At 54.3% G+C, this 56141-nt stretch carries 58 protein-coding genes, 2 pseudogenes and 1 riboswitch (1 of these 61 only partly in view); of the genes and pseudogenes, 33 read left to right on the plus strand and 27 right to left on the minus strand.

What is annotated here, in order from left to right; translation table 11 throughout:
• Positions 1 to 182, minus strand: a 182-nt coding sequence (locus CTZ24_RS20915) for a transposase (RefSeq protein WP_208726221.1), incomplete at its 3' end; no start/stop codon positions are given.
• 86 nt (positions 183 to 268) lie between these two features.
• Between CTZ24_RS20915 and CTZ24_RS20920 the strand changes: the two are divergent.
• From CTZ24_RS20920 to CTZ24_RS20945, 6 genes and pseudogenes are all read left to right on the plus strand, one after another.
• Positions 269 to 526 (plus strand): annotated as a pseudogene (locus CTZ24_RS20920) (TOBE domain-containing protein); the annotation flags it as partial.
• A gap of 167 nt (positions 527 to 693) precedes the next feature.
• Positions 694 to 855 carry a hypothetical protein gene (locus tag CTZ24_RS20925; protein ID WP_208726223.1) on the plus strand — a complete coding sequence of 54 codons (162 nt, stop codon included), beginning with the start codon at positions 694 to 696 and terminating at the stop codon, positions 853 to 855.
• Positions 856 to 1071: 216 nt separating this feature from the next.
• Positions 1072 to 2316 carry an oligosaccharide flippase family protein gene (locus CTZ24_RS20930; RefSeq protein ID WP_208726225.1) on the plus strand — a complete coding sequence of 415 codons (1245 nt, stop codon included), beginning with the start codon at positions 1072 to 1074 and terminating at the stop codon, positions 2314 to 2316.
• Positions 2313 to 3182 carry an ATP-grasp fold amidoligase family protein gene (locus CTZ24_RS20935; protein WP_208726227.1) on the plus strand — a complete coding sequence of 290 codons (870 nt, stop codon included), beginning with the start codon at positions 2313 to 2315 and terminating at the stop codon, positions 3180 to 3182. Before CTZ24_RS20930 ends, CTZ24_RS20935 begins: the two co-directional genes overlap by 4 nt.
• A gap of 221 nt (positions 3183 to 3403) precedes the next feature.
• Complete coding sequence (locus tag CTZ24_RS20940) at positions 3404 to 3649, plus strand: YmjA family protein (protein WP_208726229.1); 246 nt, start codon at positions 3404 to 3406, stop codon at positions 3647 to 3649.
• 53 nt (positions 3650 to 3702) lie between these two features.
• Positions 3703 to 4242 carry a DUF2058 domain-containing protein gene (locus tag CTZ24_RS20945; protein ID WP_208726231.1) on the plus strand — a complete coding sequence of 180 codons (540 nt, stop codon included), beginning with the start codon at positions 3703 to 3705 and terminating at the stop codon, positions 4240 to 4242.
• 16 nt (positions 4243 to 4258) lie between these two features.
• Here CTZ24_RS20945 and CTZ24_RS20950 read toward each other — a convergent pair whose 3' ends face one another.
• Complete coding sequence (locus tag CTZ24_RS20950) at positions 4259 to 4957, minus strand: RluA family pseudouridine synthase (protein WP_208726233.1); 699 nt, start codon at positions 4955 to 4957, stop codon at positions 4259 to 4261.
• Positions 4958 to 5117: 160 nt separating this feature from the next.
• Between CTZ24_RS20950 and CTZ24_RS20955 the strand changes: the two genes are divergently transcribed.
• On the plus strand, positions 5118 to 5585 hold the full coding sequence (locus tag CTZ24_RS20955) for a DUF1203 domain-containing protein (protein ID WP_208726235.1): 468 nt from the start codon (positions 5118 to 5120) through the stop codon (positions 5583 to 5585).
• A 42-nt stretch (positions 5586 to 5627) separates the two neighbouring features.
• Here CTZ24_RS20955 and mqo read toward each other — a convergent pair whose 3' ends face one another.
• The 3 genes from mqo to CTZ24_RS20970 all read right to left on the minus strand — a co-directional run bounded on the left by mqo (position 5628) and on the right by CTZ24_RS20970 (position 9160).
• The gene (mqo, locus tag CTZ24_RS20960) at positions 5628 to 7280 is read right to left on the minus strand and encodes a malate dehydrogenase (quinone) (RefSeq protein WP_208726237.1); all 1653 of its coding nucleotides are present in this window, start codon (positions 7278 to 7280) and stop codon (positions 5628 to 5630) included.
• A 227-nt stretch (positions 7281 to 7507) separates the two neighbouring features.
• Positions 7508 to 8212: a GNAT family N-acetyltransferase gene (locus CTZ24_RS20965; RefSeq protein WP_208726239.1), complete on the minus strand. Its 705-nt coding sequence runs from the start codon at positions 8210 to 8212 to the stop codon at positions 7508 to 7510.
• A gap of 66 nt (positions 8213 to 8278) precedes the next feature.
• On the minus strand, positions 8279 to 9160 hold the full coding sequence (locus CTZ24_RS20970; RefSeq protein ID WP_208726241.1) for a LysR substrate-binding domain-containing protein: 882 nt from the start codon (positions 9158 to 9160) through the stop codon (positions 8279 to 8281).
• Positions 9161 to 9260: 100 nt separating this feature from the next.
• On the opposite strand from CTZ24_RS20970, the gene CTZ24_RS20975 reads away from it, so the two are divergent.
• Positions 9261 to 9569: a carboxymuconolactone decarboxylase family protein gene (locus CTZ24_RS20975; protein ID WP_208726243.1), complete on the plus strand. Its 309-nt coding sequence runs from the start codon at positions 9261 to 9263 to the stop codon at positions 9567 to 9569.
• On the plus strand, positions 9569 to 9961 hold the full coding sequence (locus tag CTZ24_RS20980) for a tautomerase family protein (protein ID WP_208726245.1): 393 nt from the start codon (positions 9569 to 9571) through the stop codon (positions 9959 to 9961). Before CTZ24_RS20975 ends, CTZ24_RS20980 begins: the two co-directional genes overlap by 1 nt.
• A 9-nt stretch (positions 9962 to 9970) precedes the next feature.
• Here the strand turns inward: CTZ24_RS20980 and CTZ24_RS20985 are convergent, their stop codons facing one another.
• The 3 genes from CTZ24_RS20985 to CTZ24_RS20995 are packed head-to-tail and all read right to left on the minus strand — an operon-like array spanning position 9971 to position 14333.
• Positions 9971 to 11743, minus strand: coding sequence for an ABC transporter ATP-binding protein (locus tag CTZ24_RS20985; RefSeq protein WP_208726246.1), 1773 nt, complete (start codon positions 11741 to 11743; stop codon positions 9971 to 9973).
• Entirely contained in the window at positions 11740 to 13188 is a 1449-nt protein-coding gene (locus CTZ24_RS20990) for a M81 family metallopeptidase (protein WP_208726248.1), read from the minus strand. Before CTZ24_RS20990 ends, CTZ24_RS20985 begins: the two co-directional genes overlap by 4 nt.
• A gap of 11 nt (positions 13189 to 13199) precedes the next feature.
• The gene (locus tag CTZ24_RS20995) at positions 13200 to 14333 is read right to left on the minus strand and encodes an ROK family transcriptional regulator (RefSeq protein WP_208726250.1); all 1134 of its coding nucleotides are present in this window, start codon (positions 14331 to 14333) and stop codon (positions 13200 to 13202) included.
• A 191-nt stretch (positions 14334 to 14524) separates the two neighbouring features.
• On the opposite strand from CTZ24_RS20995, the gene CTZ24_RS21000 reads away from it, so the two are divergent.
• The 4 genes from CTZ24_RS21000 (at position 14525) to CTZ24_RS21015 (ending at position 18862) form a co-directional block, all read left to right on the plus strand.
• A complete protein-coding gene (locus tag CTZ24_RS21000) occupies positions 14525 to 16060 on the plus strand; it encodes an ABC transporter substrate-binding protein (protein WP_208726252.1) in 1536 nt (511 codons plus the stop codon).
• 92 nt (positions 16061 to 16152) lie between these two features.
• Positions 16153 to 17073 (plus strand): ABC transporter permease, encoded by a 921-nt coding sequence (locus CTZ24_RS21005; RefSeq protein ID WP_208726254.1) that lies wholly within the window; start codon positions 16153 to 16155, stop codon positions 17071 to 17073.
• Positions 17073 to 17939 carry an ABC transporter permease gene (locus tag CTZ24_RS21010; protein ID WP_208726256.1) on the plus strand — a complete coding sequence of 289 codons (867 nt, stop codon included), beginning with the start codon at positions 17073 to 17075 and terminating at the stop codon, positions 17937 to 17939. The genes CTZ24_RS21005 and CTZ24_RS21010 overlap by 1 nt, the downstream gene beginning before the upstream one ends.
• Positions 17936 to 18862, plus strand: coding sequence for an ROK family protein (locus tag CTZ24_RS21015; protein ID WP_208726258.1), 927 nt, complete (start codon positions 17936 to 17938; stop codon positions 18860 to 18862). Before CTZ24_RS21010 ends, CTZ24_RS21015 begins: the two co-directional genes overlap by 4 nt.
• Before the next feature lie 94 nt (positions 18863 to 18956).
• On the opposite strand, the gene CTZ24_RS21020 is transcribed toward CTZ24_RS21015, so the two are convergent.
• The gene (locus tag CTZ24_RS21020; protein WP_208726260.1) at positions 18957 to 19832 is read right to left on the minus strand and encodes a LysR family transcriptional regulator; all 876 of its coding nucleotides are present in this window, start codon (positions 19830 to 19832) and stop codon (positions 18957 to 18959) included.
• 123 nt (positions 19833 to 19955) lie between these two features.
• Between CTZ24_RS21020 and CTZ24_RS21025 the strand changes: the two genes are divergently transcribed.
• Positions 19956 to 20681 (plus strand): pirin family protein, encoded by a 726-nt coding sequence (locus CTZ24_RS21025; protein ID WP_208726262.1) that lies wholly within the window; start codon positions 19956 to 19958, stop codon positions 20679 to 20681.
• 124 nt (positions 20682 to 20805) lie between these two features.
• Here CTZ24_RS21025 and iolG read toward each other — a convergent pair whose 3' ends face one another.
• Positions 20806 to 21804: an inositol 2-dehydrogenase gene (gene iolG, locus CTZ24_RS21030; protein ID WP_208726263.1), complete on the minus strand. Its 999-nt coding sequence runs from the start codon at positions 21802 to 21804 to the stop codon at positions 20806 to 20808.
• Between the two features lie 236 nt (positions 21805 to 22040).
• On the opposite strand from iolG, the gene CTZ24_RS21035 reads away from it, so the two are divergent.
• From CTZ24_RS21035 to CTZ24_RS21075, 9 genes are all read left to right on the plus strand, one after another.
• Positions 22041 to 23066, plus strand: a complete 1026-nt coding sequence (locus tag CTZ24_RS21035; protein ID WP_208726271.1) for a LacI family DNA-binding transcriptional regulator — start codon at positions 22041 to 22043, stop codon at positions 23064 to 23066.
• Positions 23067 to 23297: 231 nt separating this feature from the next.
• A riboswitch (TPP riboswitch) is annotated at positions 23298 to 23417 on the plus strand.
• Between the two features lie 128 nt (positions 23418 to 23545).
• The gene (locus CTZ24_RS21040; RefSeq protein ID WP_208726273.1) at positions 23546 to 24490 is read left to right on the plus strand and encodes an FAD-dependent oxidoreductase; all 945 of its coding nucleotides are present in this window, start codon (positions 23546 to 23548) and stop codon (positions 24488 to 24490) included.
• The gene (thiS, locus tag CTZ24_RS21045; RefSeq protein WP_208726275.1) at positions 24474 to 24671 is read left to right on the plus strand and encodes a sulfur carrier protein ThiS; all 198 of its coding nucleotides are present in this window, start codon (positions 24474 to 24476) and stop codon (positions 24669 to 24671) included. The genes CTZ24_RS21040 and thiS overlap by 17 nt, the downstream gene beginning before the upstream one ends.
• A gap of 2 nt (positions 24672 to 24673) precedes the next feature.
• Complete coding sequence (locus tag CTZ24_RS21050; RefSeq protein WP_208726572.1) at positions 24674 to 25441, plus strand: thiazole synthase; 768 nt, start codon at positions 24674 to 24676, stop codon at positions 25439 to 25441.
• Between the two features lie 2 nt (positions 25442 to 25443).
• A complete protein-coding gene (locus CTZ24_RS21055; RefSeq protein WP_208726277.1) occupies positions 25444 to 26412 on the plus strand; it encodes a HesA/MoeB/ThiF family protein in 969 nt (322 codons plus the stop codon).
• The gene (locus CTZ24_RS21060; protein WP_208726279.1) at positions 26409 to 27128 is read left to right on the plus strand and encodes an ABC transporter ATP-binding protein; all 720 of its coding nucleotides are present in this window, start codon (positions 26409 to 26411) and stop codon (positions 27126 to 27128) included. The genes CTZ24_RS21055 and CTZ24_RS21060 overlap by 4 nt, the downstream gene beginning before the upstream one ends.
• Entirely contained in the window at positions 27109 to 27846 is a 738-nt protein-coding gene (locus tag CTZ24_RS21065; protein ID WP_208726286.1) for an ABC transporter permease, read from the plus strand. The genes CTZ24_RS21060 and CTZ24_RS21065 overlap by 20 nt, the downstream gene beginning before the upstream one ends.
• A gap of 9 nt (positions 27847 to 27855) precedes the next feature.
• On the plus strand, positions 27856 to 28791 hold the full coding sequence (locus CTZ24_RS21070) for an ABC transporter substrate-binding protein (RefSeq protein WP_208726288.1): 936 nt from the start codon (positions 27856 to 27858) through the stop codon (positions 28789 to 28791).
• Positions 28792 to 28980: 189 nt separating this feature from the next.
• The gene (locus CTZ24_RS21075; RefSeq protein ID WP_208726290.1) at positions 28981 to 29427 is read left to right on the plus strand and encodes a hypothetical protein; all 447 of its coding nucleotides are present in this window, start codon (positions 28981 to 28983) and stop codon (positions 29425 to 29427) included.
• A 55-nt stretch (positions 29428 to 29482) separates the two neighbouring features.
• Here the strand turns inward: CTZ24_RS21075 and CTZ24_RS21080 are convergent.
• Positions 29483 to 29704, minus strand: a pseudogene (locus CTZ24_RS21080) (LysE family translocator); the annotation flags it as partial.
• Positions 29705 to 29845: 141 nt separating this feature from the next.
• On the opposite strand from CTZ24_RS21080, the gene CTZ24_RS21085 reads away from it, so the two are divergent.
• Positions 29846 to 31696: a sigma-54-dependent Fis family transcriptional regulator gene (locus tag CTZ24_RS21085; protein WP_208726292.1), complete on the plus strand. Its 1851-nt coding sequence runs from the start codon at positions 29846 to 29848 to the stop codon at positions 31694 to 31696.
• 31 nt (positions 31697 to 31727) lie between these two features.
• Here CTZ24_RS21085 and CTZ24_RS21090 read toward each other — a convergent pair whose 3' ends face one another.
• Entirely contained in the window at positions 31728 to 32783 is a 1056-nt protein-coding gene (locus CTZ24_RS21090; protein WP_208726294.1) for a 2,3-butanediol dehydrogenase, read from the minus strand.
• Between the two features lie 257 nt (positions 32784 to 33040).
• The gene (locus CTZ24_RS21095; protein WP_208726296.1) at positions 33041 to 33952 is read right to left on the minus strand and encodes a LysR family transcriptional regulator; all 912 of its coding nucleotides are present in this window, start codon (positions 33950 to 33952) and stop codon (positions 33041 to 33043) included.
• A gap of 135 nt (positions 33953 to 34087) precedes the next feature.
• Here CTZ24_RS21095 and CTZ24_RS21100 point away from each other — a divergent pair, with 135 nt between their 5' ends.
• Positions 34088 to 35089 (plus strand): zinc-binding alcohol dehydrogenase family protein, encoded by a 1002-nt coding sequence (locus tag CTZ24_RS21100; protein ID WP_208726298.1) that lies wholly within the window; start codon positions 34088 to 34090, stop codon positions 35087 to 35089.
• An 86-nt stretch (positions 35090 to 35175) separates the two neighbouring features.
• On the plus strand, positions 35176 to 35829 hold the full coding sequence (nfsB, locus tag CTZ24_RS21105) for an oxygen-insensitive NAD(P)H nitroreductase (RefSeq protein ID WP_208726300.1): 654 nt from the start codon (positions 35176 to 35178) through the stop codon (positions 35827 to 35829).
• A gap of 60 nt (positions 35830 to 35889) precedes the next feature.
• On the opposite strand, the gene CTZ24_RS21110 is transcribed toward nfsB, so the two are convergent.
• Positions 35890 to 38058: a hypothetical protein gene (locus CTZ24_RS21110; RefSeq protein ID WP_208726302.1), complete on the minus strand. Its 2169-nt coding sequence runs from the start codon at positions 38056 to 38058 to the stop codon at positions 35890 to 35892.
• Between the two features lie 300 nt (positions 38059 to 38358).
• Between CTZ24_RS21110 and CTZ24_RS21115 the strand changes: the two genes are divergently transcribed.
• Both CTZ24_RS21115 and CTZ24_RS21120 read left to right on the plus strand, forming a co-directional pair.
• Entirely contained in the window at positions 38359 to 39129 is a 771-nt protein-coding gene (locus tag CTZ24_RS21115) for an ABC transporter substrate-binding protein (RefSeq protein WP_208726304.1), read from the plus strand.
• A gap of 96 nt (positions 39130 to 39225) precedes the next feature.
• Positions 39226 to 40302: a DUF2817 domain-containing protein gene (locus tag CTZ24_RS21120; protein ID WP_208726306.1), complete on the plus strand. Its 1077-nt coding sequence runs from the start codon at positions 39226 to 39228 to the stop codon at positions 40300 to 40302.
• Between the two features lie 97 nt (positions 40303 to 40399).
• Here the strand turns inward: CTZ24_RS21120 and CTZ24_RS21125 are convergent, their stop codons facing one another.
• Positions 40400 to 41173, minus strand: a complete 774-nt coding sequence (locus CTZ24_RS21125) for a HalD/BesD family halogenase (RefSeq protein ID WP_208726309.1) — start codon at positions 41171 to 41173, stop codon at positions 40400 to 40402.
• Positions 41174 to 41272: 99 nt separating this feature from the next.
• Here CTZ24_RS21125 and CTZ24_RS21130 point away from each other — a divergent pair, with 99 nt between their 5' ends.
• A complete protein-coding gene (locus CTZ24_RS21130; RefSeq protein WP_208726310.1) occupies positions 41273 to 42184 on the plus strand; it encodes a LysR substrate-binding domain-containing protein in 912 nt (303 codons plus the stop codon).
• On the opposite strand, the gene CTZ24_RS21135 is transcribed toward CTZ24_RS21130, so the two are convergent.
• The 6 genes from CTZ24_RS21135 to CTZ24_RS21160 are packed head-to-tail and all read right to left on the minus strand — an operon-like array spanning position 42174 to position 46001.
• Positions 42174 to 42269: an arginine deiminase-related protein gene (locus CTZ24_RS21135; protein WP_208726574.1), complete on the minus strand. Its 96-nt coding sequence runs from the start codon at positions 42267 to 42269 to the stop codon at positions 42174 to 42176. The two genes, CTZ24_RS21130 and CTZ24_RS21135, sit on opposite strands and share 11 nt — an antisense overlap.
• A 17-nt stretch (positions 42270 to 42286) precedes the next feature.
• On the minus strand, positions 42287 to 43174 hold the full coding sequence (locus CTZ24_RS21140) for an arginase family protein (protein WP_208726312.1): 888 nt from the start codon (positions 43172 to 43174) through the stop codon (positions 42287 to 42289).
• A 17-nt stretch (positions 43175 to 43191) separates the two neighbouring features.
• Positions 43192 to 43884: an ABC transporter permease gene (locus CTZ24_RS21145; RefSeq protein ID WP_208726314.1), complete on the minus strand. Its 693-nt coding sequence runs from the start codon at positions 43882 to 43884 to the stop codon at positions 43192 to 43194.
• A complete protein-coding gene (locus tag CTZ24_RS21150) occupies positions 43881 to 44570 on the minus strand; it encodes an ABC transporter permease (RefSeq protein ID WP_208726316.1) in 690 nt (229 codons plus the stop codon). The genes CTZ24_RS21145 and CTZ24_RS21150 overlap by 4 nt, the downstream gene beginning before the upstream one ends.
• Positions 44571 to 44575: 5 nt before the next feature.
• A complete protein-coding gene (locus CTZ24_RS21155) occupies positions 44576 to 45343 on the minus strand; it encodes a transporter substrate-binding domain-containing protein (RefSeq protein ID WP_244634071.1) in 768 nt (255 codons plus the stop codon).
• A 58-nt stretch (positions 45344 to 45401) separates the two neighbouring features.
• Complete coding sequence (locus CTZ24_RS21160; RefSeq protein WP_208726318.1) at positions 45402 to 46001, minus strand: helix-turn-helix domain-containing protein; 600 nt, start codon at positions 45999 to 46001, stop codon at positions 45402 to 45404.
• A gap of 314 nt (positions 46002 to 46315) precedes the next feature.
• Between CTZ24_RS21160 and CTZ24_RS21165 the strand changes: the two genes are divergently transcribed.
• Both CTZ24_RS21165 and CTZ24_RS21170 read left to right on the plus strand, forming a co-directional pair.
• On the plus strand, positions 46316 to 47185 hold the full coding sequence (locus CTZ24_RS21165) for an AraC family transcriptional regulator (RefSeq protein WP_208726320.1): 870 nt from the start codon (positions 46316 to 46318) through the stop codon (positions 47183 to 47185).
• Between the two features lie 39 nt (positions 47186 to 47224).
• Entirely contained in the window at positions 47225 to 47632 is a 408-nt protein-coding gene (locus tag CTZ24_RS21170; protein WP_208726322.1) for a DUF2000 domain-containing protein, read from the plus strand.
• A 99-nt stretch (positions 47633 to 47731) separates the two neighbouring features.
• Here the strand turns inward: CTZ24_RS21170 and CTZ24_RS21175 are convergent, their stop codons facing one another.
• Positions 47732 to 49087 (minus strand): amidase, encoded by a 1356-nt coding sequence (locus CTZ24_RS21175; protein WP_208726324.1) that lies wholly within the window; start codon positions 49085 to 49087, stop codon positions 47732 to 47734.
• The gene (locus tag CTZ24_RS21180) at positions 49074 to 49925 is read right to left on the minus strand and encodes an MBL fold metallo-hydrolase (protein ID WP_208726326.1); all 852 of its coding nucleotides are present in this window, start codon (positions 49923 to 49925) and stop codon (positions 49074 to 49076) included. The genes CTZ24_RS21175 and CTZ24_RS21180 overlap by 14 nt, the downstream gene beginning before the upstream one ends.
• 70 nt (positions 49926 to 49995) lie before the next feature.
• On the opposite strand from CTZ24_RS21180, the gene CTZ24_RS21185 reads away from it, so the two are divergent.
• Positions 49996 to 50925 (plus strand): LysR family transcriptional regulator, encoded by a 930-nt coding sequence (locus CTZ24_RS21185; protein WP_208726329.1) that lies wholly within the window; start codon positions 49996 to 49998, stop codon positions 50923 to 50925.
• A 5-nt stretch (positions 50926 to 50930) separates the two neighbouring features.
• Here CTZ24_RS21185 and CTZ24_RS21190 read toward each other — a convergent pair whose 3' ends face one another.
• Positions 50931 to 51632 carry an SDR family NAD(P)-dependent oxidoreductase gene (locus tag CTZ24_RS21190; protein ID WP_208726331.1) on the minus strand — a complete coding sequence of 234 codons (702 nt, stop codon included), beginning with the start codon at positions 51630 to 51632 and terminating at the stop codon, positions 50931 to 50933.
• 134 nt (positions 51633 to 51766) lie between these two features.
• Here CTZ24_RS21190 and CTZ24_RS21195 point away from each other — a divergent pair, with 134 nt between their 5' ends.
• Positions 51767 to 52681 (plus strand): LysR family transcriptional regulator, encoded by a 915-nt coding sequence (locus tag CTZ24_RS21195; protein WP_208726333.1) that lies wholly within the window; start codon positions 51767 to 51769, stop codon positions 52679 to 52681.
• A gap of 74 nt (positions 52682 to 52755) precedes the next feature.
• Here CTZ24_RS21195 and CTZ24_RS21200 read toward each other — a convergent pair whose 3' ends face one another.
• The 3 genes in view from CTZ24_RS21200 to CTZ24_RS21210 are tightly spaced (at most 44 nt apart) and all read right to left on the minus strand, a layout consistent with a single transcriptional unit that may run on beyond the window.
• Positions 52756 to 53793: an ABC transporter ATP-binding protein gene (locus CTZ24_RS21200; protein ID WP_208726335.1), complete on the minus strand. Its 1038-nt coding sequence runs from the start codon at positions 53791 to 53793 to the stop codon at positions 52756 to 52758.
• Positions 53794 to 53803: 10 nt separating this feature from the next.
• Entirely contained in the window at positions 53804 to 55567 is a 1764-nt protein-coding gene (locus CTZ24_RS21205; RefSeq protein WP_208726342.1) for an ABC transporter permease subunit, read from the minus strand.
• A gap of 44 nt (positions 55568 to 55611) precedes the next feature.
• Positions 55612 to 56141, minus strand: partial view of an extracellular solute-binding protein gene (locus CTZ24_RS21210; RefSeq protein WP_208726344.1) — the 3' portion only. The gene runs 565 nt beyond the window's last position; 530 of the gene's 1095 nt are visible here — the last part of the coding sequence; its start codon lies off the right edge, out of view — the gene reads right to left on this strand; it ends in the stop codon at positions 55612 to 55614.

Here is a 56141-nt window from a genome sequence, read left to right on the forward strand (position 1 = left end):
GGGGTCAGTGAGCCGTCTTCATATTGCCTGCGCCACTTGAAGATCTGATTAGCATTGATACCGTGCAGTCGTGCGACGTGAGACACGGTCATGCCCGGTTCCATAGTCTGCTGAATAATGGCAATTTTTTCCTGCGGAGTACGACGCCGACGTCGCTCAGGTCCTGATAACACTTCAACCATCTTATTATTCTGACTGGTGTTAAACATAGTTCCAAGACTACCTCTTATTTTAAGAGAGGCGAAGTGTCTGGTGATCTAAGGGGCTAATCTACAAAGCGCCGTGGGTTACCCTTGCCACTGAAGAGTGTGGCCTGAAGTTCTCTGCACGTAATCAATTTGCCGGTCGTGTCACCCGCGTCACCGAAGGCGCGGTTAACGCGACCGTGCACATTGCAACTGACGCCGGGTTTGAAATTGTCGCCGTCGTCACCAACGAAAGCCAGGAAGAGATGAAGCTGACGCAGGGCAGCCGTGTGCTTGCGCTGATCAAAGCCTCCGCCATTCTGATTGCGACCCGTGCCTGACCGTAGAGTGCCTATCGGCACGTTCACTCGTGCCGTTTTTATCCAGAGAGTGGGATGACGCATAACAGTCAGGATGCCAACTTGGGTGGCAATCTGACAAAAGTATGCATGACGGCATCGTATTTAATCATTGTGCAATTTATACCTGGCGTTCATGGTGAGTACTTGTGGTGAAACTGGCACAGATGCTAATTAAAAGCAGTGCCTACACCCGCATCTGCGATGCGCCTTCTCATTTTCTTATTGCGATGAATACCGGTATTGGTAATGCCGACACCACCCAATACAAAACCGATGAACATTATCCGGGTTATCATATTGCCTGGTAAAAAACTCTATTAATGAATGGCATTATTATTGATAAACTATTGCAATTAATCTGATTAATATAAAAAAGCCTTCACTGTTTTTATTTAAGCAGTCACACTACCAACCAAAAATGAATGGAGTGGGATGGTTTTTTTAGGTAAGTAAAATCCCATCAGGTAGAGATATCTTTCATTCATAAGGATATAACCAAAAACCATGCCTATGTGAGATGTGAAATGTACACTAACGCATTATGGATCATGCTGGAGAAGTCAGTTAATATTATCGGATTGATATATATTAATTCACTTATGGCAAAGTACATTGGGCCTGATAATTTCGGGAAGATAAATATTTCAACTTCGATTTTTATATTTGTGCAAACATTATCATGGTTTGGCGGTCAGAGCATTTTGTTTAAACGCATGAGCGAAAATACAAAATCCGGCATCGCAATGGCGATGAACACGCAAAATCAACGGCGTATTTTCTTTCTCCTGTCATCAAGTGCGATTTTAATTTATCTTTATTTATTTGCTGATTTCGTCGTATTTTTATTTGGCGTGGCGAATTGCATTGCTACTTACTATATTGTGATGGACTTCTTTTCCATTTACAACAACACTCAGCTTAAGTCAAAAATAAACACGATAACAAATGTGATTGGGCTATCAATAGCACTATTGATCAGGTTCTATATTTCGCACTTCGAGTTGCCAGTTTACTACTTCACCATTCCAATTATCATAATCCCGCTCATACCCTACATCATGAGGTTGGTTTATTTTAAAAATACGACAGAGCTAAAAGACAATGGCAAGGGGTTTGGGCTGTATAATCGGCATATGCTTTATGCCGGAGGGGCGTTGATTTTATCAAGCCTGTCAGTTGATATATACACCCAGATTTCCAACATTTTTTTGGCTAAAATAATTTCTTACTCAGATCTCGGGGTTTATAGCGTAGCATTAACCATAGGAGGTGCCTGGTCATTTATTGTTTTGGCGTTAATAACAAGTTTTTTTTCAAAAATATATAGCGAAAAAAACCCAATAGCTATTGAGAGACTGCTAATTAAAATTAATCGAATTGTAATTCTGCTTTCCCTTATTGCTTTAGGTGGGTTCTATCTTTTTGGTGACTTCTTTATTCGTAAACTGTATGGCGATAAGTATATGGATTCAGTGAATATCATCCCCGTGATAATTATTGCCACCATGTTCTCTGCATTGGGAACGATTTGCTACAGGTATATGATAAAGGAATCCGGATATAACTATCTGGCTAAAAAGATGTTTTTATGCTGTGTATTAACAATACCATTGTCCTGGATAATGATTAGTGCGTTCGGGATTAATGGCGCTGCATATTGTTTTTTGATTGTTGAGGTTTTGTCTTGCACTTTTCTTAATTACTTCTTCAAAGACAAAACAATCATCAAAATGCACCTTAATATTTTTAAATTGGGGTTGTCAAAATGAACGTGATAAAACAAACAGTAAAATCAGCTCTAAAGGTTGGCGCTAATGTTTTCCCTGAATTTTATGCTAAAACTCACTACCTGATCCGATTCAAGAAAAAATTAAACTTAAGAAACCCTGCCAGTTTTAATGAAAAAATACAGTGGCTCAAGTTCAATGAGCTAAATGATGATATTTACACGCTGTGCGCGGATAAATATAAGGTCAGGGAGTATGTTACAGCTAAAGGCTGTGGGGACATCCTTAATACCCTGTATGGAGTGTACGATAACCCACAAGACATAGACTATAGTGCGTTGCCAGAAAAATTTGCACTGAAATGTAACCACGGTGCAGGTTATAATATCATATGTGACGATAAATCATCATTAGACATTGAAAAAACCAACAAAAAACTTAATGAATGGTTAAGGCAAGATTACTCAGCAAATTTTGTTGAGCCGCAGTATAAAAAAATAGAAAGAAAAATTTTATGTGAGAAGTACATCGAAAATGAGCGCGGTGGTTTTCCTGATGACTATAAATTTTACTGTTTTAACGGGAAGCCCTACGCGGTAATGGTTTGCGTGGGAAGAGAGAAGGGAACACCCAAGTTCTATTACTTCGATATGAACTGGAAGCCTCTTCCTTTCGAAGATACCATTGAGTTAATCAAAGAAAACCATTGTCCAGAAATGCCCGAAGGATTTAATAAGATGAAAGCCTGCGCGATTAAGCTGGCTTCTGATTTTAAATTTGTTCGGGCTGATTTCTATCTTCTTAATGGTCAGGTGATTTTTGGTGAGCTGACATTTACACCTTCAGCAGGATTGGATGTCACCTTACAGGAAGCTGATGTCTTTTTAGGAAGCCAACTGAAGTTATAGTTTGCACGATGTTAGAAAAACGCATCAATGGCACACGAAAAATTTAAAGGTTGAACCCGCTATAAAATGGCGCAGTCGTGACATTCTCATCTCACGACTGCGCCATTTTTTTGGCTATTTCTCTGATAAATCATAACAGAAAAAACCAACTGAAAATGGTATCATCCAGGCCGAATGCTGCCCCGTAGTGGGCATAAACTGAAATCCCTGGGGGACACCTGATGAACAACGACGTACCGCTTAAATTTTATGACATCGTGGATGAGTACGAAGTAGACGCTGCCAAACCGGTCACAGAGTCAGAGCGAGACGCGCTGGCGCGCTATTTTCAGCTATTGATCACACGTTTGATGAATAACGAAGAGATCAGTGAGCAAGCGCAGCAGGAGATGGCCAATGAAGCCGGTATCGATGCGCTGCGTATTGATGAGATTGCGACTTTTCTCAATCAATGGGGCAATGAGTAGCTTTGTGTGTCGGGTATAATCCCACAAATTATTCAACAGGTTTAGAAACGCAAATGACAAAACTTACCTTACAAGAGCAGATGCTAAAAGCTGGACTAGTCACCAGCAAGAAAATGGCCAAAGTCCAGAGAACGGCGAAAAAATCACGCGTTCAGGCTCGTGAGGCAAGAGAAGCAGTGGAAGAGAACAAAAAAGCGCAACTTGAACGAGATAAGCAACTCAGCGAGCAACAAAAGCAAGCGACGTTATCCAAAGAGTATAAAGCGCAGGTGAAGCAACTGATTGAGATGAATCGAATCGTCATTGCCAAAGGCGATATCGAATTTAACTTCACCGATAATAATTTAATTAAAAAAATTGTTGTAGATAAGTTGACTCAAGCGCAGTTGGTGAATGGCCGTCTTGCCATTGCCCGGTTGGTGGTTGATAACAGTGGCAAAAGTGAATACGCGATAATCCCTGCCGTCGTTGCCGATAAAATTGCGCAGCGAGATGCGAGCAGTATCGTATTAAATAGTGCGCTCAGCCAGGAACAGCAGGATGAAGATGATCCTTATGCTGATTTTAAAGTGCCTGATGATTTGATGTGGTAATCAGGCATCTTCGCATTCAGAACGGGCTACTATGACGAGCGTTGATCGTCTCTTCACTGATGGGATGCACAAAATGCAGCTCACTGGCGTGCAACATCAGCCGTGGGGTCTGTTCGGTGCCCGGCAACAAGCGACCACCATACAGGTCGCAGCCTAAAATAGGGTGGCCCAACTGCTGGCAGTGAATGCGCAGTTGATGGGTGCGCCCGGTCTCCGGGATTAGCTGCACCCGCGTCAATGGCAGTCGAGTCCCATCCACCCATTCATGATAAAAGCGTTCAACCACCTGGTAACGGGAACGAGCAGGCTTGCCGTGAATGGCACAAATCGACATCAGCGGAAAGCGTGCCGGGTCTTTGGCAATCGGCGCGTCTATCACCCCTCCATTATCAGCCAGATGCCCACAAAGCAGTGCGCTGTACACTTTGGTCACGGTGCGCAGACTGAACTGCTGGCATAACGCGGCGTTGATCGTCTTATTGCGGGCAATCACCATCAAACCGGAAGTCCCAAAATCCAGGCGATGCACCAGGGTGCAGCCGGGGAATATCTTTACCAGCCGATGATGTACCGAATCGAGATTCTGCGGATTTTTGCCCGACAGACTGAGCAATCCGGTGGGTTTATTGATCAGCACCAGGTGGTCGTCTTGATAGAGTGTCTCTATCTGGTCATGGCACGGTGGAGCGATAAAGGTATCGTGAATCACAGACATCAGGCCGTCCGGCAGTAAGAGTGGCAGCGGATGATAACGAATTTTCAGTTGAGTGACGATTCTTGTTGGTATAGCAGCCAAAACTCCATGACCGTTTGCAGCGAGCACGTAACGGGAATCAGGCGCTTAATACCCATCCGGTTAACGCTTTGGAGAGGTTATGGCTTATACCATTCGCGGTTTAAACAGCAGCGCATTTACCCATTTGTTTGGTCAGGATGAGAACTATCTGGCGCGACATTTGGCGAGACGGATGCGGGCAGATAAAAACTCGGGTTTTCCGGATCGCATTGCCTTGCGTGATGTGCCGGAGGGGGAGTATGCGATTCTGATCAATCATGCTTACCAACCTGCGGAAACCCCTTACTTTGGCAGACACGCCATCTTTATCCATGAAGGTTGCACCAGGCAAGGTGTCTATCAGGATGAAGTTCCGCCTTATCTGACTACCCGGCTACTCTCGATGCGGGCGTTTAATGCAGCAGATATGATTATTGCGGCGGAGGTTACTCAAGGCAGTGAAGCGGAGTCGTTAATTTTTCAGATGTTGCGTCAGCCTGAAACCGCCTACATCCATGTGCATAGTGCCCGATTCGGCTGTTATCTGTGTGTCATTGAACGCAGTTGAAGCAAAACAAAACCCCGCACCGGCAGGTGCGGGGTTTACGGATTACAGCGCCATATCGTGTTGCGGTGACGGTGCTGCTTTAGCCGGTGCGGCGGCCTGCGGCTGAGTGTCAGCGGCTGGCATATTGATTACCGGAGGTTTGGTCAGTTGCAGTGTCGCTGCGGTGTCATCCCAAACCTGCTGTGCCAGTGCTGGATTGTCGTTCAGCTTCTGGCCGTAGGCCGGGACAATCTGATGAATCTTCTGCTGCCATTCCGGGCTGGCGAACTCAGTCGGGAACAGTTGTTTGATCACGTTGATAGCGATTGGTGCAGCCGTTGACGCGCCCGGTGACGCACCCAACAGCGCGGCCACGGTTTTCTGCTGATCGGTCACGATTTCCGTACCCAGCTTCAGCACGCCACCTTTCTCGGCATCTTTCTTGATGATCTGTACACGCTGACCAGCCTGAATCAGTTTCCAGTCTTCTTTCTTCGCGTCCGGGAAGTACTCTTTCAGCGCGGCAAAACGGTCATCATCATTCAGCATCACCTGACCAATCAGGTATTTCACCAGGTCGAAGTTATCAATGCCCACATGGGTCATCGGCATAAAGTTGCTGGTGGTGGTGGTGCCTAACAGATCAAACAGTGAACCGTTTTTCAGGAACTTGGTTGAGAAGGTCGCGAACGGTCCAAACAGCACCACACGCTTGCCATCGAGGAAACGCGCATCGAGGTGCGGTACGGACATCGGCGGCGCACCTACCGAAGCCTGGCCGTAAACTTTTTCCAGGTGACGGCTGGTGATGGCCGGGTTTTCGGTCACGAGGAACGACCCCCCCACCGGGAAGCCAGCGTAGTTTTCACCCTCAGGAATACCGGTTTTCTGCAACAGCTTCAGTGCGCCGCCACCGGCACCGATAAATACGTAACGTGCATCGATGGTGCGGTTCTCACCACTTTTCACATCTTTGATGGTGACATGCCAGCTGTTGTCGCTGTTACGTTTGAAATCGGTGACTTCAGATGAGGTTTCCAGCGAGAAATTTTCGTTCTTTTTCAGGCTACCGATCAACTGACGAGTGATTTCACCGTAGTTAACGTCCGTACCCACTGGAGTCCAGGTGGCAGCGACTTTCTGCTGCGGATCGCGGCCTTCCATAATCAGTGGCGCCCACTGCTGAATTTGCGCGTGATCGGTAGAGAATTTCATGCCCTGGAACAGCACGGTTTTCTGTAATGCTTCATAACGCTTGGTCAGATACTCAACGTTTTTATCACCCCAGACAAAGCTCATATGCGGCGTGGAGTTAATAAAGTTGTGCGGAGTATTTAATACGCCACGTTTTACCTGAGCGGTCCAGAATTGACGCGAAATCATAAAGGCTTCGTTAATTTCCAGCGCTTTACTGACGTCAATGCTACCGTCCGGACGTTCTGGCGTATAGTTCAGCTCCATATTTGCGGAGTGACCGGTACCGGCGTTATTCCAGCCGTTGGACGATTCCAGCGCGACGCCGTCCAGTTTTTCGACCATAACCTGTTTCCAGCTGGGTTGTAATTCTTCCAGCCAGGTCCCCAGAGAAGCACTCATGATGCCCCCGCCAATCAGCAGCACGTCAGTCTTTTCCGGCGTGTCGGCGGCATGAACGGCAGAGCTGACAAGTAATGCGGTGAGCGAAAGCGAGGTGATTAATTTAGTTGATTTTTTCATTGCGATAACAACGTTTCTAGGCGATGAGTAAAAAGTTCGCAACAAATTTAAAACATTGTTATTGAAATTTTAAAATTTATTTAGTTTAAAAACTATTGAATTAACAAGGCGGATTTATTTGGTTACAAATGTATTGCGCTATTTCCGCGTAAAATAAGCGGTTATTTTGTGTTGGGGCCCACTATTTATAACCGCTATTTCGGCAGGGTCAATGGTGCAGGAGAAAATTAATTTCGCTTAAGGAAGTGGTGAAGCGAATGTATTTGTTGTCCACGACTGTCCATATTTTCTTCGCCAAACCAGCGTGTTATTGCCTGCTGAATTACGGGCCATTCCGTATCAATTACCGACAACCAGTCAGTGTCGCGATTACGTTGCTTTCGTGTCATTGCCTGACGAAAACGGCCCTCGAACGTGAAGCCGAGACGTTCCGCTGCGCGACGCGAGGCGTGATTGGTTGAATCACAGCGCCACGCCACCCGGCGATAACCCAGCGTAAAAGCCTGGTTCAGCAACAGATAGATCGCTTCGCTGCCCAGCACGCTGCGTTGCATCAGCGGTGACCAGGTGACATGACCAATTTCCAGGGCACCATTTTGTTGGTCGATATTGGCGAAGCACACCAAACCGACCGCCTGCTGATGGGCATGGCTGAAGACCACATAACAAACCAGCCCGATATCAGCCATTTTTTCGCCGACCCAGCGGGCCATTGCTGTTAGCGACCGGGGCTGATTCGCGCCGAGCCATGTCCAGTCGCGATCGTCCCCGGCCAGAGAAAAGGCTGCCAGCAAGGGTGCGCAATGGGCGTCTTGCAAAGGTTGCAGGGTACAGAAGCGGCCCGTTAAGGCGATCGCAGCGGGACGTGCGACAGGCTGCCAATCTGGCAGGGCAAATCCAATGGGTTGACCGTATTGATTGAACTGAGACACACAACACTCCTCAGGTAATAGGGGGTTAATTTCGCAGCGGGGCGATAAATCGCGCCGCTGCGGAGGTTATGACAGCAGATAACCGCTGACCGCCTCGGCCATCAGTTGGCCCAGCAGTTGTTGTGCGGGATCTGCGCTATTTTTCTGCAACAACGCAATACCCAGCGTTCCTGGCGTCGGCAGTTGTCCGTTGATCACCCGCAATCCGGCGGGTAAGCCAATCTGGCTGCGCAGCGTGACGCCGAGTCCGGCCCGGACCGCCGCCCAGACGCCGCTCAGGCTATGACTGGTAAACACCACACGCCACGCCACTCCGGCCTGCTCCAGCGCAGCAATGGCGCGCGTGCGCATCAGGCATGGCGCTTCGAACATCACCAACGGCAACGGTTCACCACAAGCCAGCAGCGCAGCCACATCCCATTCGGCAGCCGCAATCCACGCCAGGGGGCACTGGCCCAGGCGTTCGCTGCTGGCGGGCAAATTATCCCCCTGCCACAACAATGCCATATCCAGGCTGTCTGTGGCGATCGCCTGCAACAACGGTTGGTTGCGATCGACGCGCGCGCTAATGCGCACGCCAGCATGTTGACGACTGAATGGACCAAGAATTCCCGGCATCAGCGATTCACCAAAATCCTCCTGCATGCCGATGCGCACGTCACCCTGCAACAACTCGCCGCGTACTGCGCGCCAGGCTTCATCGTTCAGCGTCAGCAGACGACGCGCATAGCTCATCAGGATCTCGCCACCGGGTGTCAACACCAGATGGCGGCCACGTTTCTCAACCAACGGCGTGCCGCACTGTTGCTCCAGTTTTTTTAACTGGGCGCTAACCGCCGAGGTCGAGCGACATAACTGCTGCGCCGCCAGCGCAAAGCTACCTGTCTCAATACCCAGCACAAAGCTGCGCAACGCGTCGCTGTCGAGTGAGATCGGAACCTTTTCCATAACTATCCTTAAAATCAGGATTATAAGTCCTGAATAATGCGATTTTCAGGATTGTAGCAGCGCGCGAGACTGAGTGTCTGTTAAATCAAGGAGAAAAGAGATGGCAAAATCCCTCGATCGTGACTCGCTGCAACGGGTCGCCCCCAAGCTGGCACAGCTAACGCAAGACGTATTGTTTGGTGATATCTGGCAGCGATCGGTTCTGACGCCCCGCGAGCGCAGCTTAATCACCCTGGCGACGTTGGCGGCGCTGGGACGGGTGCAGCAGCTGCCCTGGCACCTGCAATTTGCGGCGGAAAATGGCCTGACGCGCGACGAACTGGCAGAACTCTTCACCCATCTGGCGTTTTACGCGGGTTGGCCCGCCGCCGTGGCGGCCTTAACCTGTCTTGATGAGGAGAACATCTGATGCCCGTAACCCGAATTATGGTACGCGAAGGCTGGTGTGACGCAGATTTGCAAACCTTGTCCGAGACATTGCATGAGGTGCTGGTGGCGGAATTCAGCGTACCGCCAACCGACCGCTTTCAAATCATCGAAACCCTGCCAGCAACACGATTTATTTATGACCGCCACTATCTGAGCGGCGGACGCAGCGATCGCTACGTGTTATTTAGCCTGGTAGCCGGTAAATCGCGAACGACTGCGCAAAAACGCGCCTTTTACCGGGTGTTAAGTGAACGTCTGCAACAGCGGCTGAACCTCGATCCTGATGACGTCATGGTGGTCATTCAACAAACCAGCGCCGAGGAGTGGAGCTTTAGCCGCGGAGAGATGTTTGATTTATCGATGATAAAATAACTTAAACCCTCACTCCATCACCCAATGTCCGGCGCTAACTTCGCGATAGCGCCGCGTTTCCGGGACATAATCCAACGGTCGGATCGGGCTTTTCAGCTCGCTGACCTCAATCTGTCGCTTTAACTGGCGTCTGGCGGGATCGGGCACCGGTACCGATGCCAGCAGCTTGCGAGTGTAGTCATGCTGCGGGTTGTCGAAAATCGCGGCGCGTGGGCCGATCTCGACAATCTCGCCCAATAACATCACTGCCACCCGGTGGCTGACGCGCTCCACCACTGCCATATCGTGAGAAATAAACAGATACGACAACCCCAGGCTTTGCTGCAAATCCAGCAGCAGGTTGATGATTTGCGCTTTCACCGTCACATCCAGCGCCGAGACTGACTCATCTGCAATGATCATCTTAGGATCGAGCATTAGCGCACGGGCAATGCAGATACGCTGACGCTGACCGCCGGAAAACTCATGCGGATAGCGTTTCATCATCGCCGCCGACAGCCCGACACGCTCCATCAATGCGGCGGCTTTCTGAATCGCCTGCGCTTTGCTGCCCAGTCGATGCTGCAAATACGGCTCGATCAACGCTTCCTCCACCGACATACGTGGGTTCAGGCTGGCAAACGGATCCTGGAAAATCATCTGCATCGCACAACGCAGTTTGCGTAATTCGCTGGCGGAAAGGTTCAGCACATCGTAGCCGTCAAACTCAATCTGGCCGGATGTCGCGGCGGTCAGACGGGTGAGGGAACGCCCGGTGGTGGATTTACCACAGCCGGATTCTCCCACCAGTGACAACGTCTCACCCGGCAGCAACACAAAAGAGATATTTTCGACGGCGTGGACAGCACCGGTTTTACGGCTTAACAAACCTTCGCGGATGTCAAAGCGGGTGCTGAGATTTTTGACCGAAAGCAGCGGGGGAGCGGAGGCGGAGGGCAGGGTGTAAGTGGTTGTCGCGTCGTCAGCAAACTTACGTGGCCCGTCAATCCCGCGCATGGCTCCGAGCTGTGGCACGGTGGCGATCAGTCTGCGGGTATACGCCTGTGCCGGGGCGGAGAAAATCTCGGCGGTGGTGCCGCTTTCCACTTTCTCCCCCTGATACATCACCAGCGTACGATCCGCCACCTCGGCCACCACCCCCATGTCGTGGGTGATAAACAGGACAGCGGTGCCTTCCTCTTCCTGCAAGGTTTTAATCAGATCGAGAATTTGCCCCTGGATGGTGACGTCCAGTGCGGTGGTGGGTTCATCGGCAATCAACAGCCGGGGACGCAGCGCCAGCGCCATAGCAATCATGACCCGCTGACGCATACCGCCGGAAAAATGGTGGGGATAGTCATCAAAACGTTTGGCCGCATTAGGGATGCGTACCTTTTCCAGCAGGCGGATGGTTTCTTCACGCGCAGCGCGTTTAGTGATTTTGCGATGGGTTATCAACGCTTCCGCAATCTGGTGGCCGATGGTAAAAGAGGGATTCAGGCTGGTCATCGGCTCCTGGAAAATCATCGCCACCGCATTACCACGGATATCGCGCATTGCCGCTTCGCTTAAACCCAGTAAATCCACCCCGTTCAGCAGCACTTTGCCGCTAATCCGCGCATGGCGAGCATTGAGCAGCCGCATAATTGCCATCGAGGTGACACTTTTACCTGAACCGGACTCGCCGACAATCGCCAGCGTTTCACCGGCGTGAATATCAAATGAGACGCCTTTGACCACTTCACGCCAGCCCTCATCATGGCGGAATGCCACCGTCAGGTTTTCAATGCACAGCACGCTCATTGGTGTGTCTCAGGCACAAAACGGGCGGATAAGGTGCTGACCGGCAGAAAGTCAAAATCGGTGTCGAACGGGTAAGCCGGTTGGGTCATGCGCTTACGCTCCAGCCGCTCAACGTATTGATCAACCACCCCTTCCGACAACGCCATCAGGTTAGGATTTGCCAGGGGGGCCAGTTCCGGCGACAGATAGCCGGATTTCACCACCACAATATTTGCGCTTGCCGGGTCGAGGCCGAGCAGGCTGAAGTCCGCAAGATTGTGGTAAGGGCGGCGTCGGTCGGCCACCACCAGGGTGATACCGCCGGTTTGCAGCACCGCTTGTTTCGCGATAGAACGCGCATCATCCACCAGATTTTTTACGACAAATTCGGCGCTGGCTTTACCGCCAGCAGGATCGAGTGTGGCGCCAACGGTAAGCGACAACGTGGCACCCGGGCCGGCTGCAAAGGCCGCGTCGGTGGCCGGTTTATCGGTAATGCCCGCGACGATCACCCCTTGCGCCTGCTGACGGAGCAGTTCGGCCAGCATATCGGCGCGATCGCCGACGCCACCGCCGGTTGGATTGTCACCGGAGTCGGCGAGGATCACCGGATGGGTGGGGCTGGCAATCGCCATGCGCACGCACTCCTCGGTGCTGCCGGTGACACAGCCAAACACGAATTCGTCCCGTGCCTGCCAGTAAGCCAGCGCGAGTTTTGCTGCCTGTTCCGCCAGCACATCGGCATCGGTGCCGGTCATGATCGCCGCTGCGGTGGCGCGCGGTTCGTCAGCCCAGACGTAGCCCACCATCAGGGAGGCATCCCACACCGTGTCGATGGCGTTAATCCCGGGCAGGCGCGCATACAGGCTTTTCGCCGGTTCATCTTCGGTACTGGTGCGCTCACCAGGCAGCACCACCGGGATCGGTGCCCAAACCACGCCGGGTTTCACGCCGCTGTGCAGGCTTTTCACCAACATCGACACCGAACGACGCATGGTTTCTTCCACGTCGATATGCGGCGCGGTGCGGTAGGTGGAGAACATATCGATGGCATCGATAATGCGTTGAGTAACGTTACCGTGCAGGTCATAACTGACGGTGATCGGGCAATCGTCGCCGACCAGCTCGCGGGTGGCGGTAATCCAGTCACCTTCAGCGTCTTCCATCCCTTCAACGTAGACCGCGCCGTGCATCGCCAGATAGACACCATCCACCGGCAGCAGCGCGGCGAGGCGGCTGAGAAAATCCTGTTTAAAATCGTCGTACGTCACCCGCGCTACCGGACCACCGGCAATGGCGCGGGCGTGGAAGGTAGGCAGAAAAGTGGCATCGTAATCGGCCAGAAAGGCAAAGTACGGACTGGCCGTTAATTCATCACCGCGCAGAATGCGGAAGTCATCAGCATAATTCAGCACCGGGTTATAAGTACTGCACTCCGTATGAATACCACCAAAAGCAATGCGCATAGCAGCCTCCGCTACTCGGGTAAATGAATGAGGAATCGATAGGCCGCCACGCTGGCAGCGGCTCTGGCCCAGCTTTCATCGTCCAGTACGATGGTCGAGATCGGTGTTTTGCCCATGATGGAGGGCAGGACATTGGCATCAATTGCCTGCATCACCACCGTTTGCAGCAACCCATCAAACGCACCGGGATGATGGGCAATGACGATCAGTTCCGGGTCGTTCATCTGCACGATATTGGCGATGGCCAGGCCGAGAGCATTCCCCGCCTGGTGCAGAATGGCAATGGCCGCGCGGCTGCCTTTCGCCGCCTGGATTTCCAGCTCTGGCAACGTCTGGGCCGCGATCGCCTTGTCACGCATGTTTTCGCGGATGGCAGTTAACGAGGCCAGCGTATCGAGGCAACCGCGCTTGCCACAACGGCAGGGGCGGCCACCCGGTTCAATGGTGCAGTGGGCAATTTCACCGGCTGCGCCATGCGCGCCACGGTGCAGTTGCCCCTGAAAAAAATGCGCAGAACCGATGCCGTCGCTGTGCGAAATCAGGGTGAAGTTGCGTACTTTTTTTGCCAGACCGAAGATTTTCTCGCTGACCGCCAGAGCCTTGGCATCGTTTTCCAGCGATACCTCCAGCCCGGTGCGTGCTTTCAACATCTCCGCCAGCGGCACGTCTTTCCAGCCCAGCAGCGCAGACTGGACGCACACGGCCTGGTGTTCATCGACAAAACCAGAAAGGGTGACGCCAAGACCGATCAATTGGTCAGTGGAAATCCCCTGTGCTGCCACCAGTGGGGGGATCGCGTCGGCAATCGCGTGGGTTAATTGCTCAGGATCGAGATTCAGTGGCAATACGCGGTTTGCCAGGGCCCGTCCATGCATATCAATCAACACCAGGGTAATGGCCTCGCCGAGTAACGAGGCCCCGAGAAAATAGGCGCTGTCGGCACGCATTTTTAACAACACCGACGGACGGCCCTGGCCTGACGCTTCGGGAATACTCTCTTCCACTAAACCGGCATGCAGCATCTCTTTAATCAGGGTGCTAATCGCCGCCTTACTCAGTTTCATGTTCTGCGCGATAGCGGTGCGGCTCATGCCATGTGACGCGATAAGCAGACGGATAATTTGTTGCTGATGGGCATTGAGCATGCAGGACCTCAAAACAAGGCAGTGATGAACTGACAATAATAAGCCATGAAAACAAAGACAAGTTTATTTAGTTAATTTTCTGAACCTGGATCGAGATATAAGTAAAATATATGAACTAACATATTGGCTTTTGTTTATGAAGTATGCCTTATATAACGCGGTTAATTCACCGATCGTATCTGAGGGCCTTCATGGAAAGCACACTTAAGCGTTTCAGAGTCATTACTCTCGCGGGCTGCATGATGTCGTTATTTGCCAGCGCCTCCGCCTTTGCCAGCCAACTGGTTATTATGCAGAACGAACCTCCGCGCAGCATGGATCCGGGCAACCAGACCGCCACCTTTACCGGTACCGTGTTGGATCCGATGTACGAAGGCCTGACGCGTCTCGGTGATGACGGAAAGATTGTCCCGGCACTGGCGTTGTCCTGGAGCACGGATGCCAGCGGCCTGAACTGGACATTCAAACTGCGCCCGAACGTGAAATTCCATGATGGCACGCCGTTTAATGCCGATGCGGTGGTGGAAAACTTCCAGCGCCATCTCGATACCAAACGTGGTCTGGCGGCCAGCGGTAAAATTCGCACCTTTGTTCAGGATGTGAAGAAAATCGACGATCTGACGGTGACTTTTCAGCTGAAGAAAATAAACCCGGCATTTTTAACCATTCTGGCTTCGGGGCCGGGCTTAATGGTGAGTCCACAGGCGGATAAAGCGGGCAGTATTAATAATAAAGCCGATGGCACCGGGCCGTATAAATTGGTGCAATACAAATCGGGTGAATTTGTGCTGGAGAAAAAGAACCCGGACTACTGGGGTAAATCATCCGGCCCGGACGAAATTAAATGGACATGGAGCAGCGAGCCTTCGGTGATGAATATGGCGTTGCAATCCGGGCAGGTCGATATTATTAACCCGGTGCCGCCTCAATTTGCGGGCATGTTAAAAAACAATCCCAACGTTAACCTGAAACAATCACCGGGTGCCGCCGTGTTTTGGGTTGATCTGAATACCCAAAGTAAAGCGTTAAGCGATGTCCGCGTGCGTCAGGCGTTGAACTTCGCCACCGATCAGCCGGCGTTGAGTAAAGCGGTGATGTTTGGCTACGCGCAACCTGCCAACTCGGCACTGGCCCCGGTCGATGCCAACTACGATAAAGACCTGCATGATTACCCGTATGATGTGCAAAAAGCCAAAGATCTGCTGAAAGCGGCGGGTTATCCCGACGGTTTTGCCATGTCGATTGCCGTACAGGCACCCGATGCGCGTACCGCGCAGGTGTTACAAGGCATGTGGGCTAAGGTGGGGGTGAAACTCAATGTGCGCCAGATGGAAAGCGGCGTCTGGACCAAAGCGGCTTTTGCCGATGGTAAAGAGAAAGCGGCGCAGGGCACCGATGCGGTACTGGCGTCCTGGTCCTCCGGTCTCTATGGCTCCGACCTGCAACTGCGCCCGCTGTACCACACCAACAGCTTTGCGCCTGGCGGTGCCAACTTAGGCTTTTTCACCGATAAGCAAACCGATGATCTGATCGACACTGCGGCGTCGACGATGGATGACGCCAAACGCAAGGCGTTGTACTTCGAGGCGCAAAAGCGCATCAGCGGCCTCGCCCCGCAAGTGTTGCTGTTTTATCAGGATGATCTTTATGCCGCGCGAAAAAATATCAGTGGAGTCACCATGCAGCCCGGCGGTCAGCTGGTGGTGCGCGACGCGGTAAAAAATTAATCCAGGGCCAGCCACATCTCGTAGCGGCGCGATTTATCGCGCTATTTTAAAACCCGCGCGATAAGTCGCGTCGCTACCCAGGGCAATCCGTTATGAAAGCCTATGTCGCGAAAAAGGTGCTGTCACTGCCGCTGATTATCTTTGGCGTGTCAATCATCGTGTTTATCGCCATCCGCGCGTTGCCGGGCGATCCGGCACGCCTGATGGCCGGGCCGGAAGCGCCGCAGGAAGCGGTGGATAATATGCGCATCCGGCTGGGTCTGGATCAGCCGCTGCCGCTGCAATATGCCAAATTTGCCCTGGAAGCGTTGCACGGCAATCTTGGCATGTCGTTGCAGTCGCAGCGTCCGGTGATGACTGAAATCAGTGAACGCTTGCCCTATACCTTGTCGCTGGCGGCGCTGGCCTATCTGCTGGCCATCGCCATCGGTGTCCCCGCCGGAATGACCGGGGCAATCTATCGTCAGCGTATCCCGGATCAGGTGGTGATGGTGCTGACCATTGCCGGAGCCTCGATTGCCAACTTCTGGCTGGCATTGCTGGCGATGAACTATTTCGCGGTGCAACTTGGCTGGCTGCCATTGCTGGGGGCGGATTCGTGGCGCAACTACATTATGCCGACGGTGACGCTGGCGATTTTGCCAATGGCGATGATCGCCCGTATGACACGCTCCAGCATGCTTGATGTATTGAGTCAGGATTATATCCGCACCGCCAAAGCCAAAGGGTTATCGGCACGCAGCATTCACTGGAAGCATGCCCTGCGTAACGCATTGATCCCCATCGTTACCATTGTGGCATTAAACTTCGGTAGCCTGATTGGCGGGGCGGTCGTAACGGAGTCGGTGTTCAACTGGCCAGGCATTGGCCGTTTGCTGGTGGATTCAGTGCGCTATCGTGATTACCCGGTAATTCAGGGGGTGACGCTGGTGGCGGTGACCGGTGTGGTACTGATGAACCTGGTGGGTGAGATCCTCATCGGGTTGCTGAATCCGAAAATAAGGTTCGACTGATGAACAGCTTCGAAACGACCGTGCTGCCGCGTCGCTCGCGCAGCAGAAAATTGCTGCACTTTCTGGCGATGTATCCGTCAATTGCGATCGGGGGCGGGCTGGTGTTGCTGGTGGTGCTGGCTGCGTTGCTTGCTCCCTGGATCACCCACTGGGACCCGATTGAACAGGATCTGCTCAACACCTTACAGGCTCCCTCCGCCGCCCACTGGTTTGGCACTGATGATTATGGTCGGGATATTTTCTCGCGCGTGATTTTTGGCGCGCGTATCTCGCTGTTTGAGGTGTGCCTGAGCGTGGCGATTTCGATGGTGATCGGTATTCCGCTTGGCATTATCTCGGGTCTGGCGGGGCGTAAACTGGATGCGGCAATCATGTGGCTGATGGACATCATCTTCGCCTTTCCCGGTATCGTACTGGCGATTCTGATTGTCAGCGTGTTGGGCGAAGGCTTAACCAATATGCTGATCGCCATCTCGTTGTTCTCCATCCCGGTGTATGCACGTCTGAGCCGCAATCTGACGCTGGGACTGAAAAATATGGAGTATATCGAGGCGGCGCATATGCTGGGAGTGCGCTATCCGCGCATTATCACCCACTATATTTTGCGTAACTCGATTGGCCCGCTGATTGTGCAATCCACCCTGACGGCGGGGGCGGTGGTACTCTCTGCCGCCAGCCTGTCGTTTCTGGGATTGGGGGTGCAGCCCCCCATGCCGGAATGGGGCACCATGATGAGCGATGGTCGCAATTTTCTCGGTCTGAATATCTACGTGTCACTTTTCCCTGGTCTGGCGATTTTGATTACCGTACTCGGCTTTAACGTGCTGGGTGACGGCTTACGCGATGTGATGGATAAGCGTTTATGAATACAGTGATTTGTTTCGATTTAGGAGGTTCGTTTATCAAACTGGGGAAAGTGCAGGGAGACGGTGAACTGACCTTGCTCGGTCAGGAGAAGATGCCGACCAGCGCCTGGCCTGAATTTATCCGGCTGATGCGCAGCATGATCGAGCAGCATCACGCGCATTTTAGCGCCAGCAGCCCGGTGGCGATCTCCACTGCCGGTATTGTCACACCGGATAGCGGTGAAATCTTTGCCAGCAATATTCCGGCCTTTCATCAACGTAAACTGGCGCAGGAGTTGAGCGTTGAATTGCAACGTCAGGTAGTGGTGCATAACGACGCTGATTGTTTCACCCTGGCGGAAGCCTTAGCCGGGGCGGGAAAGGGGCATAAGGTGGTGTTTGGTGCCATCCTGGGTTCTGGCGTGGGTGGTGGTCTGGTGGCTGATGGCCGCATTATCATCGGGCAAAATGGTTTAACCGGTGAATGGGGACATGGCCCGATCGCCCTGACCGAGGTAGAAATTGCCGGTGAGTGGCATCGCCTGCCCCGTTTGTCCTGTCCCTGTGGACAAAAAGGGTGTCTGGATAGCTGGGGCGGTGCTCGCGGCATGGAGAATCTGCACCGGGTGTTGCATGGCGAAATGGCGACCAGTATCGATATTATCGCGCGCTGGCAACAACAGGAGGCGCTGGCGGAGAAAACCATCAGCGCCTGGTTGCAACTGGTGGGGCAACCGCTGGCGTACTGTATCAATATGACCGGCGCATCGGTGGTGGTGGTCGGCGGCGGGCTGGCATCTGTGACGCCATTGATTGCTGCGCTGGATGACGTGGTGCAAGGGTATGTGTTGCGCCGTAGCACCCAGCCGCTGGTGGTGCCGGGACGCTTTGCCCATGATGGCGGGATGCGGGGCGCGGCGCTGCTGGCAAAGCAAACGCGATGATATTCGTAGCGGCGCGATTTATCGCGCATTCAGTCCGCGTTCATGATGTCAAAGGCGCGCGATAAATCGCGCCGCTACGGAATTATAGCTACGTTTAAGCCAGCTTCTGCTGCAAAAACGCCATAAAAACCCGGTTCACCTCACTACGCTGACGATGCTGCGGATACAACGCATTCAGGCTCAACGAAGAAGGGTGCCAGTCATCCAGCACCGTCACTAAATCGCCACTGGCGAGGGCAGGAGCGACGATAAATTCAGGTAACAGAATCAGTCCCAGCCCGGCCATCGCTGCATCGCGCAGCATCTCCCCGTTGTTGCTGACCATCGGTCCCTGCACGTTAATCACCTCACGCTGTTCACCCCGGAACAGTTCCCAGCCGGTCTGGCTCTCGCGACCATAGCGCAGACAGGCGTGATCGAGCAGATCGTCAGGTTTACGTGGTGCATCGGCTCCTTGCAGGTAGCGCGGGCTGGCACAAATCACCCGGCGAAACTCACCCAACTTTTTGGCAATCAGGGTGGAGTCGGGCAGGGTCCCGATGCGAATCGCCATATCAAAACCTTCGCCAATCATATCGACATAGCGGTCTGCCAGCTCCACCTGGAATTGCAACGCCGGATGCAGGCTGAGAAATTCAGCGATATAGGGCGAAAGATGGCTGATACCAAATGACATCGGCACGCTCAGACGAAAACTGCCCTGGAGCACCTGACGGCGTCCGGATACCGCCAACTCCGCTTCCTGCACATCATCCAGAATGCGCTGCGCATGGCGGGCAAACAGCTGGCCGTTATCTGTCACCGACAACTTGCGCGTGTTGCGATTGAGCAGGCGCGCCCCGAGTGACTCCTCCAGCGCGGCTATGCGGCGGCTGACATATTGTTTGGAAAGCATCAACTGCTCGGCAGCCGCAGTGAAGTTACCGGCTTTAATTACGGCGACATAAATGCGCAGGTCATCTATCTGCATATTGTCCACTTATTAGTGACAGTCATTGTCAATGCAACGCATTGTTGGGCGTTTCAGTTTACGTATACTGAGTCCCATCAGGAAGCGAAATCGTCTTCCACCAACAAATTTGAGGAGCAGACCATGATTGAACAACGATTGTCAGCCCAGCGCGGCCTTGGTGACCACGGCTGGTTGCATTCACGCCATACCTTCTCGTTCGCTAACTACTGGGACCCGAAACAAACCGGTTTCTCAGATTTGCTGGTGATTAACGATGACCAGGTGGCACCGGGTCGCGGTTTTGGTGCGCATCCGCACAGCAACATGGAGATTATCTCTTATGTGCTGGAAGGCGCGCTGGAGCATAAAGACTCTATGGGCACCGGTTCAGTGATTGTCCCCGGTGACGTGCAGTTGATGAGCGCCGGTAACGGTGTGACGCACAGCGAGTTTAACCACTCTAAAGCGGAAAACGTGCATTTCCTGCAAATCTGGATCGTACCGGCAGAACGCGGCACCCAGCCTGGCTACCAGCAGATTTCGGTGGCTGAAGGTGACAAACGTGGTCAGCTGCGTCTGATTGTATCGCCCGAGGGTGATGCCGGTTCGCTGAGTATCCGCCAGGATATCCGTATCTATGCCGGATTGTTTGATGGTGCCGAGCAGCAGACCCTGGCGCTGGATGCCGACCGCTATGCTTACATCCATGTGGCGCGCGGCAGCATCGAAGTGAACGGTGTGGTGTTTAACGCCGGAGACGGTGCGCGCGTACGTAACGAAACCGCGCTGCAATTCGCTAACGGCAAAGATGCGGAAGTATTGGTGTTTGATCTGCGTCCGCTGGAAGTGAATCATCCTCAGCGTTAAGTTATAAAGGGGAGGCCTGATGGCCTCCTCTGTTCTCATTTGCGCGATAAATCGCGCCGCTACATAGGTGCAAAATTTTTTGCGCGATAAATCGCGCCGCTACATAGGTGCAAAATTTTATCGCTTATAACAACGATGCCGGTGCTACCGGTTTACCGGTTTTCAACGATGCCAGCGCCGCATCAGCCAGCAGCAGGGCCTGCAAGCCATCATTCCCACTCGGGTATTCTCCTTCCCCTTTTGCCAGTGCCTCAATAAAGGTCGCTAACTCGTTGCGATAGGCTTCGGCGTAGCGTTGCAGGAAAAAGTGCTGCGGTTTTTGCGCCACGACCCCCATCGCCACCGATTTCACCAACTGACTTTCCAGTTGATTGGTCACTGCTAACATCCCCTCGCTACCGTGGACCTCAATGCGTTGATCGTAACCATAGCTGGCGCGACGGCTGTTGGTGATCACTGCCATTTTGCCGCTGGCACAGGTCAGGGTGACCACGGCGGTATCGACATCGCCTGCCGCTTTGATTTGGGGATCAACCAACGCTGAAGCGGAGGCATATACCGAGACGGGTTCCTCATCCAGTAACCAGCGTGCCATATCAAAATCGTGAATCGTCATATCGCGGAACAAGCCACCGGAGACTTTCACGTATTCCGGCGGTGGTGCACCCGGATCGCGCGAGCTGATGGTCACCAGCTCGGTGCTGCCAATCTCCCCGGCGCGCAGGCTGGATTGCAGGTGTGCCATGCTGGGATCAAAACGGCGGTTAAAACCAATCATCAACGGCACACCTGCTTCCCGCACCGTGGCAAGGCAGCTTTGCACGCGCGCCAGGCTGAGATCGACCGGTTTTTCACAGAAGATGGCTTTGTTCGCTCTCGCGGCGGCTTCAATCAAATCGGCATGGGTGTTGGTGGCACTGCAAATCGCCACCAGATCGATGCTGCTGTCTGCCAGGATGGTGGCGAGGTCGGCAACTGTCGCGCCATACTTCTCGGCCAACGCTGTCGCTGCCGGAGCATAGACATCCATAACATACGCCAGCCGACACTGCGGATGGGCGGCGATATTTCCTGCGTGGATCTGGCCGATACGACCGGCACCCAATAAAGCGACATTCAGCATTGGTTATTCCTCGGGGGTAGAAAGGTTGTGGCGTTATTAATCGATGCGGGTGCAGATCAAGTCAAAACAAAGCCCCGGCGGCGTGATGAATTGATGAGGTAGATCACAGGCTTTTTTGATGTAACTAACATCAAATGTGAATAATTAGTTGTATTTCATGCGCTTGATGGATTTGGCTTTTTGCCAGGATGTACGGATACTGATTGCCTGTGAGGTAGATGACATCAGGACATGCCATGAAGCAACATCACTGGAAATCGCCGTCGATCAAACAAATCGCGCAGGAAGCTGCCGTCAGTCCCGCCACCGTTGACCGGGTGCTGAATGGTCGCGAAGGCGTAAGGGAAGTGACGCGCAAAAAAGTGGCAGACGCGATGCAGCGGCTGGGATTGAACGCAGATACCGGCAACCCGAGTGCTAACAGAACGCGCATTGCGATTATTTGCGAATCCGGTTCCAGTTTTCTCCATCAGGTGGAGCAACAGGTACGCGCTGCTATCAATGATTATCCCCAGCTCCATTTCAGCCTCGATAGCGTGCCGAACGTGCAATTCAATGCCGAACGCTTCAGCCAACTGATTACCCGGCGAGCCGCCACCAGTAGCGGCATCATCCTGGTGTGTCGCGATGAGGTAAAAATAAATCGTGCGGTTAAAGCGGCGATTGATGATGGGGTCCCGGTCATTTGTCTGACCAGCGATCTGCCCAATTCGCGGCGCAGCGCCTATGTGGGTATCGATCAGGTCGCTGCCGGAGCCACTGCGGGCTGGTTTATGGGCCGTATGCTGCCCGCACAGCAATCGGGCAATATTCTGCTGATTTGTAGTTCGACCTATCGTACCCAGGAGGAGCGTGAGATTGGCTTTCGCCGCGTGTTGCGCGAGGCATTCCCTTGGTTAACCATTCGTGATCGCGTCAACATTAACGACGAAGCGGAAACCGCGTATCTCAGCGTAAAAAAATGGCTGGAGCGGGGGAACCCGTTGGCAGGGATCTACAACACCGCAGGCGGTAACGAAGGGGTGGCGCGCGCGTTAACCGATTTTGGCGTACAGGATCAGGTGATATTTATCGGCCATGAATTGAGTGAAGCGAGCCGACTGCTGCTGGAGAACGGCACCCTGGATTTGGTGCTCGGCCATGATATTCGTCGGGAGATCGATCTGTGCCTCGCCCTGTTGCAACAGCCGGGCAGCGGTCAGTCGTTCAGTGACAGCAAAATTCCGCTGCTCACCTGGCATCGCTACTCTTATTTTGCCTGACGGCTCAGGGGCAGAACACCACCCACAAAATGATCACGCCGAATATACACACCAGAATGGCTGAAATGATTGAATCAGCACACATAATTTACCTGCCGGATTTCAGGATGAGGGGACGAGAATACGCGCAAATCATGGAGAAAAATGGATGAACCTGAAACAGGGAATTTTTAAAGGTTAGGCTTTGTTGCCGGGCTTACACTTGACGTAGCCTGGCGGCTGCAATACAAATAGACGCGTCGGGGGAGTCTCGCTCAAGAGACTGAGAGGCTAAAAGCGCACTGCGCGGCTTAGCGACCCTTTGAACCTGACCCAGTTGATACTGGCGTAGGAAGACTGACAGCCTGTCATTTCGGCTGTCTGACATCGGGACGTTTTTCCGTTGCGCGTGTCATTTCCCTCCTCCTGTATCCCGGGTCTCAGTGCGAAAACTGAGAGGCCGATGTGAATTCTCCCCTTTGTATTACGGAATACCCGCTATGAGCCGCTGGTCTGTACTCGGTGGCGGTGTTGCGGGCCTGTGTGTGGCGACCTTACTCGCCGAACGCGGTGAACAGCTTGAAGTGATTAGCGATGACGCGCGTCAGCCCGCCTCCTGGTTTGCCGGAGGTATGCTCGCACCCTGGTGTGAAGCAGAAAGCGCACCACGCGCCGTCATTGAGCTGGGGCAGCACTCCGCAGCCTGGTGGCAACAACGCGTCAGTTGCGTTGAACATCAGGGCACGCTGGTGGTGGCACCACCACGCGACAGCCAGGAACTGAACCGCTTTGCCCGCATGACCGAACAACATCAATGGATTGATCCGGCAGACGTGGAGCCAGCCCTCGCCGGGCGCTTTGCCCGTGGTCTGTTTTTTGCGCAGGAGGGGCATCTCGATCCTCGCCTGGCACTGAATGAAATGCGTGAAAAGTTGCAGCAACGTGGGGTGGCTTTTCACCACGGGAAGCCGTCGGGGCAGGTGATTGATTGCCGGGGCATCCATGCGGCAACAGCGTTGCCGGGCCTGCGGGCGGTGCGGGGCGAGATGTTGATTTTACACAGCGATGAGGTGCGCTTCTCACGCCCGATTCGTCTGCTGCATCCGCGCTTTCCCTGCTATCTGGTGCCGCGTCGCGGCGGCCATTTTATGCTCGGTGCAACTATGGTCGAAAGCCATGATGCCAGCCCGATCAGCGCCCGTGCCATGATGGAGTTGCTGAGCGCGGCCTGGGCCATCCACCCGGCGTTGGCCGAAGCGCGTATTGTCGAAAGCGCCAGCGGTTTGCGTCCGGCGTATCCGGCAAATCTGCCGGAAATTCACTATCAAAACGGGACATTTTACCTTAACGGGATGTACCGCCACGGCTTCCTGCTGGCTCCGCTGATGGCGGAACAACTGATGCAGCGTTTAACTTCGGAACAACTTCATGAATATTCAGCTTAACGGTCGCCCGGTGCTGACGGCCGCCCGTACCCTGACCGAACTGCTGCGTGAGCAGCAGATTGACGTGGCCTGCGTGGCAACCGCCTACAACGGTACTTTTGTCCCCAAATCCCGCTACGACAGTCAGCAACTGGAAGAGGGTTGTCAGCTCGAAGTGTTATCACCGATGCAGGGGGGCTAATGATGTTTTATGGCTTTGAACCGCAATCCCGCTTTCTGCTTGGTACCGCAGGTTATCCCTCACCGGCAATTTTGCAGCAGGCGATTGCGGCTGGCGGCAGCGAGATCATTACCGTCAGTCTGCGGCGTGAAGGGGCCGCTGGGGCCGCCTTCCGTGAACTACTTGCGCAACTGGATGTACGCGTGCTGCCGAACACCGCCGGGTGCCACACGGTGCAGGAAGCCGTGACCACAGCGCAGATGGCGCGTGAATTGTTTAACACCCCGTGGATCAAGCTGGAGGTGATCGGCCATGCCGACACGCTACAACCTGATCCCTTCGCGCTGGTGGAAGCGGCACGCATCCTTTGCGCCGATGGCTTTCAGGTATTCCCCTACACCACTGAAGATTTGATCGTCGGTGAAAAATTGCTTGAAGCCGGCTGCGAAGTGCTGATGCCGTGGGGCGCACCCATCGGTTCCGGTCAGGGGCTACGTAACATTGATGGCCTGCGCGCGATGCGGGCCTGGTTCCGTGATGTTCCGTTAATTGTCGATGCGGGCATCGGTGCCCCCTCGCAGGCAGCACAGGCAATGGAGCTGGGTTTCGATGCCATTCTGCTCAATACCGCAGTGGCTAAAGCGGGTGACCCGGTGCGGATGGCAGGAGCCTTTCGCCAGGCGATCGAGGCAGGAAAAGCTGCCCATGACGGTGGCCTGATGGAGAAACGCGATATGGCTGCCGCCTCCACGCCGATCTTTGGCCTGGCGACTTTCGGCGGAGAGGGGTAATCATGGATCGCTACCAACGTCAGATGATGTTGCCAGAGATTGGCGAGCAGGGGCAGCAGCGGCTGAGTCAGGCTCGGGTGCTGGTGGTGGGCGCGGGTGGGCTGGGTTCCACGCTCCTGCCGTTGTTGGTGGGAGCGGGTGTCGGTTATATCCGCCTGTACGATGACGATGAGGTGGCGCTGCACAATCTGCACCGTCAGACGCTGTTTGATATGCAGGATGTGGCGCAACCTAAAGTCACCAGCGCGCAGCGCGCGTTGCTGCGGCGTAACCCACTGGTGCGGGTGGAGCCGTTGCCGTTGTCCTTAACCGCCAGCAATGTGCAGCAGGCGCTACATAATATCGATCTGGTGATCGACGCAGCGGATAACTTCGCCGTGACCTATCAACTGTCCGATGCCTGCCATCCATTGGGTATCCCTTTGATCAGCGCGTCGGTACTGGGGCGACAGGGTTATGTCGGCGGATTTTGCGGCTCAGCACCGAGTTACCGCGCGCTATTTCCATGTTTACCCACCAGTGCAGCCAACTGCAACACCGCAGGCGTGATGGGACCGGCCGTCGCCGCGCTCGGGGCGTTACAGGCGCAGATGGCACTCAGTGTGTTGCTGGGGTTTGCACCTTCGCCGCTGGGTTGCCTGGTCAACTGCGATTTTGTGCACTGGCATTTTCGCCAGTTCCGTTTTGATGGCGCAGGCGAGCCGGATCAACCTGGCGTGCCCTTTATTGATACCCGACTTCTCAGCGCTGAAGATTGCATTGTCGAGTTGCGGAGTCGCGAGGAAGCCCCGGTTAGCGTGGCGGCCTGGGCGCAACGCATTCTGCCACAACAACTTGACGCCTGGCAGCCACCTGCTGATCGGCGCATTGTGCTGGTGTGCGCCAGCGGCATTCGTGCTGCCCAGGCGGCAAGCGCGCTGGCGCAGCGTGGCTGCACCCGACTGGCGATTCTGGCGGCCAATCGACCATGAACCCGGATATTACGCTGCACGATCTCAGTTTTAGCTGGGGAGGGCACCCGCTATGTCAGCACCTCGATTTGCGGCTGCGTGGCGGTAAAACCACGGTGTTGCTGGGGCGCAGCGGCATTGGCAAAAGTACCTTGCTGCGTCTGGTGGCCGGTTTGCTGCAACCGCAACAGGGCAGCATACGTGGCATCAGCGACAGCGTGGCCTGGATGGGGCAGCAGGATTTGCTCTATCCGTGGTTGTCGGTGCAGGACAACGTGATGTTGGTTGCACGGCTGAATGGCGAAAAGCCAGACCGCGCACGGGCCTTGCATCTGCTGGAGCAGGTCAAACTGGCCGATGTTGCTCATGCCCGGCCCGAGACGCTTTCTGGCGGTATGCGGCAACGCGTGGCGCTGGCGCGCACCCTGTACGCCGAACGCGATGTGGTACTGATGGATGAACCTTTTGCCACTCTGGATGTGATGACCAAACTCAGCCTGCAAACGCTGACCGCGACGTTGTTGCAGGGGAAAACCGTGCTGCTGGTGACGCATGACCCGCTGGAAGCCTGCCGCATGGCGGATGACATTCTGCTGCTGAGTGGCCAGCCGTTGCGGATCGAAGCCTGGCCGGTGCCAGACGGCGCGGCTCCCCGCACGATCGATGATCCCGGCCTGTTGCAGGCGCAGGGCCAGTTGTTTACCCGATTGAATCAAGATGAAGAAAAATCTGTTTAGCGCCATTTACTTATTGGCGGTGTTGTTATGCGCCTGGCTGCTGGCGCGCCACAGTGGCGTGCCAAATTTTCTGTTGCCCGCGCCGCAGGCGGTGCTGGAGGCGTTGTGGCTGCATCGCGCGCTGCTGTGGCATCACTTGTTATGTACCCTGGCGGAAATGGTGCTGGCGCTGTTGTTGGGCGTCGGTGCGGGGATAGTTTTTGCCGTGCTGATGGCGGGAAGTCCAACGATACGCCGCTTGCTGTTTCCGCTGGTCACCGCCAGCCAGGCGATTCCGGTGTTTGCGCTGGCCCCGCTACTGGTGCTGTGGCTGGGGTTTGGCATCGCGTCCAAAGTGGTGGTGGCGGCGTTGATCCTGTTCTTTCCTCTGTGTCTCTCCTTGTTTGATGGCCTGTGCCGCACACCGCCGGGCTGGCTGGAGCTGGCGCAAACCCTCAATGCTTCACGCTTTCGCCTGTTCTGGCAGGTGCGCTGGCCCGCTGCGCTGCCGCAATTTTTCTCCGGTTTACAGATGGCGGTGGTGCTGGCGCCGATTGGCGTGGTGATTGGCGAATGGGTAGGGGCCAGCGAAGGACTGGGCTACCTGATGATGCAGTCCAACGCCCGGCTGGAAACCGCCACCAGCTTCGCCGCGCTGTTGTTGTTACTGATTCTGGCGTTGCTGTTGTCTGGCGGCGTCGCCCTGCTACGTAAGAAAACCCTCTGGCACTCAACATAAGGATGCATTTTGAAAAACCTCGGTACGGTGATAACCGCGTTATTACTGCTGGTGACCTCCAGCGTTGCTCAGGCGAACGAAAAAGTTCGGTTGCTGCTCGACTGGTTCGTTAACCCGAATCATGCGGCCATTTTTGCCGCGCAATACAGCGGCGCGTTTAAAAAAGAGGGGCTGGATGTGGAGATGATCGCCCCGGCTGACTCCGCTTCAGTGCCCTTGCTACTGGCGGCCGGTAAGGCCGATCTGGCGATCAGCTATCAACCGCAGCTCTACACGCTGGTGGATAAAGACGTCCCGGTCATTCGCGTGGGTACGCTGATCAATCAGCCGTTAAACACTCTGACCACCGTTTCCGCTGATATCCATTCACTCAAGGATTTTGCCGGGAAATCGCTCGGTTATGCCATCCCTGGCTTTGAGGATGTCGCTATTCGCAACATGCTGAAATCGCAGGGGGTTGACCCGGATTCGGTCAGACTGATCAACCTTAATATGGATGCGGTGTCGGCGCTGCTGACGCACAAAATTGACGGGGCCATGACGGTGTACCGCAACTATGAGTTGCTGGAGCTGCAAGACAAAGGCGCGAAGCCGGTAGTCTTTAAGCCGGAAGATTTTGGCGTTCCGGCTTATGACGAATTGATCATTCTGGCGAATCAGAAAACGGCGGCGCAGGATAAACGTATCCCGGCGTTTCTGCGCGGGTTGGATGCCGGTGTCGCCTGGTTACGCGCACACCCTGAGCAGGCATGGCAGGCGTTTATTAAGCAATATCCTGAACTGAATACGCCACTGAATCGTCAGGGCTGGCAGGCGACGTTGCCGTATTTTGCCAGCCACAGCGCAACGCTGGATACGCAGCGTTATCAGGCTTTCGCGCAATATATGAAAGCGAATGGGCTGATTCAGCAGGTGGCACCGATGACGCGTTACGCGTTGCAGTAGCGGCGTGATGTATCACGCAATCATCTCGTGTCAGCAGGTGGCGGGAAAACCGCCACCTTTTGGCATTGCGTGCGATGAACTGTTCGGATTGCGTCTGAATTCGGAAAATACTGGAATTGTGTGACTGTCATCACTTCTCGTCACACGCTAAAATAAATGCTTCTTATTCAGAATAGGTTTTTCGTCACGATGTTTTCGCGTCTTACACTTGCCAGCCTGATGGCTGCGACATTACTGACTGGTTGCGCGCGCCACGCCACCAGCAACACTGCGTCGACTACGACTCCGGCCCCTATCTCCACGAATGATATCGCGTCGCCGTTCGAGCAAGGCCCGACCATCATCAACGTTACCCATGAAGTGACACGTACCGATGATGGTTCTGCGATTTATGTGACGGTAGATGGTCAGGACGCCGGTCTGTTGACGAAAGGCGAAGATAAATTGATCCACGTTTCAGCCGGTAAACACAAAATCGGTGGCTACGTGCAGACGCTGTTTGGTTTTGGCCGTGTGACAATTCAGTCTGTGGACGTGACAACCGATCCTAAAGGTCCGAAAAACGTCGTTTATTCTGTGTCCAAACAGAAACCGGCGTTCAGTGAAGTGGCCGACAGCAAGCCGGGCAATTCCTGATTTAAACAAAATTCGTCGCGGCGCGATTTATCGTGTGGGTGAAAAACAGCGCGATAGATCGCGCCGCGACGCTTGCCAGCCACAGCAGATACAACCCGCCGCCGATCTCCAGCGCCAGCAGCATCGAGCCACCAATCACACCGCCCGCCAGTGCCAGGGCCGCACCACGCCCCTGTTTCATCGCTGGGCCCATAATCGCCATGTTGCTCGGACCCGGGCTGGCAGTAGCCACAAAATAGGTGGTGTAGATCAACATCAGTTCGTGTGAAAGCGCCATAATTCCCTCTGTAGCGGATTAAGTTCCGATTTAGGGTTATTTCGTGCCAGGTGACATTTTTCTACGCCAGATCTGTTAATTAGGTGTTAATTCGCTATGCTGTGGCTCCACTTATCCGGGGTGTAACGCAGGAGAAAGGCTGTGAATCTGAGCCAGCGCGAACATATCGCCAACGTGGTTGCCAGCGTCGAGCAGGCGACGACGGCGCAGGTGTTGAATCCGCAAGGCAGTGATGCCGTTCAGGCATCCTGGTTACGCTGTGTCAATCACCACGGCCTCGATCCCAGCCGTTTGCAGGAAGCGCGTATTCTCCCTGCGGGGCAGTTGCGTGAGCATCGTCAACAGCTGGAAGAACTGCGGTTTGTCGCGCAGCCGGGCCTGGATAAGCTTTATCAGCAGATTGCCCCGGCCGGTTACATTTTGCTGCTGGCCGATGCCCAGGGCGTTGCCGTTGATTATCTTGGCGACGTTAACGCAGAAATCAGCTTGCGGCGCGCGGGGCTGTTTCTTGGCGCGCAGTGGTCAGAAGCGTTATCCGGCACCTGTGCCGTGGGTACGGCGCTTGCCACGCGGCAGGCCATCACCATCCATCAAACTGACCATTTTGATGCGACTCATATTCCGTTGACGTGCAGCGCCGTGCCGTTGTTCGATTCCCAGGGGGATCTCCAGGCGGTACTCGATATTTCTGCGCTGACCTCACCTCAGCCGCGTACCAGCCAGCATCTGGTGATGCAACTGGCACAGCAGCAGGCACAGAAAATCGAAAATGCCTGGTTGCTGCACCGCCATCGTCACGACTGGGTGCTGAAGCTGAGCCGCAATCCTGCCTGGCATGATATCGAACCGGAGTTTTTGCTGGCGTTTGATGCGCATGGTCGTCTGACAGGACTGAATCCGGCGGCGAGGCATTGGCTGAAAGCGCACCCACAACCGCTTGGGTTACCGCTCTCCGCGCTGTTTCCCGGCCCGATGGAACAGTTGCTTTATACCCCGCAGTTGGAAGATATCAGCGGACAGCAGCGTTTTTATGCGCAGACAATACACCCGGTGCGGCCAACGCCCGCAACAGGCGTGACGTTGTCACCAAAACTCGCCGCGTTAAGCGGTGGCGACCCGCAACTTGATCAACAGCTGCGCCGTGCCACGCGTTTGCTCGACTCATCGCTGCATGTGCTGGTGCAGGGGGAAACCGGTAGCGGTAAAGAGTATTTTGCCCGCGCTTTTCATCAGGCCAGCCCACGATGCAAAGGCCCATTCGTTGCAGTTAACTGTGCGGCAATCCCCGCCAGCCTGCTGGAAAGCGAATTGTTTGGCCATCTGCCCGGCAGCTTTTCCGGGGCGGGGAGTAAAGCGCGACGTGGCCTGATCCAGGCAGCCGAGGGCGGTACGTTGTTTCTGGATGAAATCGGCGATATGCCGCTGGAGATGCAGACACGTCTGCTGCGCGTGCTGTCCGAGCAGGAAGTGACGCCCATTGGGGCGCGGCAGCCGCAAAAGGTGGATATCCGCGTGCTGTCGGCTTCGCACCATCCACTGGCGCAACGGGTCGCTGACGGGTTATTCCGCGAAGATTTGCTTTACCGCCTGCAAGGCGCCTGCGTTCACCTGCCACCACTGCGGGAACGGAAAGATATCAACTGGCTGATTGAGCAGATGCTGGCAGGGCGGGCGCAACTCAGCGATCGGGCACGTCAGGCGCTGGTCAATTATCGCTGGCCGGGGAACCTGCGTGAGCTTAATCATGCGTTGCAGTACGCGCTGGCGATGTGTGAAAGCGGGGTCATTGAGTGGGACGACTTACCTGATACGCTGTGCTTTGTCGCGCCATTCCAGCCGCCTGCGAGCGATGACCAGCACGAAGCGTTGTTGCGTCAACTGCGCACGGTGCACTGGAATATCAGCGCTGCGGCACGCCAGCTCGGTATCAGCCGCATGACACTGTATCGTCGTCTGCAACGGTTAGGTATTCAGTTGCCAGAGCGGCAATAGAGACGGGCCAGCCTGGCTGGCCCGAGGGTTATCACTGCGGTGGGCGCACCAGAATTTTGACCTGCTGTTTCTCTTTCACCAGCGCTTCAAATCCCTGTTCGACCAGATCGGCCAGTTCAATACGTTTCGTCACCAGTTTGTCGGCCTGGAAGTAGCCCTGGGCCATCAGTTCCATCACCGCCGGGAAAATGTGGCGATAGGCAATGATACCTTTGACGCTACGTTCGCTCAGTACCACTTTGTTGGGATGGAAGGAGGCTTCGCCTTCCCAGATCGAGACGATGATGGTTTCGCCTTCGTAGGTGGTGCTGTCGATACATTGTTTCAGCACCACTGGAACGCCGGTCACTTCATAAGCTACATCCACGCCGCCGTTGCTCAACTCGCGGATCTTCGCCACGGCATCTTCTTTGCTGGGATCGATCACCACTTTGGCACCCAGTTCACGCGCTTTCTCTGCGCGCTGAGGGGACAGTTCCACCACGTAGATTTCGGCAGCGCCTGCGGCACGCAGTGCTTCAATCACCAGCAAGCCAATCGGGCCGGCACCAAACACGGCGGCTTTATCGCCCGCTTTCAGTTTGCTCATGCGCACGGCATGCAACGCCACGGCAGCCGGTTCCACCAGCGCGCCTTGTTCGTATGAGAGGGCATCTGGCATACGGTGCACCATATGCTCCGCCACGGTGGTGAAGCTGGCAAAACCGCCGCCACCGCCGGACAGACCGTGGAAGCCGAGGTCGCCGCACAGGTTGTATTTGCCTTCGCGACAGGCCGGGCATTCGCCACAGGAGAGGATCGGCTCGACCACCACGCGGTCGCCGGGTTTCACTTTGGTGACACCTGCACCGACCTCAACAACCTGGCCGGAAAACTCATGGCCGAGGACGACAGGAGCGATGTCATGGCTGATTTTGTGGGGTTTTTCCACTGGGACGAAAATCGGACCCGCGATGTATTCATGCAAATCGCTACCGCAAATGCCGGTCCATGCGACTTTGATTTTAACTTTACCGGCAGTGACCTGGGGTTCTTCAATATCATCGACGCGAATATCGCGTGCTTTATACCAACGTGCCGCTTTCATGTTGTTCTCCTTGAGGCTGGCATTATTTCTGTCCATTGCCACGCGGGTGGCCGGTGCAGAAGCTCAGCGTGGCTATAGCGAGAACTGTGCCAGGGGGGGTGGTGAATAATTTTATTTTAAATCAATAGATTAAATTGGCCCTTCTGAGCGGGAGCTGTCTCGCTGTGACAGGGTGTAACAGGTGCAACTGTCACCGTGAGACAGGTACGCACGATGTTGTGCGGGTTGTAGCGGCGCGATTTATCGCGCAGTACCCATCAGGCCGCCAATTGCGCGGTCAGCGCGCGCAGATGGGTGCGTAACACCTGATACAAGGCGCGAATCGCCGGGGAGAACTGTTTGCGATGAGGGCAGATCAGATGCAGTGGGGTGCTTTCGCCAGGCTGGTGCGGAAGCACCACTTCCAGCCGACCGGCCTGTACATCACCACAAACATCCAGCCAGGATTTATAGGCGATCCCCATTCCTGCCACCGCCCAACGGCGCGCCACGTCAGCGTCATCACATAATAAGCGGCTCTTTACCGTAATCTGACGACGCATGCCTTCCTGTGGAAAGGTCCATTTGTCATACACATGGCCGTTCATGACAAACAGCAGGCAATGATGGTGGGCAAGATCCTCCAGTTTTTCCGGGCGGCCATGTTGATCGAGCCAGGCAGGCGCGGCCACCAGTACGCGGCGATTATCTTCCGCCAGCGGCAACGCAACGTAGCTGCTATCGTCAAGTTTGCCGTAACGGATAGCGATATCGACCGGATCACGGAATACATCACTGATCTGGTCGGAAAGGGACAATCGCACCGACAGGGACGGGTGTTCGCGGCAAAACTGGGTTATCAGCGGCAGCACGATATTGCGGCCGATATCGGACGGTAGCGCGATCTTGAGTTCACCGGACAACGCATCATCCTGGCTTTGCAAACTGTCAGCACCAGCCTGCATCAGTGCCAGCATCTCCTGCGCATAAGGCAGGTATTTCTCTCCTTCCGCCGTCAATCGCAGGCTTCGCGTGGAGCGAGCAAACAGCCGTTTATCCAACTCGCGTTCCAGGCGTTGAATCGCGGCGCTTACCTGGCCAGGCAACAGGTCGGCCTCACGCGCGGCACGGGAAAAACTGCCGAGCGCGGCGGAGCGTACAAATAAGGTCACATCTTCCAGTCGAATCATTGCATCATCCCAGCGACAGTGGATTTTCACTCTAAAAGTGAAAGTGTTGCTCTGCAAGTGGCGTTTTTAACCCTGCAAAGGCGGCGTAGGCTACGCGTTATTCGCTAAAACCCTTGAAGAATAAGGAACCTCAACATGAAAGCCATTGTTTACAGCCAAAACGGTTTACCGATTTCTGATGAAAATGCCCTCTACGATCTCGATGTGACGAAACCGCAGCCGGGTGCGCGTGACCTGCTGGTGAAAATTAACGCCATTGCCGTTAATCCGGTGGACACCAAGGTGCGTGCCGGTGCGCCAACCGATCAACCTCGCATTCTCGGTTGGGATGCGGTGGGTGTGGTGGAAGCGGTGGGCGAAGCCGTAACCCTGTTCAAACCCGGTGATGAAGTCTTTTATGCCGGTGATATCACTCGCCCCGGCAGTTACGCTGAATATGGCCTGGTGGATGAGCGTATCGCCGGACATAAACCGCAATCGCTGAGCGCCGCTGATGCCGCCGCACTGCCGCTTACCGCGTTGACCGCCTGGGAGTTGTTATTTGATCGCCTGGAAGTGCAGCCAGAAGAACATGCGGCGTTGCTGATTATTGGCGCGGGTGGCGGCGTAGGGTCGATGCTGACGCAACTCGCGGCGAAGCTGACCGGGTTAACAGTGATTGGCACAGCGTCGCGTCCGGAAACGGCAGACTGGGTACGCTCACTCGGCGCACACCATGTTATTGACCACCACAAACCGTTAGCTGAGCAGTTGGCCGCATCAGGCATTGCCGACGTACGCTATGTCGCCAGCCTGACCCATACCGACAGCTACTATCCACAGTTAATTGATGTGCTGGCTCCGCAGGGCAAACTGGCGTTGATTGACGATCCTGAGTCGCTGGACGTGGTGCCGTTGAAGCGTAAAGCCATCTCACTGCACTGGGAATTGATGTTTACCCGCTCGTTGTTCCATACCGCCGATATGCAGCGTCAGCATGATATTTTGCAGCAAGTCAGCGCGTTGATTGACGCAGGAACATTGCAAACCACCGCAGGTGCTCATCATGGCACCATCAATGCTGCCAATCTGCGTAAGGCTCATGCCTTAATCGAAAGCGGCCGAGCACGCGGCAAAATTGTGCTGAGTGGTTTTTAACGTATTGAAACACAATTCGTTAACCGTGGGGTTAGCGAAGCGGATAGGGTAGTGCCATCTCAACTGTGACTGTTCTGGAGAAGACTATGACGCTGAATGATGCCGTGGCGCGTCGCCATACGGTGAAAGCCTTTGCTGCGGGTAAAAACCTGCCGGATGCTGAGATCGAAACCCTGTTGAACGTGCTGCGCAACAGCCCGTCATCAGTCAATTCTCAGCCCTGGCACTTTGTGGTGGCTGCCACGGCGCAAGGGCGCGAGCAGATTGCTCAGTCGACCCAGGGGGCGTTCGTCTATAACGGCCCCAAAGTGCTGAATGCCTCGCACGTTATCGCGCTGTGCATGCGCACCGACCTTGATGACGCGCATCTGCAAAATGTGCTGGCGCAGGAAGAGCAGGATGGCCGTTTTCTGAAACCGGAGGCGAAGGCCGGGCAGGATAAAAGCCGTCGTGGCTATGTAGATATCCATCGCTATGAACAACGTGATATCCCGCAATGGATGGAAAAACAGGTTTACCTGGCACTGGGCGGCCTGCTGCTGGGTGCGGCGATGCTGGGTATTGATGCCACGCCAATGGAGGGTTTTGACCAGCGTGCGCTTGATCAGGCGCTGGGACTGCGTGAAAAAGGGCTGACCAGCGTGGTGCTGGTGTCACTGGGTTATCGCAGTGATGAAGACTTCAACGCGGCGTTACCGAAATCCCGCCTGCCGCGTGACGAGATTTTCACTTTTATTTAATGAAAGTCGCCATCCAGGCAACTGGGTGGCGCGCATTTCGGTGCCGGGCAGAGACAGCCGTCACAAAGGATAAAATTGTTGGACCATCTTGCGGATTTTTTCTCCTGACGCGGCACCTGGCAGCCAGGCACCAATTTTATCGGCCAAAATGGCACTGCATGGGAATGCATTTGAATGTCCTGGAAAAAGACATGTTTTCCAGTGTCCTGCGGTTATTTTATCTATTATTCCCGGCCAAAATTCCACCAGGTCGTCGATAAGTATATCGGCCAACCTCCGTAACGCTTCGGGAGAGTCTTCTTCTATGCCGCAATAGCGCTCAGAGGACATTTCGGCGGCCATCCTTATCAGTAAAAGATAGGCGGCAACCTTTTTTTCGTTATCCTGAAGTTCGTTGCTTTTCAGCGCCAGTCGTTCCACGGTGAGAACGATCAGTTCATGGCGTAATTGTCTGGCGACTGCAACTGCGTTCTCTTCAGTAGCATAAAAGCGTCTCAGGACAGAACCCAACAAAAGTTGGTCATCATGACCCGTAATTTTCATGGGGGCAGTGGATTTCCGGGTAAGCAGCGAAATCAGATGTTCTTTGATTTTCATAGTCCTGGCATTTTCATCATTGTTCAAATCCAATTGAGCAGAGAACAAAAATGAAATAATCGGGGCGAGGTTAATACCGGCCCGACTCCATAAATCGTGTAAGGCTGGGAAGTGAGTGAGGAAACTATGGAGTTTTTCCGGTGCGCAAGGGAAAAAGATGATTTTGGCTTCAGACCCAGGTTGATGCTTTAGCAGAGCATAATGCACCGGAATTTGATTTTCGGTGACCAGCAAGGAGAAATCAGTTGGCGAAATATACATTGCCTCCCCATTTGTATGGTTGAAGAAAATATTAGGGAAGATATTTCCTTCATGGTTTGATTCGAAAATATGTTGTTCAATATAGGATTTTATTGCCGATATAGGATGGATTTTGAAAAATCTTTCTCTCAGGTCAGCATCTGTCCCAATGAATTGGTTGACCAGAAATTGATTGCGGATGAGATGGTTGTCATTTTTATGCCTCAGCGACTTTATTATTTCATTATGGAGTGTTTTGGGTAGCACTGACGTTTTTCCATAATCAGACAGCCATTTTTCTCTGAAGGAAGTGATTAACGCTGAGTTCGCACATTTTTTGTTAAAGCATTGTGTAATGATGGATTCGCGCAGCGTAGCAGAACGCATCCATGCCTGTTGTAAATCAGCAATTGAACTGGTCCATTCCACAATTTGTTCTAACCAGTCAACCCAAATCGCGTCAATTTTAACGGTGTCCATAATTTTAAATAAAATCGCACCACTTCGGGAGTTATTGATGCTATCCAGGTAAAGGTCAATATTCTTATCATCTTTCACCATCACAGGACTGAGTCGGATGCTGCGAGGTTTATAGTTTTCAGCAACCAAACCACTCAGGTCACTCATCTGTAAAAAAAGCAAGTTATCAATATTGGCACCAGTGAAATTGACATCGCTGACCAACTTCACTTTATCAAACGTGAGATTGGATGCTGTTATATTAATAAAGCTTGTTTTTTCGAAATTATAATATTTATTGCCACAGGTAAACTTGACATTCTCCAGTCGACTGGCAGAGAAGTTTGCATTTTCTATACAGGTGCTGTCATGGTCGATAATAATAAGGTTTTTAAGCGACCCATAAGAAATGTTGATGCAAGAAAAACTCACAGCTTTCATTGTGGAGGGTTTTCCTTCATACAGGCCGTCAATGGTTGTTCCGACCCATAATACTTTACTCATGTCAAATTTAAACCAACTCAAAGAAAACTTCCCGGATTCAATGATGCTGTTCGTTATTTCGTTTCCCTCGCTGCGAAATCCAAACCAATTAAAGTAAAGGCCTTTAAAATATTGCCTGTCAAGCTTTATAATTCCTTTAAAGTTTCCTGGTAGACTTTTCCCGGTTGTGCAGAAGTGAATGTTTACGAATGTTCGTTTTTTTGTCTCAGTGGGTAGAAATTTCTCCAGGTATATAATCAGATGCTTACCCTGCAACTCCCCATGCAAATAAATATCTATGTCGTCCAATCTGTCATCTTGAGTGACGTTGTTTGAACTGGGCAGAGCTGAAACATTGGTTGCTTGCGATACAGGCAGTGGTGGTTGACTATTATCTTGTAATGAACAGGCAGGCACATTTATTGTAGGGGGATTTTTAATTCTATCCATGAAATTCGTTCCTGAATATATTATATAGATTTTATATCAGCCATCCTTTTATCATCAGCTGACGCAGGTATTCGTGTTCTCAGGCTTATATATTAGACATCTTACTTTTATTTGTGGTGAGGATGGCATGATATTTTAATGATTAAGGAAAATTTAACGGCGTATAAAGCCAGGCTAACCTCCTGACAAATATAAGATTTTACTCTGAGTGGAACCGGGTAATTTGCTGGCGGGAATAACAACGTCATGTTATTTAATCTACATGTCGTGCTGAAACCCACCTGCATTTCGGAGTTTAAAATGAAAAAAAGCCTGTCCATCGCGTTACTGCTTTCCCTAACTGCTTTTACCCACCTTGCTGAGGCGCAGCAAACTTTACGATTGGGTGTTGATCCCACCTTCCCGCCATTTGAATCGAAAGCCGCCGATGGCTCATTACAGGGGTTTGATATTGACCTCGGAAACGCCATTTGTGCTCAGGCAAAGGTGAAATGCCAGTGGGTAGAAATGGGTTTTGACAGCAGCATCCCGGCGCTCCAGGCAAAAAAATTCGATGCGATTCTGTCTGCGATGTCGATGACGGATAAGCGCCGTCAGCAGGTAGCATTCACTGATATGCTTTACAACACACCGAGCGCATTGCTGGCTCCTGCTGCCAGCAAACTGACGACCGATGTGGCAACCTTGCGTGGCAAAACTATTGGTGTGGCGCAGGGAACTATTCAGGAAACCTACGCGAAAACCAAATGGGCACCGGAAGGGGTTAACGTGGTCTCCTATCCTAATCAGATGGAAGTCTATCCGGATCTGATCGCCGGTCGCCTCGATGGCAGTCTCAGCAATGCGGTCTCTGCCGAACAAGGCTTCCTTACCAAGCCGGAAGGCAAGGATTACGTCATTAAGGGCACCCTGACCGACAAGAAGATTTTTGGTGATGGCGTTGGCATTGCATTACGCAAAGGGGATGAGGCCAATCTGAAGATGATTAACGCGGCGCTGGCGGAAATACACAAAAACGGCACCTACGACCAACTGACGAAAAAGTACTTCAAGTTTAAAGTCTACCCTTGATCATTCGATCGTAGCGGCGCGATTTATCGCGCTGTTTCGGGCTAAAATCTGCGCGATAAATCGCGTCGCTACGATCCGCAGGAACCCAAAAAAACCATGTTACTTCCGCAATATACTCCCCAACGTGCTCGCTTCCTGACTGCCGCTGAACGCAAGGGTGCCGTTATCACATCCTATGCCCATCCACTGTCAGGCCCACAAGGTGAAAGCCTCTATACCGATGTGGCGTTAATCGGGCCGGCATCGGCTTCGCGACTGATGCTGGTGGTTTCCGGCACTCATGGCGTGGAAGGTTATTACGGATCGGATTGCCAAATTGCCTGGCTGGAGGCGTTGGACGTCAATGCATTACCGGCAGACAGCGCCGTGCTGATGGTCCATCTGCTCAACCCGTGGGGGGCCGCGCATCTGCGCCGGGTCAATGAAGACAATATCGATCTCAACCGTAACTTTATTGATTTCAGCCAACCGCTACCGGCCAATCCGGGCTACGCGCAGTGGCACGATATTTACCACGGCGACCGCACCCGCGCCGACCAGCAACTGACGACGGCGCTGGCGCATGACGGCTGGCAGGCGGTGAAACGCGTGGTGGAAGCGGGGCAATACGTTGCCGATGACGGTTTCTTTTTTGGCGGCTATCAGCCGAGCTGGTCTTATCGCACCATGCAGACGATCATCGCGCAGCATTTGTCACGGGCCACCACCCTCCTCAGTTTTGATTTGCATACCGGGGCGGGGGCGTGGGGGCATCCGATGCTGCTGTCGATCGCCGAACAACATTATCCGGCCCACGACTGGGGCAAAGATATCTACGGTGAGTGGCTGACGTTATTGTTTACCGGTGCCGGGCGAGAGAGCGCAACCGGTGTGACCGCAACGGCTACCGGGTATCTGTCGCAATTTCTGCTGACCTCATTGCCGGATACCACCCTTCTACCGCTGGTGGTGGAGTGCGGTACCTATGCCGGAGAAGAGATGCATCAGCGGGTGCGGGAGGATCACTGGCTGCATCTGTATGGTGATCCTGCCAGCGCTGCGGGCCAGGTGATTAAGCAGGCGCTGGTGGAAGGCTTCTGGCCAGCGGATGCAGACTGGCGCGCGCTGGTGGCGTTTCGTACTCAGCAGATTTTTCTGCGAGGCTGGCGTGCGCTGAATACATCATTAACATGATGATTTCCCCGTAGCGGCGTGATTTATCGCGCAATGCTGTGCACGATGCAGGAAAAAGCCGCGCGATAAATCGCGCCGCTACGCAAGGGGTATCGGTTTATAACCGTCCGTAAAACGTCATACGCGCGGTTTCCGACAAGGCAATCCCTGGGGCGGTGTTATAAGCCAGCACCGCCAACATACGCGTTACCTCACCTTCGGTTGGCGTGACACGATGCAGTGAATTGCGACCACGGAACAGCACCAGATCGCCAGCGTCAATCGCCAGCGCATCCACCGGTTGACGTTGATCCAGCACGGCGGCAACGCCGTCATAGTTCATCTCACCGGCATCGGCGTCGCGCAGATCTTTCACGTACTGGAACACGCCGCCCGCCAGCGGTTTCTGCACCAGCAGCGTGATGGCAAACGACGAATTATCGAAGTGCCAGCCTAACTCCTGGCCGTGTGGCGCGTAGTGCAGGTTGATGGATGACAGCGGATCGGCATAAGGATAGAGCGCCGCTTCGCCCAATACATCGCATAAAAACGACTGGAACAGCGCATCATTGTAAAGCAGACGCAGGGGGGAATCCGCCTTAATGGCATCATCGGTGATACAGCCTTTGGTACTGATGACATCACGATTGCGGGGATGATCGGCACTCAATGCCTCATCAGGCTTCATCAGATAGACGTTATGTTTGCTGACGGTATGGTAAGCCAGATGGCGCTGGGCGTTACCTTCCTCAATGATCGCCTGTAGAGCGGCGGGCTGTAAAAATTGACGTAACACCAGCGCACCTTGCTGGTTGAGCTGCGTGCGACAGCGTTCACGCCAGTTGTGATCGGCCAGCGGATGCAGGTCCAGACGTATCAGAGACTCAGACATAGCAACAATTCTCATCATTAGCAGGTGTAATGTTACTCTAGCTGCGGCCTGCATAGCTGTGTAACGATAAATACTTAATACCCTGATAAGGAAGCCTTAATGCCTGCACAATCGCCGCGTTTGCCGAAAATCAGCGTCATCCAGTCATTCAAAGTGGCGGCCGAATTAGGCAGCCTGGCAAAAGCGGCTGCGCAGCTGGCGTTAACCCCGGCGGCGGTCAGCCAGCAGATTCGCCAACTGGAAGAACAGTTGGGCAGTGCGCTGTTTCTGCGCACACAAACTGGGGTGATGCTGACCGACACCGGCAAAGAGTATTTGCGCTATGTCACGGAAGCATTTGATATTTTGCATCTCGGTCAGCAAAACATTCGCCATGCTGCTGTTGCCCCCAGACTGACGGTTTATGCGTTGCCAGCCCTGGCATCGAAATGGTTATTACCGCACCTGGCTGACTGGCGCGCCCACTGCCCGGATATCGATCTCTCGCTCCACGGCACCCACGCGCAAGTGGATTTCACCGCCATACCTGCCGATTTTGTCATTTGTTTTGGTGAAGACCGTTATCCGCAATTGGATAAGCAATGGCTGTTTCATGACGAGGTACTGCCCGTCGCCAGCCCGGCGCTCTTGCAGCATTATGCCGCGGCTGACATCTTCAGCCACGCGCCGTTGATCCATCTCGACTGGGGCAATGAGGGGCGTTTTCTGCCGGACTGGCGTAGCTGGTTTCAGGCAAAAGGCAGGATAGAACCGACACCACAACCGGCGTTTAGCTTTAACCTGACCTCGCTGGCGATTGATGCCGCAGTGGCCGGTGCCGGATTGCTACTGGGACAGCGTCGCCTGATCGCCGCTGAACTGGCTCGCGGCGAACTGGTGGTGATTGACGAACTGAGTCTGCCTCTCAGTAAACCGTACTTCCTCGCCTGGCCGCAGCGCACCCTGAGCCAACCCGGGAGCGAAGCCATGATTGGCTGGTTGCGTGAGTTGGGGGCGACGGTCAGTCAGTGATCTTTGGCGCGAAAATTTCCGCCAGCATACAACGCGCACCCCCGCCACCGTGTTGCTCAATCACCGCAATCGGGGCGCGTACGATGTGCGCGTAGGGCGCTGCTAAGGGTTCTGGCTGCCGTACACCGCGAAGGTAAAGGCCAGATACGCGGCCAGCGTGGAGGTCATATCACCGACATCTTTGGTTGGATTGACTTCCGTAATCGCCATCGCCGCACAATGGGGAGCCAACATACTCACCATCTGCAATGCCTGATCCGAGGTAATACCGCCCGGTTCGTGCGCACCTGCACCTGGCGCATAAGCCGGATCGACCGAATCAATATCGAAGGAAAGGAAAATATGATCGGCGTTTTTCACCCGTTCCAACGCACGTCGTACCGTCTCTTCCGGGCCGATTTTCAGCACTTCGCGGGCGCTGAGGTGGATCAGGTCGTTGTCGTGTTTAAATTTGCCGGAAGCCGGGAAGTTGAAATGCCGTTCACACAGTTGAATACAATCGGTGGGGGCGATGCGTTCCAGCTCCAGTGAACGGCGCATACCACTCGACTGGCTGTGGCGACCTTGCATGTCGCTCTCGTCCATCAGATCGAGATGCGCGTCAAAATGGATAATGCCGATACGGCCCGGCAGCGCATCATGCACACCCTGTGCCACCGGGAACAGCAGGCTATCGTCGCCGCCGATCATAATGGGAACCCGGCCAGCCGCAATGGACGCCATTACGGACGTGCGGGTCGCGGCAAAGGTTTTCAGGGTATAGCTGGGCACCACCGCCACATCCCCGCGATCCACCAGCAATTGCTCGCCCACCGTCATTTCACTGTCCGTTTCCAGACAATACACTTTTCCCTGCTGAATACGCATGTTGATCCAGCGTGCGCACTCGCGCACTTTGGCCGGTGCATAACGTGATCCCGGCCAGCCTAATGTGGCTTCTCCGTCAAAAGGGATACCCCACAAATCAAATTGTCGTGTGTTTGTTGTCATATTTTCCTCGATCCAGATTAACTACGCTTACCGTTGAGATAACCTGCGTAGCGTTTTTCAAAATAGCGGAATGCCATTACCAGAATCAGTGTCAGCACCAGATAAATTGCTCCAGCGGTGACATAGGGTTCAAACTGAATGTAATAATTCAGGCTGATATTACGCGCCACTCCAGTCACCTCCATTAATGTCACCGTGCTTGCCAGCGAGGTGGCGTGCAACATCATGATGGTTTCATTGCCATATAAGGAAAGTGAACGGCTTAACATCGCCGGAAATAATATTCTTCGCGCCAGTGTCGGGTAACTCATGCCGAACGCTTTAGCTGCTTCAATTTCCCCTGTCGGCAAGTGACGCAAACCGCCTGCGAATATTTCCGTTGTATAGGCGGCGGTATTAAGGACAAACGCCAGTAATACACAAACCAGTGGGCTGGAGAGCCACGGCCAGAGAAAACTGGCACGTAATAAATCAAACTGCGCCAGACCGTAATAAATCAAAAACAACTGGATTAATAACGGTGTCCCGCGAAAAGCGGTGGTGTAGAGAAAAATCAGCCAGCGCACAGGACGTGGTGCGCTGTCACGCGCCAGTGCCAGCAGCACCGAAATGACAAAGGCAATGACCAGCGATACCCCGGTAAGCAGCAGGGTTAGCGCGGTACCGTGCAGGTACATCGCAAGGTTATCGGCAATAATATCCCAGCTCATGGATTACCTCCACGGACCACCAGCGCGTAACGCTGGCTGATACGGTGCAACGCCGCCACTGACAGCAGGGTAACGGCGAGATAAAACCCGGCCGCCAGCAGATAGAAGGTAAAAGGTTTACCGGTGGACTCCGCCGCCCCTTTGGCGCTAAACATGATGTCCTGCAACCCGAGTAACGATGCCAGTGCAGTCGCCTTAACCAGCACCAACCAGTTATTGGTAAAGCCGGGTAAGGCAAGGCGAATTAATTGCGGCAAAAGAATCCGCAAGAAAATGGCGCGGTGGGTAAAACCAAATGCCTGAGCGGCTTCAATTTCACCGTGGGGAATAATGGTTAACGCGTAGCGAAATGTTTCCGTCATATAAGCGCCAAAAATAAACCCCAGGGTAATCAGGCAGGCAATAAAAGGGCTGAACTCGATGGAGTAATTCAGCCCGACGCTTTCCAGTCCACTATTTAACAGGGCGGGTACGCTGTAAAAAACCAACAGCATCAGCACTAAATCTGGAATACCGCGAGCCAGCAGGGTATAAGGCGTGACAATCGCCTTCACCCAGCGAATGCCGGATTGTTTTCCCAGTGCGCCCAGCAGTCCGAGAATGACAGATAATAACAGCGAGGCAAACGCCAGTTGCAGCGAAACCCATCCCGCATTCAGGACCATTAAATAGTAATTACCCGACATTGCCTTTACTCAGCTGAAAAATACTTCTTATTGAGTGCGTCCAGATCGCCATCGGCGCGAACTTTCGCCAGACCCTGATTAATCTTTTCGACCAGCGCGGTGTTTTTCTTATTCATGGCAATCCCGACCCCTTCGCCAAATTCCGGTGCATCTTTACCTGTCAGGCGAGGGCCAACCAGTTGGTAATCTTTACCGTCATCTTTTTTCAGGAAACTATAAATAATCTGCGCTTCGTAACTCATAAAAATATCCGCCCGACCGGCGGTTAAATCGAGGTAGGGTGCGCTGCCGCCGTCATAACGTTTGATAGTGCTGCCTGGATAATGTTTGGTGACGTAAGTATCCATCGGCGTGCCAGTCTGGACGGCGATGACTTTGCCTTTCAATGCTTCCGGGCTGGTGTCGGTGACGGCGCCTTTTTTCGCGACAAAGCGGAACACCGGATGATCGTAGATATCACTGAAGGCCATCACCCGGCGGCGAGCATCGGTAACGGTCAACTGCGAGATCAGCGCGTCATATTTGTTGTTCATCAGGCCGGGGATCATGCCGTCCCACGGGGCGCTGATGACATTGCAATCCAGCGCCGCCGCTTTGCAGATGGCGTGCATCAGGTCGACGTCATAACCCACCAGTTTGCCGCTGGCATCGATCGATTCAAACGGCGGGAAGGTGGCATCGGTGGCGATGGTGATCTTGCCGGGCGCGGCATATAACGACCCGGCCAGGCCCGCAGCAGCGAGGGCCAGCATCATTTTTGCTATTTTCATCATTATTCCTCTGGTGTGGTGGAAACGCGGATTAAAAAACAATGACAGACACAGGCACGCCTTAATTTCCCGACGGTGGTGGCACGATGACCCAAATGGCGGTACACATTTGGTCAGGGGAGATGTTGTGCCAGGTGTGGGGCAGTGACGGTTTAAAGGTGAGGGTGTCGCCTTTTGCCAGCAGGTAGCGCTGCTCCTCCACCACAATCTCCAGTTCACCGCTCAGCACATGTACCATATCGGCGGCAGCATTGAGGGTGTAAGGCTCCTCCCCGGAACCCCCTTGTGGATCGATCTCGGAGTACAGCACCATCATGTCGTCGTTGACGCCGCCGCTGATCAGATATTCCCGCATCTTTTCGCCCCCGAGGCTGATGGGCGTGCCTTTCCCGGCGGGCACGAAGCTGGTTGCGGGAGGATCGAACAGTTTGGCCGGGGTAATTCCGACCACTTCGCACACTTTAAGCAGGGTGGCGATGGATGCCTGGGTGACGTTGCGTTCCAGGCGGCTGATGAAGGACTTACTGACCCCGACTTTTTCCGCCACTTCCTCAATGCGCATTCCGCGTGCTTTACGCACCGCACGCAGGCGTATCCCGACATTGAAGTCTGCGCTATTATTTGCTTCCTGACCGTGATTATCCGCTTCGTCGTGTGACATATTCTGAACCTGAGTTGCGTATTAGGTAACTTTTTACCTTAAGCAAGGCGCATGCCAGAGGCGGGTTATTCGATAAATTCTGTGGCGATTAATCAGTAGTCAATTGATCTGGCGAACTAATATTCTTTTTTCTGCTTTTCTCGCGCCGCGAACGTTTCACCGCAAAAAGTTACCTGACAGGTAACAAGATCATTTTTGTGCACCTTCTGCACTAAAAGATGGCACAGCCCCAGCCACCGGACTGTTAGGGTTTTGGCTGCTGACGCCCCCCTGATATAGTGTCATCCTCATCGGCACACCTTTCAGGAGTCGTTATGTCAGCCAGAAATATCAACGCCAGCAACCGCGACTGGGTTGATTTTCGCCGTGATGACGAAACCGGTGTCGAAAGTGTGAATGCGCATTTTTGCGGGCACGCTTACGATCCGCACGATCATGACGAGTTGCTGGTTGGCGTGACACAACAGGGGCTGCAACGCTTCAATTGCCACCGCGCGCTTCACACCAGCACGCCAGGCCGCTCGATCCTGATTGAGCCGGGTGCGGTGCATGATGGTCATGCGCCGGATACCGCAGGCTTCACCTATGTGATGCTTTATCTACCCCAGACATGGGTGGCAGAGATGATGCAGCAACGTGGTCTTGGCAATATCGCCAACATCGAAGCCGCATTCCGCTCAACCCTTAATGATGATGCGCTCCTCGCCAGTGCCATTCAGCAGGCGTGGTATACCGTGCATCACGCGGAAGGGCGGTTGGCGCGCGACCAGGCACTGGATCATCTGCTGACGATGTTGTCCCGCCATCTTGATCCGCGCCCTGGTCAGCCGCGTTCGGCTGCGCTGGCGTCCATGCAGTTACTCCGCGACTATTTGCACGATTTTATGGCCGAGGATATCGGATTAGCGGACCTGTCACGCTTGTCAGGCATTGATCGATTCCGTCTGACACGCCAGTTCAAACAGGCTTTCGGGCAGTCTCCCCATGCGTATCTGGTGCGCCTGCGTCTGCGCAGCGCCCGTAATTTGTTGGCGCAGGGCATAGAGCCCGCCACGGTGGCGATGCAGGTAGGTTTTTCTGACCAGAGCCATCTTGGTCGCTGGTTCCAGCGAGCCTATCGCATGACACCTGCCTCTTATCAGCGTCAGTGCACAAACGTTCTAGATCGCCTGCCGCAAACTTGACGATGATAGGGCTTTGACCCTAACGGAGAGTTGTTGCAGATGTTTGATACTAAAATCGCCCTGATCGTGCGTGATGATTTGGCAACCTGGCAGCGGTTAAATGTGGTGGCGTTTCTGGCGACCGGCATTGCCTCTGCGGCACCCGAGATGATGGGTGAGCCGTATGTGGATGCGCACGGGCGACCCTACGGCAACATGGCCGGGCAGCCGATGCTGATATTTGCCGGGGACTTGCCGGGTTTACAGCGCGCCCATCGTCAGGGGCTGGAGCGTGAATTAACGATTATCCCCTATGTCCACGCCATGTTTTCCACCGGCCATGATGCGGCAAACCGCGAAGTGTTTTTGGCGCAGGACGCGGATAATCTGGACCTGGTGGGCATTGCCTTACGCGGGCCAAAGAAAGCCGTCGATAAAGCGATAAAGGGCTTATCGTTGCATAAATAATTGGGCCACACGATTTACTTAACAGGAAAATAACCCATACGCCTTTGAGCTATGGGTCTTATTGCTTGTTATTAAAGGTCATATCTTGTCGATGTTAAGCTATCGACCGATGGCCGCCATCTGCTCAGCCGCCTGCAACAACAGATCCTCGCGACCGCGTAATGCCAGCAACTCCATACCAATCGGCAATCCCTGGGCGGTGAAACCGACCGGGATGCTGATGGCAGGCGCACCGGTGACCGCCGCGACCAGTGCGTTGCTGCCCGGCTGTAATTCGCCATGTCTGACCGGCGGATGCTTCACTACCGGGTAAGCCAACAGATTGATTTTACGCTGGTTAAATAGCTGAACAAGGGTTTGATATAAGGTGCGCTGGCGCAGTTGCTGGATGGCGTAGCTGTCACTGGCTTTACCGGGATGGTTAGCGCGTGCGGTGAACACCGCTTCCAGTTGTGGATGATGACGGCCAGATGCCACCACCTCGGCCAGCGTGCGGCTCTCGGCCTGCGGTTTGTCGGCCAGCCACTCCGCCAGTGCTTCGGCAAATTCCCACGGGATGATGCTGGCTTCAGCAGCCAGGGTTTCAAGCTGTGGAAAGGCGATCGTCTGCTGATTACCCGTTTCCCCAACCAACGCCGTCACGGCAGTGTACACCGCCTGATTAATCGCTGCTTCCTCCGGGGCAAAACCCTCCTGCCACACACCGATGCGCAATGGCTCCTCAGGAGGCGGGAGCGTCTGTCCACTGAGGATCTCACTGACAAGGCGCAAGTCGGCAGGATGGCGCACCAACGCGCCAGGGATATCCTGGCTGGGCGACAGCGGCACAATACCGTCAATGCTGATCGCACCGTGGGTCATGCGCAGACCATAAAGATGATTGAAAGCTGCGGGAATGCGCACGGAACCCGCGGTGTCGGTGCCAATCGCCAGGGGAACATAACCTGCCGCCACGGCCACCGCGGAACCGCTACTGGAGCCTCCCGGTGAATGTCCCGCCAGCCAGGCGTTATCGGTAAAACCACTGAGTGATGATGCGCCGGTAATGCCCGCCGCCAACTCGTGCATCGCCGTTTTGCCGAGTAGAACCGCGCCCTCTGCGCGCAGCGCCGTGACTAACGGCGCATCCTGTTCAGCTATAACGTGGCGCAGCAGCACCGACCCGGCGCTGGTGGGCCAACCCTGCACCGCAATGTTGTCCTTGATGAGCAGCGGAATGCCTTCCAGTCTGCGTGGGGCTTCCCCGCGACGACGGCGTGCGTCACTTTCAGTCGCCGCTGCCAGCGCCTGGTCGGCAAACAGCCAGGTGATCGCGTTGTAGCGCGGGCCATTTTGGTCGGCTTCGGCAATGCGCCGCAACGCGAATTCCGTAAGCTCACGGGCCGTCGTGGCCCCCTGTTGTAATGCATCGGTCATGTCGCTTAGCGACGCACGAAGATACTCAGCGTATTGCATCCGGTTCAGCCTCCAGCGGCATCCAGTGGGGCAGCTCAGGGGCAGCAGAAATCACCCTGCCGCATGAGCTGGCGGAAAAATGCGAACTGAACCAGATTGCCTGATGTTGCAGGCACCAGTCTATCGCCAGTTGCCTTGAACGCACGGCGAGCGCTTTATTCTCGCAAAACACCGAGTTCCACCGGGGAAACTGGAATTGCAGAGGATGGTGCATCACATCCCCGGAAAAAAATGCCTGTTGGCCGCGGCTGGAGAGCAGCAGCGAAGCATGATCAATGCTGTGTCCGGGGGTTGGCAGATATCGCAGCACGCCAGCAAATAACGGCGAACCATCCACCGCCACTGTCTCAAGCTGGCCGCTGTTGATCAGCGGTAAAATGCTGTCGAGATACAACGCCTGCATGGCGGGATTTTTTTCACATCGCGCCAGTTCAGCAGCGGAGCAGATATAACGCGCGTTGGGAAACATCGGCTGCCAGCGGCCATCCCGCCAATGGGTATTCCAGCCGACATGGTCGGTATGAATATGCGTCATCAGCACCAGGGTCACGGCATGCGGATCAACCCCCGCCCGTACCAGACGTTGGGCATAGTCGGTTTGCAGCTGATGAAACAGCGGCTTATGGTCGCGATCGCGCTGATTACCGGTCGCGGTATCAATAATGATGATGTCCTTGCCGGTCCTCACCACCCAACTGTGGATCGACAACGTCGCCAACTGCGGAGCCAGGCCAACGGGCATCTGCGCAAGATGATCCGGGTACAGCGCGGCGAACGGCAGCGTAGCGGTTTGTTCAGTGACTTTTTCTATCAGGCAATCGCCCACTTGAATCTTCATTTATGCCTCCCGGCTAACCTGTATTGCCACTATACTCAGGTGAATATCATTATTTAAATCGATTAGAATCATGGAAATCATCAACGAAAATGATTTAAGTCGCGTCGATCTTAACCTGTTGGTGGTGCTGCTGGTGATGTATGAAGCGCGCAGCGTGACAGGGGCGGCGCAGCGTTTATATCTAGGACAGCCCGCGCTGAGTGCGGCATTGAAAAGGTTGCGTGCGATGTTTGGCGATCCGTTGTTTGTCCGTTCCTCACAGGGGATGATACCGACCCCGCGCGCCGAACAACTGGTACAACAATTTGCGCCCTTGTTGCAGGGGATGCATCGTGCGATTTTCAGCAAGCCCGCCTTCAACCCGCGTCAGGATCGCTACAGTTTTCGTCTGGCTATGAGCGACTGGATTGAGCAGTGGTTGATGCCGGATTTACTGGCTGAATTGTTGGTGGATGCGCCGCAGGTGGATATCACCGTTCTGACAGCCGATCCCTGGCAGGTCACGCCCTTAATGGAGAAGCAACAGGCCGATGTGGCGGTGACGGTCGGCAACCCGGTCAGTCGCGATCTGACGCGCGCAGAGATTGCCAGCGCCGGATTCAGCACCCTTTGGGATAGCCAGCAAATTGCCCTGACTGCTGCGCTGACGCTGGCAGAGTTTGTCCGGTACGAGCATGTGCTGGTGTCATATCGCGGCGCAAATGAAAGCGCGCTGGATGAACAGCTCCAGCAGCAGGGTGTTGCCCGCCGCGTGCGTTACGTCACGCCGCATTTTTCCGCATTGCCGCTGATGCTGAAGCGTTTACCGTTGTTTGCTACCGTGCCGCAGGGGCTGGTGAGCAACTGGTGCGAGCGTTTTGGCCTGCGTGCGGCCCCGGTACCGGTTGCAATGCCCGATTATCAATTGTCCCTGTTGTGGCATAACGCGCGCCACGACGATGACGCGAATCGCTGGATACGGGACAAGCTGCACCAGCTATTGCTGCGCAAACGGTTATAGCGTGGTTACCACGGCACCACGCGACCCAGATAGTCGAGATAATGCAACCCGGTGCGACCTTGCCAGGCTTCCATCGTGTTCAGCAGGTTAGGGATACTTTCGTCAATACTCAGCCGGGCTTCCGGGCCGCCCATATCGGTACGTACCCAGCCGGGAGCCATCAGCAATAAGGTGCGTCCATCTTCCTGATGACGTGCGGCAAAACTGCGCATCAGCATATTCAGGGCGGCTTTGCTGCCGCGATACACTTCATAGTTGCCATTGGTGTTATTGGTCAGGCTGCCCTGGCCGGATGACATCACCGCGATGGTACCGGAGGGGATGACATTATCTTTAAAGGCTTCGATCACCCGTAACGGGCTGAGCGCATTGGTCACCATCACGCGAATAAATTCGTCGGTGCTGACATCAGCAATGGTTTCGCCATCGTTGTTTTTCACCCCGGCGTTAACAAACAGCATGTCGAACTCACACCCCAGCAGACGTTGATGCAGTGCCGACACCTGTTCCGGTACGGTGATATCGACGCGTTGCACACGTAACGTTGTCGGATAGCGCGTGGCCAACGCCTCCAGCCGCGCCGTTGAATGTTGACGTCCGGTTGCCACCACCTGATAGCCGCGCTGCAACATGGTTTCGGCAAGGGCATAACCCAGCCCGCGCGATGCGCCAATCAGCAATACGCTTGGGGTTGATGATGTGGTCATAGAAATCTCCTGTGATGAGGTTTGCGTCAGTCAGTGTAGCGCTGAGGCATAGCAGGCGGAACACGCAGGTTGTGCATTAATTACCTGCATCAAACGCCTTGTTTCATGACCGGCAATCAGCGAGGATGGGGGGCATGAATGAACCCGATCTGAATCTCCTGCTCGCGCTCGATGCGCTGCTGGCGGAAGGCAGCGTTATCGGCGCTGCCCGCCGTCTTGGCTTAAGTGAATCTGCCATGAGTCGCACGCTGGGCCGTCTGCGTATCACCACCGGTGATGCGCTACTGGTACGCGCCGGGCGTAAGATGGTTTTGACCCCTTACGCAGAGGCGATCCGGCAGCGTACGCAGCAGAGCCTGGCTGAGGCGCGAGCCTTGCTGCAACCGGCGGAAACCGTGCTGGATCTCGCCAGGCTGGAGCGACAGTTTGTGTTGCGCACCAACGAAGGGTTTGTCGAAGCGTTTGGTGGCATCCTGATTGGGGCGGTCGCGCAGCTTGCGCCTGGGGTTCGGCTGGATTTCGTCGCCAAACCGGAGAAAAGTTCCCGCGATCTGCGCGAAGGCCGCATTGATCTGGACATTGGCGTGCTGGGGAATATGGGGCCGGAAATTCGTATGCAGGCGCTGTTTCGCGACCGTTTTATCGGCGTGGTACGGCAAGGACATCCGCTGACCCAGCAGGTGACACTAAGCCAACTGGCCGCCTTCGGACATATTGTTGCCTCACGACGCGGCGAACTGGGCGGGCCGGTACATGACGCGTTGGTGGCAGCGGGTTACACGCGCCAGATTGCCGCCGTTGTGCCCGCGTTTTCCTCGGCAGTGGCCATCGCCCAACACTCAGATTTGGTGGCGCTGGTGCCGCGTTCGTTGTTTCTCCATCATCCGTTGATTAAAAACAATCCGATGCTGGCAAGTTTTGCATTGCCGTTCAGTACCCCGGAAATGACGGTGGCGCAGTTTTGGCATCCACGGCTGGACAATGACGCGGCTCACCGCTGGTTAAGAGGGCGCGTACATGACCTGATCTCAGCCTGTGGCAACACGTAGCGGCGCGATTTATCGCGCTATCCTGTGCGCGGCGCAAGAAAAATACGCGCGATAAATCGCACCGCCACGAGAATTTAGGCTGATAACACCCGGCTGTTCGCCACATCCCAGTTCAACGATACCTGATCACCAATGGCCCCGGCAGACACGCCGCTGCTGCGCACAATAAAACGTGCACCGTTTGCAAGTGTCACCACCACACGGGTTTCTGAACCGGCATAGATACGCTCGCTGATTTTGCCATGCAACAACGCCTGGTCGGCGGAGCAGAGCTGAATATGCTCCGGACGGATTACCAGTGCAGCATTGCCACTGGCCGCCATCCCAGGCAGCGCAAAGGCTCCCTGCGGTGTTACCAGGCTGCCATTTTGCACTTCTCCCTGCAAAATATTCGACAGACCAATAAATTCGGCGACAAAGGTCGAATTCGGCTGTTGATAAATGGCTTCCGGTGTATCTATCTGGGCGATTTTCCCTTCGTTCATCAGGCAGATGCGATCCGATAACGCCAGCGCCTCCTCCTGATCGTGGGTGACGAAAATAATGGTCGCGCCGGATTCACGGTGAATGCGCTTAATTTCCATCTGCATGGTTTCACGCAGTTTACGGTCCAGCGCACCGAGCGGCTCATCCATCAGGATCACGCTCGGTTGATACACCAGACAACGGGCCAAAGCGACACGTTGCTGCTGCCCACCGGACAGCGCACGCGGAAAGCGTTTGGCGGCATGACCGAGTTCGACCATCTCCAGTGCCGCTTTAACTTTGCGCGCAATCTCTGCCGCAGGCATCCGCCGCATGCGCAGAGGAAAGCCGACGTTCTCTTCCAGCGTCAGATGCGGAAACAACGCGTAGTTCTGAAACACCACGCCAATATCACGCTGGTGGACGGGCGTCCATGTCTCGTCGCGACCATCGATTAACAACCGCCCGGCGGTAGGCTCCGTCAGACCGCTGATGATTTGCAGCAGGGTGGTTTTACCGGAACCGGATGGCCCAAGCAGGGTCAGCAATTCCCCGCTGTGTACCGCAAGATCAAGGTTTTGTAACACCGTGGTCTGGCCATAGGCTTTGCCGATCTGTTCAGCCTGTACTTTGGTGGTTGTGGACATATTTTTCTCCTTACAAGGCTTCGGCTTTACGGCGCGAGCGTTCAGCAACAATAAACAACAACGTCACCACGGTGAGAATTAACACCGATGCGGCAGCCAGCGTGGGGGTGACCGACAGCAACACGTCATCCCACATCTGTTTCGGCAGCGTTTGTTTCACGCCACCCCCGACGAACAACGCCACCGTCAACTCTTCAAACGAGTTAAGGAAGCCAAAGATAAACGCCGCCACCATGCTGCTTTTGATCAGCGGTAGGGTAATGCTCCAGATTACCCGCAGCCGGTTGGCCCCGAGCGTGCCCGCGGCCTGATCAAGTCGCCAGTCGTAATGTTTGAAGGTGGTGAGGATGATGATAAACACCACCGGAATCGCCATCACGGTATGGCCGAGAATGATGCCCAGATCCGACCCCACCAGCCCGAGCGTGGCAAATAAGTAAAACAGCGCCACGGCAGTCACGATATTCGGCACAATCATCGGCAACAGGAAGGTCATCACGACCAGGCTGCCGCTCTTGCCCTGATGACGCGCCAGACCAAAGGCGGCGGTGGTGGCAATCATCACCGCCAGCACACCGGTCACCAGCGCGATGCCAAAGGAGCGTGCGGTTGCGCCCATCCAGATCGGGGATGACAGATAGGTTTCCATCCAGCGAAGCGAAAAGCCGGGTGGGGGGAATTGCAGGAAGCTGGAGCTGCTGAACGCCATCGGTAAAAACGACACCACCGGCAACACCAGTACGGCAATCACCAGCGCGCTAAATAACGTCAGCAGCCAGCCGAAGCGAGGTTTGCCCGGTAGCCGGTGCAGCAAGGTCGCGACGCCATCAAACAGTCGTGCCACTACCGCAACCAACGCAAAGCCCAGGGCACGGATCCGCGGGCTGCTGGCGTGGCCTTCGCCACCGGCGATCGACGACATACCAAACAACTTGTCGTAGCAAAAACACACCAGCAACGTCACCACCAGCAGCATCATGGCGATAGCACCCGCCAGCCGCCAGTTAAGCAACTGCTGAACCTGAGTAATTAACAGTTGTCCGATCACCGAATCCTGCGGGCTACCCAGCAGCGCTGGAGTAATAAAGAAGCCGAGCGAACCAATAAAAATCAGCAGACAAGCCGCGACTAACCCCGGCATCGACAGGGGAAAGAAGATGCGCCAGAACGCATTCACGCGTGATGCCCCCAGCGTATGCGCGGCAGGCAGCAGACGACTGTCAACGTTGGTCATGGTCGGGAGCATGGTTATGATCGCCAGTGGCAGCATGCTATGCACCATCGCGAACACCACCACGCCGCGCGTATACAACACGTTGAGCGGTTGATCGGCACCCAGACCCATCAGGATCTCGGACAAAATGCCACGGCGCGACAGCAGCACCATCCAGGCGAAGTTTTTCAGCAACGCGCTGGTCCAGAACGGCAGCAGGATCAGCCACATCAGACGGCGGCGGGTATTTTCACTGCGTTGCGCCAGCCAGTAAGCCACCGGATAGCCAATCAGCAGGCAAGCCAGGGTGGTCTGCAAGGCAATGACGAAGGTGTTCAACGTCACTTTGACGTAAATACCTGCGCCAAACATCTGGCTCCAGACATCCAGTGAGAACTGACCATCGCTATTCTGAAAACTCAGCAACATCAGTTTGAGCGTTGGCCAGGCGAGAAAGATGGCCAGAAACAGCAGGCCAGGCGCGGTGAGCCACAATGGATGCAACCTTGGGCGCTGGCGACGGGCGTTATTTTTCGCCGCAGGTGTAGCAAATTCAGTCAAGAATAATTCCTCCAGGGTAAGAGGGCGCAAGGCCCTCTACCGGATCAACTCATTACCCATTTCTCGAAGCGTTCAGTCAGCGCGACCTGATGTTCACCCCAATAATCAGCACCAATCAGTTGCAGCTGTTTGATGTGATCTGGCGCGGTCGGTAACAGCGCAGCTTTCTTTTTATCAATAAACTCATAGGCTTTGATGTTGGTCGGGCCGCAAGCCAGGTCGTTGGTGTAGAGTGACTGGCGTTTGGCGTCCATGCAGAACTGAATAAACTGGCGTGCAGCGTCCAGTTTCGGGCTTCCGTGTGGGATGGTGAAGCCGTCGATATTGTACAGTCCCTGATCCCAGGCAATGGCGGCGGGGGCGCCACCGTCGATGGCGGTTTGTGCGCGAGTGCTCCAGATGCTTAGCATATCCAGCTCGCCGCTCTGCAACAGTTGGGTTGCCTGCGCACCGCCGGTCCACCAGATATCGATGCTCTTGCGGATTTTATCGAGGCTGCGGAAGGCACGATCAACATCCAGCGGATAAAGCTGTTTCGGATCGACACCGTCTGCCATCAGCGCCACTTCCAGCG

The organism is Pantoea phytobeneficialis (assembly GCF_009728735.1).
Classification (GTDB): Bacteria; Pseudomonadota; Gammaproteobacteria; order Enterobacterales; family Enterobacteriaceae; genus Pantoea; species Pantoea phytobeneficialis.

Coding starts and splice junctions, on each gene's coding strand:
- iolG (WP_208726263.1), bottom strand. CDS start 21,804: ATGCTGAATGTCGCTTTATTGGGTGCCGGTCGTATCGGCCAGATCCAC.
- CTZ24_RS21090 (WP_208726294.1), bottom strand. CDS start 32,783: ATGAAAGCGGCACGTTGGTATAAAGCACGCGATATTCGCGTCGATGAT.
- CTZ24_RS20950 (WP_208726233.1), bottom strand. CDS start 4,957: ATGTCTGTGATTCACGATACCTTTATCGCTCCACCGTGCCATGACCAG.
- CTZ24_RS21025 (WP_208726262.1), top strand. CDS start 19,956: ATGATTGAACAACGATTGTCAGCCCAGCGCGGCCTTGGTGACCACGGC.
- CTZ24_RS21120 (WP_208726306.1), top strand. CDS start 39,226: ATGTTACTTCCGCAATATACTCCCCAACGTGCTCGCTTCCTGACTGCC.
- CTZ24_RS21175 (WP_208726324.1), bottom strand. CDS start 49,087: ATGCAATACGCTGAGTATCTTCGTGCGTCGCTAAGCGACATGACCGAT.
- CTZ24_RS21200 (WP_208726335.1), bottom strand. CDS start 53,793: ATGTCCACAACCACCAAAGTACAGGCTGAACAGATCGGCAAAGCCTAT.
- CTZ24_RS21050 (WP_208726572.1), top strand. CDS start 24,674: ATGTTTTATGGCTTTGAACCGCAATCCCGCTTTCTGCTTGGTACCGCA.
- CTZ24_RS21140 (WP_208726312.1), bottom strand. CDS start 43,174: ATGACAACAAACACACGACAATTTGATTTGTGGGGTATCCCTTTTGAC.
- CTZ24_RS21160 (WP_208726318.1), bottom strand. CDS start 46,001: ATGTCACACGACGAAGCGGATAATCACGGTCAGGAAGCAAATAATAGC.
- CTZ24_RS20955 (WP_208726235.1), top strand. CDS start 5,118: ATGGCTTATACCATTCGCGGTTTAAACAGCAGCGCATTTACCCATTTG.
- CTZ24_RS21020 (WP_208726260.1), bottom strand. CDS start 19,832: ATGCAGATAGATGACCTGCGCATTTATGTCGCCGTAATTAAAGCCGGT.
- mqo (WP_208726237.1), bottom strand. CDS start 7,280: ATGAAAAAATCAACTAAATTAATCACCTCGCTTTCGCTCACCGCATTA.
- CTZ24_RS21040 (WP_208726273.1), top strand. CDS start 23,546: ATGAGCCGCTGGTCTGTACTCGGTGGCGGTGTTGCGGGCCTGTGTGTG.
- thiS (WP_208726275.1), top strand. CDS start 24,474: ATGAATATTCAGCTTAACGGTCGCCCGGTGCTGACGGCCGCCCGTACC.
- CTZ24_RS21180 (WP_208726326.1), bottom strand. CDS start 49,925: ATGAAGATTCAAGTGGGCGATTGCCTGATAGAAAAAGTCACTGAACAA.
- CTZ24_RS20940 (WP_208726229.1), top strand. CDS start 3,404: ATGAACAACGACGTACCGCTTAAATTTTATGACATCGTGGATGAGTAC.
- CTZ24_RS21190 (WP_208726331.1), bottom strand. CDS start 51,632: ATGACCACATCATCAACCCCAAGCGTATTGCTGATTGGCGCATCGCGC.
- CTZ24_RS21065 (WP_208726286.1), top strand. CDS start 27,109: ATGAAGAAAAATCTGTTTAGCGCCATTTACTTATTGGCGGTGTTGTTA.
- CTZ24_RS20995 (WP_208726250.1), bottom strand. CDS start 14,333: ATGCTCAATGCCCATCAGCAACAAATTATCCGTCTGCTTATCGCGTCA.
- CTZ24_RS21155 (WP_244634071.1), bottom strand. CDS start 45,343: ATGATGAAAATAGCAAAAATGATGCTGGCCCTCGCTGCTGCGGGCCTG.
- CTZ24_RS21005 (WP_208726254.1), top strand. CDS start 16,153: ATGAAAGCCTATGTCGCGAAAAAGGTGCTGTCACTGCCGCTGATTATC.
- CTZ24_RS21015 (WP_208726258.1), top strand. CDS start 17,936: ATGAATACAGTGATTTGTTTCGATTTAGGAGGTTCGTTTATCAAACTG.
- CTZ24_RS21075 (WP_208726290.1), top strand. CDS start 28,981: ATGTTTTCGCGTCTTACACTTGCCAGCCTGATGGCTGCGACATTACTG.
- CTZ24_RS21170 (WP_208726322.1), top strand. CDS start 47,225: ATGTTTGATACTAAAATCGCCCTGATCGTGCGTGATGATTTGGCAACC.
- CTZ24_RS20990 (WP_208726248.1), bottom strand. CDS start 13,188: ATGCGCATTGCTTTTGGTGGTATTCATACGGAGTGCAGTACTTATAAC.
- CTZ24_RS21125 (WP_208726309.1), bottom strand. CDS start 41,173: ATGTCTGAGTCTCTGATACGTCTGGACCTGCATCCGCTGGCCGATCAC.
- CTZ24_RS21055 (WP_208726277.1), top strand. CDS start 25,444: ATGGATCGCTACCAACGTCAGATGATGTTGCCAGAGATTGGCGAGCAG.
- CTZ24_RS21185 (WP_208726329.1), top strand. CDS start 49,996: ATGGAAATCATCAACGAAAATGATTTAAGTCGCGTCGATCTTAACCTG.
- CTZ24_RS20935 (WP_208726227.1), top strand. CDS start 2,313: ATGAACGTGATAAAACAAACAGTAAAATCAGCTCTAAAGGTTGGCGCT.
- CTZ24_RS21145 (WP_208726314.1), bottom strand. CDS start 43,884: ATGAGCTGGGATATTATTGCCGATAACCTTGCGATGTACCTGCACGGT.
- CTZ24_RS21195 (WP_208726333.1), top strand. CDS start 51,767: ATGAATGAACCCGATCTGAATCTCCTGCTCGCGCTCGATGCGCTGCTG.
- CTZ24_RS21115 (WP_208726304.1), top strand. CDS start 38,359: ATGAAAAAAAGCCTGTCCATCGCGTTACTGCTTTCCCTAACTGCTTTT.
- CTZ24_RS21110 (WP_208726302.1), bottom strand. CDS start 38,058: ATGGATAGAATTAAAAATCCCCCTACAATAAATGTGCCTGCCTGTTCA.
- CTZ24_RS20980 (WP_208726245.1), top strand. CDS start 9,569: ATGCCCGTAACCCGAATTATGGTACGCGAAGGCTGGTGTGACGCAGAT.
- CTZ24_RS21130 (WP_208726310.1), top strand. CDS start 41,273: ATGCCTGCACAATCGCCGCGTTTGCCGAAAATCAGCGTCATCCAGTCA.
- CTZ24_RS21035 (WP_208726271.1), top strand. CDS start 22,041: ATGAAGCAACATCACTGGAAATCGCCGTCGATCAAACAAATCGCGCAG.
- CTZ24_RS21060 (WP_208726279.1), top strand. CDS start 26,409: ATGAACCCGGATATTACGCTGCACGATCTCAGTTTTAGCTGGGGAGGG.
- CTZ24_RS21000 (WP_208726252.1), top strand. CDS start 14,525: ATGGAAAGCACACTTAAGCGTTTCAGAGTCATTACTCTCGCGGGCTGC.
- CTZ24_RS20970 (WP_208726241.1), bottom strand. CDS start 9,160: ATGGAAAAGGTTCCGATCTCACTCGACAGCGACGCGTTGCGCAGCTTT.
- CTZ24_RS20985 (WP_208726246.1), bottom strand. CDS start 11,743: ATGAGCGTGCTGTGCATTGAAAACCTGACGGTGGCATTCCGCCATGAT.
- CTZ24_RS20930 (WP_208726225.1), top strand. CDS start 1,072: ATGTACACTAACGCATTATGGATCATGCTGGAGAAGTCAGTTAATATT.
- CTZ24_RS21100 (WP_208726298.1), top strand. CDS start 34,088: ATGAAAGCCATTGTTTACAGCCAAAACGGTTTACCGATTTCTGATGAA.
- nfsB (WP_208726300.1), top strand. CDS start 35,176: ATGACGCTGAATGATGCCGTGGCGCGTCGCCATACGGTGAAAGCCTTT.
- CTZ24_RS20945 (WP_208726231.1), top strand. CDS start 3,703: ATGACAAAACTTACCTTACAAGAGCAGATGCTAAAAGCTGGACTAGTC.
- CTZ24_RS21150 (WP_208726316.1), bottom strand. CDS start 44,570: ATGTCGGGTAATTACTATTTAATGGTCCTGAATGCGGGATGGGTTTCG.
- CTZ24_RS21095 (WP_208726296.1), bottom strand. CDS start 33,952: ATGATTCGACTGGAAGATGTGACCTTATTTGTACGCTCCGCCGCGCTC.
- CTZ24_RS20975 (WP_208726243.1), top strand. CDS start 9,261: ATGGCAAAATCCCTCGATCGTGACTCGCTGCAACGGGTCGCCCCCAAG.
- CTZ24_RS21165 (WP_208726320.1), top strand. CDS start 46,316: ATGTCAGCCAGAAATATCAACGCCAGCAACCGCGACTGGGTTGATTTT.
- CTZ24_RS21010 (WP_208726256.1), top strand. CDS start 17,073: ATGAACAGCTTCGAAACGACCGTGCTGCCGCGTCGCTCGCGCAGCAGA.